This is a genomic window from Pseudomonas sp. GW821-FHT03A09 (genome assembly GCF_059421065.1).
The window spans coordinates 245,179-297,094 of record NZ_JBWKUX010000008.1; the positions used below are offsets into that span (position 1 = coordinate 245,179).

Here is a 51,916-nt window from a genome sequence, read left to right on the forward strand (position 1 = left end):
CGCCAGCAATAGAGATCAACTGTGGGAGCTGGCTTGCCTGCGAAAGCGGCGGTACAGCCGATGAGTAGGTCGCCTGTGCCGCCGCCTTCGCAGCCTCGCTGAAGCTCGACAGCTCCCACAGGAGATTGGTGGTGATTGGGGGCCATCGCGTCTGGCGCGTATTCGCCAGCGATAGAGATCAACTGTGGGAGCTGGCTTGCCTGCGAAAGCGGCGGTACAGCCGATGAGTAGGTCGCCTGTGCCGCCGCCTTCGCAGCCTCGCTGAAGCTCGACAGCTCCCACAGGAGATTGGCGGTGTTTGGGGGTCATCGTGTCTGACGCGTGTTCGCCAGCGATAGAGATCAAATGTGGGAGCTGGCTTGCCTGCGAAAGCGGCGGTACTGCCGATGAGTAGGTCGCCTGTGCTGCCGTCTTCGCAGCCTCGCTGAAGCTCGACAGCTCCCACAGGAGATTGGCGGTGTTTGGGGAAACACTGCCAATACGGCCATCGCGTCTGGCGCGTGTTCGCCAGCGATAGAGATCAACTGTGGGAGCTGGCTTGCCTGCTCCCACAGTTGATCGGTGTTGGCGGCAGCCGGGAGGCTTCACCAACTCTCTTTCAACATCCGCAACTCCAAATACTGCAACAGCATGATGGTCTTGCCGTCCACAATCTCCCCACTCTGCACCATCGCCAGCGCCTGTTCGAACCCCAGTTCCAGCACTTCGATGTCTTCGCCCTCTTCTTCCAGACCGCCGCCCGTGCCGACCTGATCCGCCGACTGGTATTCGCCGATAAAAAAGTGAATGCGCTCGGTCACCGAGCCCGGGCTCATGAACGCCGAGTAGATCTTTTCCACGTGGCCGACGCGGTAGCCGGTCTCTTCTTCAGCTTCCAGGCGAATGCGTTCTTCGGGGCTGGCGTTGTCGAGCAAACCGGCCGCCGCTTCGATCAGGTAGCCGTGGTAGTCGTTGACGAAGGTGGGCATGCGGAACTGACGGATCAGCAACACCGTGCGTTGCGTACGGTTGTACAGCAGGATGGTCGCGCCATTGCCGCGGTCATACACCTCACGGGTCTGGGCTTGCCAGCTGCCGTCCTGGCGGCGCAGGTCGAAGCTGTACTTTTTCAGCAGGTACCAGTTTTTCGAGAGGGTTTCTTCGGCGGTGATGCGAACGGGGCTGTTGTCCATGGTCGGGCCTCTGTACGTGGGAGCGCGAGCATGTTCCCGAGCACGGGCCAACGTCAAGTTGACGGGAAGTCACGGGTTGTCGCGGATATCGCTACAATCGCGCTCCACGAAGGATCTCTCTCCAGGGTCAAGGAAATGATGCTGCACATCCCGACGCTACTGACAGTCGCCGTGTTCGTGTTCTGCCTGATGGGCATGCTCACAGTGCATGCCTGGAGCCGTGGCCGCGAACCAACCCTGGGTTACTTGGGCATCATGTTGCTGTTCGCCTCCCTCGGCACCGGGCTGATTGTGGTGCGCGGCGTGGGCATGGATTTTGTCGCGCTGATCCTGGGCAATGTGGTGTTGCTGCTCAGTGCAGCGATGAACTGGACCGCCATGCGCGCGTTCGTGCAACGCAAACCCAACGTGCCGGGGATCTTTGCCGGTGCCGGCGTGTGGCTGTTGATGTGCCTGGTGCCGCAGTTCTACGGGTCGCTGTCGGCGCGGGTCACGCTGTATTCGCTGCTGGCCGCCAGTTATGGCGTGCTGTCGGCACTGGAATTGTGGCGCCGGCGCGACAGCCTGGAAGTCGCCTATGTGCCCGCGTTGGTGCTGATGCTGTTGCACACCGCGTTTTACGGCATTCGCGCCATCGCCGACCCCGGCATGCCGATCAAAAGCGCCCAGGCCTCGGGCGGTGAAGGCGTACCGTTTTTCTCGTTCATGCTGTTTGAATCGATGCTGTATGCCATCGGCATCGCCTACGTCACCCTGGCGATGGTCAAGGAGCGAGCCGAGCTGCGCTTCAAGGCCGCCGCGCTCAGCGATGCCCTCACCGGTATAGGCAATCGCCGCGCGTTTATGCTCAAGGGTGAAAAACTGCTGGCCGACAGCAATCGTCGCCAGCACAAAGTGGCCCTGCTGCTGTGCGACCTGGACCACTTCAAACGTCTGAACGACAGCTTCGGCCACCCCATGGGCGACCAGGCGCTGATCGCCTTCAGCCAAGTGACCCAGGCCACCTTGCGCAAAGAGGATGTGTTCGCGCGCATTGGTGGTGAAGAGTTTGCCTGCCTGCTCGCCGACAGCGATGAAACCCAGGCCTTCCAAGTCGCCGAGCGGATCCGCCAGGCGTTTGCCCGGCTCGATCTGTTGGCGCCCGGCTTCCTGAGTGTCAGCATCGGCATCGTCACCACCGACCAGGCCGGCCACGACCTCTCGCATTTACTGTCCCAGGCTGACCAGGCGCTGTACCTGGCCAAGGCGCAAGGACGTAATCGGGTTCAGTTGGTGGCTGCGATGTAACACTTTGCAAGCAATACCCACGCACGACTGTCGAATTAATTCCTTACCCGATTAGCCATCTGGTAAAACCCCTGCTTCGCTTTTGCCCTGGAACCTTCATGTCTTCTCGTTTTCTGTCTCGCCTCGGCCTGCGCTGGTTTCCCCTGCTGTGCATGGCGTTGTTGATCGTCGGCCTGCCGGTGGGGTGCGCCGTATTGCAACACAAGGAGCGCGAACTGGTGTTTCGCATCGAACCGGGCACGGCCGGCTGGTATACCGGGCTGCCCAAGGCGGTGCAGGAATTCGACATCAAGCCCGCCAGTTTCAAGTCAGGGCAGAATATTCATGGCTGGTGGTACCCCGCGGCCAAGAAGGATGCGCCGGCGATTCTCTACCTGCACGGTGTGCGCTGGAACCTCACCGGCCAGCTGTTTCGCATCGAGCAATTGCATGCCCTGGGGTATTCGGTGCTGGCCATCGACTATCGCGGCTTCGGCCAGAGCCACGGTGATCTGCCGTCGGAAACCAGCGTATACGCCGACGCGCGCATCGCCTGGGAGCGCCTCCAAGTGCTGCAGCCCGACCCGAGCAAGCGCCTGATCTACGGGCACTCCCTGGGCGGTGCAGTGGCAATTGACCTGGCGGCCGAATTGAGCCGGCAAACACCGATCCCCGTGCGTGGGTTGGTGATCGAGTCAACGTTCACCTCCCTGGGAGATGCAGCGACGGCCGTGGCCAACACTTCGCTGCCAGTGCGCTGGCTGCTGTCGCAGAAGTTCGATTCCATCGACAAGATTGCCGACGTACACATGCCGCTGCTAGTCGTCCACGGCCTTGCCGACCAGTACGTGCCACCGCGTTTCAGCGAACAATTATTCGAAGCGGCCCGGGAGCCCAAGCGACTGCTGCTGGTGCCCGGCGGCGCCCACAACAACAGCATGAGTTTGGCGGGTCGCAGTTATGGCCAGGCGCTGGACAAGCTGATGCAAGCGAAGGCATCACCCCAGGTTGTCACACACTCCACTGCGCCCAACGGCGACTCTTGAAGACGCATTTCGGCACTGGGTTCGCGCTTGCGTGTCAAGCGCAAACCCTGCCCATACTGGCCCTCGTCGCCAGTTGATCAAATATTAACCGCAGGTTAAATCGCCAACCCAGCCGGGCCTTTGCAAAGTTATCCACAGAGATACCCACGGTTTTCGTGGACAACTCTTTTTACTTTTTTACGTTTTTTTTGCTCAGTAATTCCCTTTGGGAAAGGTGCCTGGCAGCAAAATCTCGCGATTCACATCGCGTATATCGTTATAGCCGCACAGCGCCATCGACACGTCCAACTCCCTAGCGATGATGTCGAGGGCCTTGGTCACTCCCGCCTCACCCATGGCACCCAAACCGTACAAATGGGGACGACCGATCATCGTGCCCCTAGCGCCCAATGCTACGGCCTTGAGCACGTCCTGACCGGAGCGAATGCCACCGTCGAGCCACACTTCAATCCGGTTGCCTACCGCCTCCACAATTGCCGGCAATTGGCTGATGCTCGACGGTGCGCCATCCAACTGCCGGCCACCGTGGTTGCTCACCACCAGCGCATCGGCACCGGCGTTTGCCGCCAGGCGTGCGTCTTCCACATCGAGAATGCCCTTGATGATCAACTTGCCGCCCCAGCATTTCTTGATCCACTCCACATCGTCCCAGCTCAGGCGTGGATCGAATTGCTGGGCGGTCCATGACGACAGCGAACTCATGTCCGCCACGCCTTTTACGTGCCCGACAATGTTGCCGAAGCCTCGGCGTTTCGTACCGAGCATGCCCATCACCCAGCGCGGCTTGGTCGCCATGTTGAGGATATTCGGCAGGGTCAATTTGGGCGGCGCCGACAGGCCGTTGATCAAGTCTTTGTGACGCTGCCCAAGGATCTGCAAGTCAAGCGTCAGCACCAGTGCATCAACGCCAGCGGCCTTGGCGCGCTCGATCAATTGTTCGATAAACCCTCGATCACGCATCACATACAGCTGGAACCAGAACGGCTGGCCGACGTGCTCGGCAATATCTTCCAGGGAACAGATGCTCATGGTCGACAAGGTGTAGCGCAGGCCGAATGCGGCAGCGGCGCGGGCGGTGAGAATCTCGCCGTCGGCATGCTGCATGCCCGCCAGGCCGGTCGGTGCCAGGGCCACTGGCATGGCCATGTCCTGGCCGATCATCGTCGTGCGGATCGAGCGCTGATCGATATTGCGCGCCACGCGCTGGCGGAATTTGATCTGGGCGAAATCGCCTTCGTTGGCCCGGTAGGTGCTTTCAGTCCAGGAGCCGGAATCGGCGTAATCGTAGAACATCCGTGGGACACGTTTTTGCGCCAGCTTGCGTAAGTCTTCGATGGTTGTGATCAACGTCATCTAGGTCACCTCTCCCTGAACTGAACCCGCAGAGTAACCGCCCATCGACCGCGCAACCACCCATTGCGTTTATATCTAGCGAAGATTAACCTCGCACAAACCCGCAAAATAGCGCACAAACATGCACAACACTCATCAAGCCATTGACCTGCCTTCCTTGCGCAAACAGAAGATCCTGTTGCTGCTTGAGCGCGACGGCAAAGTCACCGCCTCGGAATTGGTGGAGCATTTCGCCGTCTCCCAGGACACCATCCGCCGTGACCTTGGCGAACTGGCCGCCGCTGGCTTATTGCAGCGTGTGCACGGCGGCGCCCTGCCTCGGCCCAAGGACACCGGCAAGGATGTCTTCACCCGTGTCGGCGAGACCAACGAGACCAAGCGTCACCTCGCGCAATTGGCAGCGGACCGTGTAGAAGACGGCCAGATCGTGCTATTCGATTCCGGCTCCACCACCCTGCAAATCGCCCAATCGTTGCCGCGCTTGATTCGCCTGACCGTCGTCACGCCATCCCCGATGATTGCCATCGCCCTGGCCGACCACCCGCATGTGAAAGTGATCCTCGCTGGCGGCCCGCTCAACCCCGCCACCCTCTCCACCGGCGGCCACGATGCGGTGCGCCTGATCCAGAGCATCAAGGCCGACCTGCTGTTCACCGGCGTGTGCGCCCTGCACCCGCAAGTGGGTATCACCTCGTTGCACTTCGAAGAAGTGGTGGTCAAGCAGGCCCTGCTCGACAGCGCCTCCCATGTGGTGGCCGTGGCCATGGCGGACAAGCTCGGCGCGGTAGAACCCTTTGTGGTAGCGCCGTGCAACCGCATTCACACGCTGATTACCGAGTGGCATATGCCGAGTGTGGAGGCGTATGAACAGCTGGGGTTGGAAGTGTTGCAGGTTGAAATCTGAATGAAGACAGGCGCCCGTAGGCGCCTTCATTGCAATTGCGCGGTTACAGCAGCGGGATGCTGTAGCTGACAATCAGACGGGTCTCGTCTTTGTCCGGGGTGTCATTGCCCCTGAGCACCGCGCTGCGCCACGTCAGACCGAGGCCCTTGAAGGTGCCAGTGGGGATCACGTAGTCGATGCGCAAGTCACGCTCCCACTCGCTGTTATCGCGGCCTGCGGTGCGGATGTTGCTACCGCGGATGTAGGTCACGCTGGACTTCAGGCCAGGCACGCCGAGGCCGGAAAAGTCATAGGCATAGCTACCCACGGTGGCCTGCTCGCCGGCATTGATGAACTTCAACGACTGGGAATTGGTGATCAGGTAGACGGAGCGGCCCTGCCCCTGGTTGACATGGGGGAAGTCGCTGTCACCGGAGGTCTTCTGATAACCCAGGCTCAGGGAGTGGCCTTGCAGTGCGTAGGTGAACAACGCGCTCCACAAGCGGTTGTCGACCTTGCCGGCGTTGACGCCGGGCCCGTAGTAACCCGAGCTGACATAGCCGTCCGCACGCCCCGCCGCACTGGAATTCTTGCCATCGGACGTGCTGTAGAAATAGCGCAGGTCAGTCTTGAATTGCCCCACCGGCAGCTGCCAGTTATGCACCAGGCCAAGGAAATGCTGCTGGTAGAAGTTCTCGAGACTGCCGTAGTAATACTGCACTTGCAGCTGTTTACTGACGGCGTAATCGACACCCGCGTAGTAGAACTGGTTGCTGAACTTGCCCTTGTTCGGATCGTTGGCGCCGGCAATGGACATGCCCTGGCCGTTGCTGGAATTGCGGTCCAGCACCTGTTCGAGTTTACCGGCGACCAGGTTGAAATCCTTCAGGTCCTTGGAATCCACCTGATAACCACGAAAGGTCTGGGGCAACAGGCGGCCATCCTCGGTCATCAGCACAGGAATCCTGGGCATCAAGGTGCCGGCCTTCAGTTGAGTCTGGGCGATCCGCATTTTGCCGGTAACACCCGTCTTGCTGAAGTCATGGGCGGCCTTGCCATCAGACAATGGGAAAACGCTGCCAGGGGTGTTGTCTTCACCGGCCTTGCCTGCGCGGCCCGAAGCGTCCAGGCGCAAGCCATACATTTCTTGCAAATCCAGACCCAGGCCAACCGTCCCTTCGGTGAAGCCGGACTGATAGTTGAACATGAACGCCTGGCCCCACTCCTTGTCCGAAGCGGCCCTGGCGTTACGGGTGTCCTGGTTGTAGTAGAAATTGCGCAGGTCGAGGGTGGCTTTGCTGTCGTCGATAAAACCCGACGCAGCCGCCTGCTGCACAGCGCCCAGGGAAACAGCGAGCGCCAGGCAAGTCTTGTGATTCATGAAGGCTCCGAGAAGTGATTGAGGCAATCCCGTCTGCGCCCCGGCCTGTTCTTGTTGCAGGCCATTGGCGTGTCGCATTTGACGGGACCGCGCACGGTATAGACTCAGCCGCCTCGGAAATAGCCGGTAAAACCACGATTCACTTTTACAGCCTGCGTAACAATCCGCCGTTCCTCAAGGCACCGGCAACCAGCCGCTGAATTCACCCCGGGCGTTCAGCGCGCTCCAGGCAAAGTCCCATGGAGAGGCCGGCAAGACCTGCTGTTCTGCGCTGGAGATCGCAGCGCCCTTCCAATCGAACACTGTCGTCCCTTGCCAGGCCAGGGCGATCCCCCGGGCCTGGCTGTCGTCGGCAATGATCCAACACGCCGCCGCTGCCGCCATGAATGCTTCGATAGGTTCATCGTCGATCTGCGTGCAATACGCAGAACCCAGCAGCCAGCGGCACACATTCAGGTGATAGGTCCAATCCAACGGCGGCTGCTTGCGATACGCCCAGGTCATGAAGCTGCGGAACAGGTTCAAGCCCTCGGGAGGGTCGAGCTTGAGCAGCGCCGGGCAGATATCGAACAAGGTGTGCCAGTGCGGCAGCAGGCGTGCATCCAGGTGCACGAAGCAGCGGGAATTGCTTGGGTATTCCGGCAACGCCGGCTCCGCACGCAGGCGACGGGACGCCTTGCTGACCAGGCGGCTGGCGCCTGCAGGCAATAGGTGGTTCATCAGATGCACTCACAGTCGTGACGATAGAACGCCTCCTGATCACAGGAAGCCCAAGGCACACGTCAGACGGCGGGAGAAGCGCGGGGGTTGGCCGAGGGCCAGGAATAACGCGGCGGCGCTTTGTTGCGCCGCTCATGGGCCGGGCGTGGGGTTTGCTGAAGGCTCAGCAACCACGCGAGGCCGATCAGGAACACGATGGCCACGGTGACCGCGTTGCACACCGGGCAAGCAAAGTAGTTCGAGATGTTGCTGGACGACGGGCTGCCCAACCCTTTGTCGGAAAGTGGCGCCTGGCTACCGTCCACCGAACAGAACGCACCGCCGATGCCATTGAGTTGCTGGCCCAACATTTGCCCGTGGCCCAAACCGCACACGAACACGTTCATCAGCACGCAGAAGTACAGGGTCCAGGCGATCAGCGAACGGTCGGGGAGGCTCAATTTCATGGCGGCGACTCTACCACCGAAGCCGCAAAACGGTGAAGCGCGGCGCGCCCCTGTGGCAGAACGTCGCAGATTACGTGGGCTGGCCAGGGTTGGTAGACTTGCCACCCTCCTCGTTTCTACGTTTCAAAGCCTTTTCAAAGCCTGATGGGTAGATCCAGAGCAATGCAGGCGTTTCACAGGATGCACAGTTGATGAGTACGTTATTCACCCGCCGCAAAGTGCTGACCGGCATGGGCCTCTTGGGCCTGGGCAGCCTGCTGGGCGGCTGTGACTACAGCCCCAAGCTGAACTTCAAGTACGGCAAGGACCTCAGTGACAAGATCATGGGCCGCACCTTCAAGCTCAAGAACACCGCCGGTGAAACCGTCACCCTGAGCTCGTTCCGCGGCCTGATGCCGGTGGTGTTCTTCGGTTTCACCCAGTGCCCGGCCGTGTGCCCCACCACCCTGGCCCGCGCCGCCCAGGCCAAGAAGCTGATGGGCCGCGACGGCGAGATCATGCAGGTAGTGTTCATAACCCTCGACCCCGAGCGCGACACACCGGAACTGCTCGACCGCTACGTCAAGGCCTTCGACCCCAGCTTCGAAGCGCTGTACGGCACCCCGGAAGAAATCGCCGTGGCCGCCAAGGAATTCGGGATTTTCTATGAAAAGATCCCCGCCGGTGACACCTACACCCTGTCCCACACATCCACCAGTTTCGTGTTCGACACCCGCGGCAACCTGCGCCTGGGCTTGTCGGCATCCCTTACTGCCAAAGAGTGCGCAGAAGACCTGCTCACCGTCATGGAGGTCTGCTAATGACTGCCGTTCAACACCTCAAACGCATCACCTTCGGCCTGACCCTGCTGGGCCTTGCCGCCCACGCCAGCGCCCAGGTGCAAGTGACCGACGCCTGGGTCCGCGCCACAGTGCCGGGCCAACCGTCCAGCGGCGCGTTCATGACAGTCACCGCCGACAGCGACAGCAAGCTGCTCAGCGTGGCATCGCCAGTCGCCAAGGACGTGCAGATCCATGAAATGAGCATGAAAGACGACGTGATGCGCATGGGCCCGGTGGATTCGGTTGCCCTGCCCGCCGGCAAAGCCGTCAAGCTCGACCCGGACGGCTACCACGTGATGCTGATGGGCCTCACCGGCCAGATCAAGGAAGGCGACCAGGTGCCGCTGACCTTGACCGTGCAAGATGCCAAAGGCGAGAAACAGTCCATCGAAGTAAAAGCCCCGGCCCGTGCCCTCAATGGCATGGACCACAGCAAGATGCACTGATCGGAATGGCTGTAGTGAGCGGGCTTGCCCCGCGCTGGGCTGCGTGTCGGCCCCAAACCCAGGCACCTCAGTCTTTCTGAAACACCGTGATGGCTTTGTTGGGGCGGCTTCGCCACCCAGCGCGGGGCAAGCCCGCTCACTACAATGTTCAGTCGACGATAAACAGCTTCGCACCCAGCGCCGTCGAGGAGCGATGCCCCTCCATGTCATTGCCCACCTGATAACTCATCCCGGCCGTCAGAATGAACTGGCGACCGTCCTCCAGCTCCGTGCGCAGCTCTCCTTCCAGACACAACAGCACATGCCCTCTCCAGCACCAGTGATCCGCCAGATACCCCGGCGTGTACTCCACCATCCGAACACGCGTGGTGCCGAACTGGCAGGTGCGCCATAAGGCGTTGCCGGTGATGCCCGGATGGACGACAGGCTCAAGGCTGGCCCAATCCGTGGTGCCAAACGGGACAGCGGTAAGATCCATGGGAAACTCGGTCGTCAGTTAACGTGGCGTGAAAGTACCGGGCGAATGCCGTGGGCGATAGACACAGATGCGACGGGTTTGTGGGATACAGGCGCCCTTGCTTGTTATGCTGACGCCCTGCCCCCATGGACCTGCGCTGATGCCAATCGACCCTGCCTTTGTCCTCCATGAAACCGAACACTGGGTGCTGAACCATCACATGACCTCGGCCTTGCCGGGCTATGTGATGTTGGGTGCCAAGGCACCGATTCATTCCCTCGCCGACATGCCAGACGCGGCACTGGCGCAGTTGGGTGGATTGCTCGCCAGAACCCAGCGCGTGATGGAGGTAGAGCTCCAACCGAAATGGCTGTACATCAGCCGCTATGGGCACATGCCTGGGTTCCCACTGCACTTTCACTTCATCCCCGTATACGACTGGGTAGAGGACGCGTTCTGGCGGGACGAGCGTTATCGACTGCTGCAACGCTTTGCTACGTCGGACCAGGAGCAAGCTTTGACAGATGGTGCTGAGCTGACGCTGTTCGTGTGGCGCGAATTTGGGGAGAGCCCTACGCCACCTCGAGTTCAGGGCGAGTCGGTTGAGCACGTGATCAAACGGCTGCGCACCGCTTTCAGTACCGGATGAAGCCCCCCGCGAGTTCAGGGTGATTCAGAGTCAGTGTGGGAGCTGTCGAGCTTTAGCGAGGCTGCGAAAGCGGTGGGTCAGCCAACCATTGTTCCGGCAGTGCCGCCGCCTTCGCAGCCTCGCTGGGGCTCGACAGCTCCCACAGAGATCTTCTGGGTGACTCAGATCGCGGCCAGTCGCTTCACCATTGGCACACACCCCCGCGAGTTCAGAGTGCCCCGGATCAAGTGTGGGAGCTGTCGGGCCTTGGCGAGGCTGCGATAGCGGTGGATCAGCCAACCATTATCCCAACAGTTCCACCGGGGATTTTCTGGGTGATTCAGATAGCGGCCAGTCGCTTCACCATCGGCACACACGCCCGCGAGTTCAGGGTGACCCGGATCAAGTGTGGGAGCTGTCGAGCCTTGGCGAGGCTGCGAAAGCGGTGTGTCAGCCAACCATTATCCCAACAGTACCACCGGGGATCTTCTGGGTGACTCAGATCGCGGCCAGCCACTTTACCAAATGACATCACCGTGCCATTAGCCCACTTGTGCTAATCGACCCCTCACCCCTGCGGCGCTATATTCCCCGGCACTTCCAACGCTCCCCATGACACCGCGCATACGCTACGCGAGGGATGGTTGCGCGCTGGAAAAACCATAGAAAACCAAGGAAGACGCACCATGAATCTGTATTCCCCCCTGACCCGCCTCACCCTGCTGGGTGCCTTGATCGTCGGCGTTGCCGGCTGCAGCAACATCAAGCCCTCCGAAGACCACCTCAAGACGCTGTCTGAAACCAATCTGGGCGAACCGGTCAAGCGCATCTCCAACGTACGCAATGACTCCATGACGACCTACTACATCGCCAGCACCGCTAGCGGTGATTACAACTGCTCCGTGCCCAGCGGGGCCAGCGGTGGCATGTTCGCCGTCGCAAGCTTTGGCATGATGAAGCCGGCCGCTTACTGCCAACCCAAAGGCGCTCGCGGCAATGGCTTGACCCCGTTCAACCAGTAACAGTCTGTTGGCCGAGGTCGCGCAGGGTGCTGCGTAGCTCTGCCGGGCGCACCGGCTTGGACAGAATGGCGATCTGACGGTCGTGCAAGGCGGCCTGGATCTTTTCCACATCGTGCCCGGTGAGGATAAGCGCCGGGACCGCCCAGCCGCGTTGCGCCCGCAGGGCGTCGATGCACTCGATACCGGTGGCATGGTTACCCAGGTCGTAGTCGGCGACGATGATGTCGCAATCGCTGATCAAGTCACGCCCTGACAATTCGGCCTGTACCTCGCACCCCCAGCGCTCCAACAGCGCCTGGGTAGCGAGCAGCACGTTCTGGTCATCTTCCACCAGACACACTTTCAAACCGGTCAGCAAACCAACCTGTCGCGCCTCGTCACGCGGTGCCGTCGTGTGCGGCGCGGTCGCCAGGGCCAGCCCGTACAAGCTCACGGACGTGCCACGGCCAACCCGGGAACGCAGGTTCACTTGCACCCCCATCAGTTGCCCCAGGCGCTTGACGATGGACAGCCCCAAGCCCACCCCTTCGACGTCTTTGTCACGCAAGTGGCGCACGCGGTAAAACTCTTCGAAGACCTTGGAAAGATGCTCCTCGGCAATCCCCCGACCCCGATCATGAATCTCCACCGCCAAGCCACCGTCACGAATGCGCACGCCGATCAGTACTGGCCGATGCGCGCCGTATTTGAAGCAGTTGGACAGAACGTTCTGCACCATCGTTGCCAACAACGCCGGATCGACCTGTACCCAGTGAGCGCAAGGCCGCAATCGCAGTTCCACACCGGCCCAACGCGCAGCCTCGGCATTCTGGCGCACTAGGTCGGCCAGGAACTCGCCCAGGTTCACCCTCTGGTACTTGGGCAACAGGCGGCCGTTGTCGAGGGTGTAGAGGTCGAGAATCGAACGGAATAATTGCGAGACGTTGAGCAGCGAGCGATCGATGTTGTCCACCAGCCGCCGTTCTTCATCCCCCAGGCGGGCTTCGCGCAGGCAAGCGGTAAACAGGCCGATAGAGTGGATGGGCTGGCGCAGGTCATGGCTGGCCTGGGCGAGGAAACGGGATTTTTCCAGGTTGGCCGCGATGGCTTGCTCAGACGCCTTGCGCGTGCGCTCCAGCAGGATATGCGCGTACACCGGGATCACTGTGCTGGTGATCATCAGCATCAACACCATGAAGGGTTGTGCCTGCCACACCGGCGTGAGCCGATACACGATCAGCAACGCCAACAACGCCAATGCCGTGGCAATCGCCAGGTAGCGCGAGCCATAGCGCATGCCATTGCCCAGGTTGACCCACACCATCACCGCATACAGCGGCAATGCCGCCTCGCCCCCCACCACCATGCCGAACGAGGTGCCGGTGTAGTCGTGAATCATGCCGAAAATCCGCCGCGCCGGGTAATGCCCCGGCCACCGTGCAATCACCTGGCGCAAGGCAATGGACGCCAGCAGAAACACAAGTATGTAGAGAATGACCGGCAGGTAGGTGTCCACCGACTGCCCGGGCAGGAAGCCCAGCGCGCCGATGTACACGATAGCGATGCTGGCAACCACGATCCGTAGGTTGGCCTGGTCGAGTTCGGAGTTGGTCTCGGCACCCATGATTTACGTCCTTGTGCGGCAGTCATCAAATCCAGCGGGCACCCCAGGCAAGCCTCGGGCACGGTGGTAAGGTAGCATGCAACCGCACAACCTTGCCCCAGGAAGGAGCCCCTCATGACCGGTCGCATTATCATCGCCGACGACCACCCGATGTTTCGCGAAGGCATGCTGCGCACCGTACAGCGCCTGCTGCCCGAGGCCCTTGTGCAGGAAGCTGGCGACATGGACGCCGTGCACAGGCTGGCCCGCGAAGGCGGCGAAATCGATACCCTGATCCTCGACCTGCGCTTCCCCGGCCTGACCTGCCTGAGCCAGTTGGCCGACCTGCGCCAACAACTGCGGCGCACCACGTTGATCGTGGTGTCGATGGTGGACGACCCAGCGCTGATCGATCAGGTCATGGCCCTGGGCGCGGACGGTTTTATCGGCAAGAACATCGCCCCCGACGAGATCGGCCAGGCGCTGCTGGCGATCCGCGAAGGCGAGGTGCTGGTCAAGTTCGCCCCTTCGGGGCTGTTGCCCCTCGACACCCATACCCTCACCGCCCGCCAACAGGACGTGCTGCGCCTGATCGCCCAGGGCAAGACCAACAAGGAAATCGCCAAAGCCCTGGATATCTCGCCGTTTACCGTGCGCATCCATGTGTCGTCGCTGCTGCGCGCACTGGATGTGCCCTCGCGTGCGGCCGCAGCGGTGAAGTACTCCGGGGAGTTCTAGGACCGCTTGAGCTACCGCAGCTGGAACCAGGTGGTTTTCAACTGCATGTACTTGTCAAAAGCATGCAGGGACAGATCACGCCCAAACCCGGACTGCTTGCCCCCACCGAACGGCACCGTGACATCCAGGGCGTCGACCGTGTTGACCGACACCGTGCCGGCATTCAGGGCACGAGCCACACGGTGCGCACGGTTGAGGTTGTCACTCCATACCGAGGCGGCCAGGCCATAGAGGCTGTCGTTGGCTTGCTGTACCGCCTCCTCTTCAGTATCGAAAGCACTGATGGCCAGCACCGGGCCGAACACCTCGTCACGGGAGAGCACCATGTGTCGAGTCACATCGGCAAAAATGGTCGGCTGGATAAAGTTGGAGGCCCCATTGATGATCATCTGTTCGCCACCGCACAGCAACCTGGCGCCCTCGCCGTGGGCCTGGCCGATGGCTTTCATGATGCGCGCGGTCTGCTCACTGTCAACGATGGCGCCGGCGGCACTGCTGGGGTTCAACGGATCACCCGGCATCCAGGCGCGCGATTTGGCCATCACCCGTTCGACGAACTCATCATGGATGGAACGTTGTACGAACAACCGGGAGTTGGCCGAACACACCTCACCCTGGTTGAAGAAAATGCCAAAGGCTGCCTTCTCCGCCGCCAAGTCCAGATCCTGGCAGTCATCGAACACCAGGTTCGGGCTCTTGCCACCGCACTCCAGCCACACCTGCTTGAGGTTGGACTGAGCAGAATATTGCATGAAGTATTTGCCGACCTGCGTCGAGCCAGTGAACACCAGGCCATCCACGTCCGGGTGCAGCCCCAAAGCCTTGCCGGCACTTTCGCCGAGGCCCGGCACCACGTTCAACACCCCTTCGGGGATACCCGCCTCCAGCGCCAGTTGGGCCAGACGCAAAGCAGAAAACGGCGATTGCTCAGCGGGTTTAAGTACCACGCTGTTACCGGCAGCCAACGCCGGTGCCAGCTTCCACGCTGCCATGTCCAAGGGGAAATTCCACGGCACCACCGCCGCAATCACGCCCAGCGCTTCGCGGGTAATGGTCGCCAGCGCGTTATGCGCGGTGGGTGCGACTTGGTCGTAGAGCTTGTCGAGGGCTTCGCCGTACCAGGCGAACACATTGGCCGCGCCAGGTACATCCACGTTGTAGGCATCCATCACCGGCTTGCCCATGTTCAACGAATCGAGCAGCGCCAGCTCTTCGCGGTGGCTCATCAACAACTCGGAAAGCTTGATCATGATTTTCTTGCGCTCCCCCGGTGACATGCGCCGCCAAGGACCGGTGTCGAAGGCCTGGCGTGCACTGCGCACAGCCAGATCGACCTCCGCTTCGCCACAGGCCGCCACACGCGCCAACAACTGGTTCGTGGCTGGGTTGATGCTATCGAAAGTGGCCCCGGAGGCTGCGCTCACGGACCGGCCACCGATCAAGGCGGTGTCGATGAATGTCTGGCGGGCAACACGCTGTTGCCAGTAGTCAAGATCAAACACGGTGTACTCCCAATGAAGGTCGAGGGATAAGAAGGGTTATTCAGCGATCTGCAGTTCCGGCATCTTCACGCTCAGTCCCCGCGTGATGCCGAGCAAACACACGAGCCCAAGCCCCATCCAGCACAAGCCGATGGTGAAGGACAGGCCCGACAGGCTGGTCCACAGCCATAGCGTGCTGAGGAACCCCAGGGCCGGCAGTGCGGCGTACAGCAGGTAGTTCCGAACGCCGCGCAACTTCTGGTCAACCAGGTAATGCTTGATCACCGCCAGGTTCACCGCCGAAAACGCGAACAACGCCCCGAAGCTGATCATGTTGGCCACGGTGTCCAGTGTGATGAACAGGGCAATCAACGAGAACAGGCTGACCAGCAGGATCGCCGTGGCTGGCACGCGCTTTTTCGTCACCAGCTTGCCGAGTACACGGGGCAGCGCGCCGTCACGCCCCATGGCGAACAACACCCGCGACACGCTGGCCTGGGAGACCATCGCCGAGGCAAAACAGCCGGCCACGTAGGTTGCGGTAAAAGCGGTCACCAGCAGCTCGCCCCCCACGCGACGCATGACGTCCACCGAGGCGGAATCCGGATCGACGAAGCTGTTCCATTCAGGGAAAACCATCTGGGCAAAATACGAAACCAGCAGGAACAACAGGCCGCCGAACAGCGACACCACCATGATCGCGAGCGGGATAGTCCGTCGCGGGTTGGGGGTTTCCTCAGCCATGGTCGACACGGCATCGAAGCCGAGAAACGACAGGCACAGCACCGCCGCGCCCGCCATGATCAACGGCGCACTGAAACCGTCGTGGTGGAATGGCGCGAGCAACGCAACGGGTGCGGACTGCTCGCTGAGGGTGCGCACCGACAACGCCACGAACACCACAATGAACACCAACTGGGCCACGATCAGTATCCAGTTGACCCGAGTGATGGACTCGATGCCGACTAGGTTGAGCGTCGTCACCAGGGCAATGGAGCCGAGCACCCACACGGCAGTTGGCACCCCGGGGAAGTATTCGGTCATGTAGATGCCGATCAACAAGTAGCTGAGCAGCGGCAAGAAGATGTAGTCGAGCAACAAGGTCCAGCCAGCGATGAAGCCGAAATAGGCGCCAAACGCTTTGCGCGTATAGGAATAAACCGAGCCGGAATACGGATGCGCCTGGACCATGCGCCCATAGCTGTAGGCCGTCAGCAGCATCGCGGCAAGGGTCAGCATATAGGCGGTCGGCAAGTGCCCCTTGGTCATCTGGGTCACAAGCCCATAGGTGGTAAACACCGCCAGCGGCACCATATACGCGAGCCCGAACAGCACCAGCCCGACCAGGCCCAAGGGCTGGCGAAAGCGTCGGGACGACGCGGGTTTTGGTGAGGCACGATGGGCGGGTGTATCGGTCACGTTTGTTATTGTATTCATGGGTGACTCCTGGAAATGGGATGCAGGGCGTCGCGGCATGCGATCACGTCGATGCCGTTCAAGCCTTGTCTGATGGAGGTTGCCCGCCACCCCGGCCTGGGGTGGTGGGCAGGTCACTTCACAGTTTTCCCGCGATCCGTGCGGTGCGGTCGACCGCGATACGGGTCTTGTCGACCAGTTCGTCCAGCTCCGCGCGCGTGGCCACCAGGGCCGGCGCCATGATCATGCGCCCGAGGGTCGAGCGAATGATCACACCCTCTTCAAAACCAAAGGTGCGGCATTGCCAGGCCAGATCGTTTTCATTGTCGAAACGTTTGCGCGTGCCTTTGTCCTCGGCAAACTGCAAGGCCGCGAGCAGGCCCGTGCCCTGGATCTCGCCGATCAGTGGGTGGTTGCCGAACACCTCGCGCAGGATCTTCTGCAAGTACGGCCCGGTGTCGTCCTTCACCTGGCGCACGATGCCTTCATCCCGCAGCGCCTTGAGATTGGCCAACGCCACCGCTGCCGCCACCGGGTGCCCGGAATAGGTCAGGCCGTGGGCAAACACACCACCGCGCTCCACCAAGGCATCGGCGATGCGCTGGCTCAATACCAGGCCGCCCATGGGCAGGTAGCCGGAAGTCAGGCCCTTGGCAATCGACAACGTATCCGGCTCGAAACCGAAGTGTTGATGGGCGAACCACTCGCCGGTGCGGCCAAAACCACCAATCACCTCATCCGCGCAGAGCAGCACATCGTATTGACGGCAAATGCGCTGGATCTCGGGCCAGTAGCTTTCCGGCGGGAAAATCATGCCACCCGCGCCCTGGAACGGTTCGGCGATAAAGCCCGCGACGTTCTCAGCACCCAGTTCCAGAATTTTCTCTTCCAGTTGCAAGGCACAGCGACGGCCGAATTCGGCCGGGGTCAGGTCGCCGCCATGGGCATACCAATAGGGTTCGTCGATGTGCGCCACATCAGGCACCAGACCGCCCATCTCGTGCATGAACTTCATGCCGCCCAATGCCGACGCGGCCAGAGTAGAGCCGTGATAGCCGTTCCAGCGACCGATCATGATCTTTTTCTGCGGCTGGCCGACCACTTGCCAGTAGCGGCGCACGGTACGGATCAAGACCTCGTTGGCCTCGGAGCCCGAGTTGGTGTAGATCACGTGGCTGTAGTGCCCAGGCAGCAGGCTGAACAGCAGCTCCGACAGCTCGATCACCGCCGGGTGGGTGGTGTGAAAGAACATGTTGTAATACGCCAACTGATCCATCTGCGTGGCGGCGGCAGCGGTCAGATCCTTGCGACCGTAGCCCAGTTGGGTACACCACAGGCCAGACATGCCGTCCAGGTAACGCTGGCCTTCGCTGTCCCACAGGTACAGGCCTTCACCGCGCACCATTACACGCGGGCCTTCGGCATTCAGCGTCTTTTGATCGACAAAGGCATGAATATGATGGGCCGCATCCGCCTTCTGATAGTCCTCGGTACGGCGTTGCAATTGGGCGGGTAGGTTCATGGTTTTTCTCTCTTATTAGTGATAACGCAAGGGGGAGCAATGCCGCTCAGCGGTGCTTGCTCATGTAGCTTTCCAAAGGGTCTTTGCTCAGCACGCCCTGGGCTTCGGCGAGCGAATCGATAAACAAGGCAAACAGCTCCGATTGCGCGCCGATATCGAGCTTGGTGTAGATGTGCTTGCGGTGGGACTTGATGGTGTCTTCAGAGACATCCAGGCGTTCGGCCAACGAGCGGGTGGAATGCCCACGCAGGATCAGTTGGGCGATGCGGCATTCTCGTTCGGTCAAAATCGACGAACCAAAGTTGTTGAGTGCCGAGTGAATGCGCTGCTCCAGCACGTTTTCGAAGCGCGCACCGTGGCCATCCAAACCGACAAAATGCTTGCCCAGCGCCGCCAGCACCCACGGCGCGATGCGCTTGAACTGTTCGGTGGTGGCGGCATCGAGCTTCTGCGTAAACGCCAGCGACACGGCCAGGCTTGATCCGTTGCCCGACTGCAGGATGTAGTTCAGCTCATCTTCCAGATGTGAGTGGCGGTAAAACGACTGGAAGTACTCACTGAGTTCGAAGTGATCGGGCGCGACGTCCGCCAGGTCGTAACAACCTGAACTGACGCCTTCGACGCTGGCCCCGTAAAACGGATCGAGCACATAAAAGCCGGACAGGTATTGGCGCACATTGCCTTGTGGCAACCACGGTCCCTCCACCTCGAACAACGCGCTGGGCATGCCGCCACGGGGATAGAAATACAACGTGGTGGCCTGGATCGGCTGGATGTAACCGAGAGCCTCGAACAAGGTGGCAGCGAACCCCGATTGCCCGATGCTCGTCGTCACCCGGGCCATCTGGTCGAACCATTGCGCAGAAGAAAGCCGGTCGTTTTCCACTTCAAAGACTCGCTCAAAGAACTGCAAGGATGGTCACACAGCTATCTCGTCACCGGAATCACCCGATAGGGTGAGGTTGCATCCGATATTTATGCTCACTTCCCAGCTTAATAATATTTTATTAAAAACCGCCCTCCCCCTAGCCTTGAAGTCATGCCCAAGCTGAATCCAACTGCATTACGCAAGGACAGACACATGACTGAAGCAATAACAAAAATAGACACGCTGGTAGTGGGAGCGGGTCAAGCTGGGGTCGCCATGAGCGAGCACCTGAGTAAGCAAGGCGTGCCGCACCTGGTGCTGGAGCGCAGCCGTATCGCCGAGCGCTGGCGTACTGGGCGTTGGGACTCGTTGGTCGCCAACGGTCCGGCCTGGCATGACCGTTTTCCAGGGCTGGAATTTGATGACGTCGCCGCCGACGGTTTCGCGCCTAAAGAACGCGTTGCCGCCTACTTCGAAGCCTATGCACGCAAGTTCAATGCGCCAATACGCACCGGCGTCGACGTGCTCTCTGTGGTGCGCAATGCGGGCCGCCCCGGTTTCACCGTACACACCAGCGAAGGGGTGATCGAAGCCAACCGTGTGGTCGCAGCCACCGGGCCGTTCCAGAAGCCAGTGATTCCGGCCATCGCCCCTAAAGACAGCGCTCTGCACCAGATCCACTCCGCCGACTACCGCAACCCCGCGCAACTGCCGGCAGGCGCTGTGCTGGTGGTGGGTGCCGGTTCGTCCGGCGTACAGATCGCCGATGAGTTGCAACGTGCCGGGCGCCAGGTGTACCTGTCGGTCGGTGCCCACGACCGCCCGCCCCGCGCCTATCGCAACCGCGATTTCTGCTGGTGGCTGGGGGTACTGGGCGAGTGGGATCAAGCGGCGATGAAGCCCGGTCGTGAGCACGTGACCATTGCCGTGAGTGGCGCCCACGGCGGCAAGACCATCGACTTCCGCGAGCTCGCCCAGCAAGGCATGACCCTGGTTGGCTTGACCCAGTCCTTCAACGGCAGCACCGCAAGCTTCCAAGCCAACCTGGTGGACAACCTGGCACGCGGTGACGAGAACTACCTGGCCCTGCTGGATGCGGCCGACGCCTACATCGAACGCAACGGCCTCGACCTGCCCGTGGAGCCCGAAGCGCGCCGTGTGTTCCCCGACGCCGAGTGCATCAAGCAGCCAATCCTGGAACTGGACCTGGCCAAGGCCGGCATCACCTCGATCATCTGGGCCACCGGGTTTGCCGTGGATTACAGCTGGTTGAAAGTCGACGCCTTCGACGCTGCCGGCAAGCCGCAGCACCAACGCGGTGTGGCCAGCGAATCGGGTATCTATTTCCTCGGCTTGCCGTGGCAATCGCGCCGGGGCTCGTCGTTTATCTGGGGTGTGTGGCACGACGCCAAATACGTGGCCGACCACATCGCGATCCAACGCCAATACCTTGAATACCGCGAAGCCGCCCCGGTGGCTCGCCAGTCCCCTGTCAGCGCCTGATCACTTTTTTGCCGGAGTCTTTTTGATGCCTACTCACACTCGCATCCGTATGTTCAACACCAAGGAAACCTACCCCAACCAGAGCCTGGACAACGACCTGTGCCAGGCCGTACGCGCCGGCAACACCGTGTATGTGCGCGGCCAGGTGGGCACTGATTTCGAGGGCAACCTGATCGGCCTCGGCGACCCGCGTGCCCAGGCGGAGCAAGCCATGAAAAACGTCAAGCAACTGCTGGAAGAAGCGGGCAGCGACCTCAGTCATATCGTCAAGACCACTACTTACCTGATCGACCCACGCTACCGCGAGCCGGTGTATCAGGAAGTCGGCAAGTGGCTCAAGGGCGTGTTCCCGATTTCCACCGGGCTGGTGGTCTCGGCATTGGGCCAGCCGCAATGGCTGATGGAAATTGATGTGATCGCCGTCATTCCCGAGTAAGGAGCTGCACATGACCTTTTCAATCGTCGCCCGTTGCGCCGAAACCGGCCAACTGGGTATCGCCATCAGCTCATCGAGCATCGCCGTGGGCGCCCGCTGCCCGTGGCTGCGGCCCGGTGTAGGGGCGGTGTCGACCCAGAACATCACCCTGCCGGCCCTCGGCCCGGACGTACTCGACCTGCTGGAACAAGGCCTGGCGCCTGCCGAGGCGGTCGACAAGGCCCTGACGAGCAACGGCTACAGCCAGTACCGGCAACTGACGGCGATTGATCACCTGGGGCGCAGCGTGCACTTCAGTGGCAGCGAAACCTTGGGCACCCACAATGCAGTGTCGGGCGAACAGTGCGTGGCGGCGGGCAATATGCTTGCCGACCGCCGCGTGATCGAGGCGATGGTCAAAGTATTTGAACAAGGCGAAGGCCAGCTGGCAGACCGCCTTCTGGCCGCGATGCACGCCGCCATTGCCGCAGGTGGCGAAGCCGGCCCGGTGCATTCCGCCGCGTTGGTGGTGGTGGGTGAACTGACCTGGCCTATCATCAACCTGCGGGTGGATTGGGCCGACGAAAACCCTATTGGTGAATTGCAAAAGCTGTGGGATGCCTACCGCCCGCAAGTGCAGGACTACATCGACCGTGCCCTCGCCCCTGACCGTTCCCCTGGCTACGGCGTGGCCGGAGACGACCGATGAACAGCAGCCGCGCCTTGCTACAGACGCTGGTGGGGTTCGACACCACCAGCCGCGAATCCAACCTGCAACTGATCGAGTTCGTGCGCGATTACCTGGCGGGTTTTGGCGTGGCCTGCAAGCTGGTCTACAACGCCGAACGCAGCAAGGCCAACCTGTTCGCCAGCATCGGCCCGGTGGAACTGCCAGGCATTGTGTTGTCGGGGCATACCGACGTGGTGCCGGTGGACGGCCAGCCCTGGACAATGCCGCCGTTTGAGTTGACCGAGCGCGACGGCAAGCTGTTTGGCCGCGGCACTGCCGACATGAAAGGCTATATCGCTTGCGTGCTGGCGCTGGTGCCGCAGCTGGTCAAGGCCACGTTGCGCATCCCCGTGCATATCGCCTTGTCGTATGACGAAGAAGTTGGTTGCCTGGGCGTGCGCTCACTGCTGGCGGTTCTGGAACAGCGGCCGGTGCAGCCGATGTTGTGCATCATCGGCGAACCGACCGAGCTGAAACCGGTGCTCGGCCACAAAGGCAAACTGGCGATGCGTTGCGATGTGCATGGCGAGGCGTGCCATTCGGCCTATGCGCCCTATGGCGTGAATGCCATCGAGCATGCCGCCGACCTGATTGGCGAGCTGGGGCGGATTGGGCAACGGCTGCGCGAGCAGCAAGATCCGAGGTTTGACCCGCCGTTCAGCACGGTGCAGACCGGGGTGATCGCAGGTGGCAAGGCACTGAATATCGTGCCGGCTGACTGCCGGTTCGATTTTGAAGTGCGCGCGTTGCCGTCGATGGACCCGGAGGAAGTGGCCGAGGAACTGCAAGCCTATGCTCTGCAACAGGTATTGCCGCGCATGCAGGCCGTCAGCAAGCAGAGCTCGATCCGGTTTACCGAATTGTCGGCATACCCGGGATTGGTCACCGATGAGCGCAGCCAGGCGGCAGAGCTGATTGCGGCGTTTTCCGGCTCGCGGGACTTCGGCACCGTGGCGTTCGGCACCGAGGGTGGGTTGTTTGACGCGGTGGGGATTCCCACGGTGGTGTGCGGGCCTGGAAGTATGGACCAGGGGCATAAGCCGGATGAGTTTGTGAGTGTGGAGCAGTTGGCGGGATGTGATGCCATGTTGTTGCGCATGCTCGACTCGATTCGCACCTGAACCGAATACAAATTGAGTGTGTGCGGGCTTGTGTGGGAGCCGGGCTTGCCCGCGATGCAGGCACCTCGGTGTGTTAGTCACACCGCGGTGATGCCATCGCAGGCAAGCCAGCTCCCACATTTTTAGTCCTGTGTTTAACCAAGAAGTCTTGCCAGTTCTTCCCGGCAATAATCCACAAACAACTGCACCGGTTTGGTCAGCGGCGCCCGGCGCAACCACACTGCCGACAGCCCGGAACCGGTCACCGTTTCGGCCAGCGGCACACACACCACCTTCTGCCCATCATAGGTGTACTCGGTAAAAGGCTTGGTCACCAGAATCGAAAAACCAAACCCTCTCCCCACCATGCCTCGTACCATCTCGATCGACGGCGAGCTGAACACGATATTCGGCGTCAAGCCACGTTCTTCAAAGATGCTCACGAAGTAAGTCCGGCTCGGCAGTACATCCAGCAGAATCATGGGCTCCAGCACCAGGTCCGCCAACGACACCTTGGCCTGCTGCGCAAAACGGTGATCCGCCGGCAGCAATGCATAGGGTTGCTGCGGTGGCATCAACGGCGTGGTCTCGATCGTGCCGCCCAGGTCGTGTTCGAACAGCATCGCCATATCGATACTGCCCGCCGTCAACGCCTGCACCAGCTCTTGTTGTTCGCCATCGCGAATACGGATCTCCACCCCGGGCCAACGCGCCTTGAAGCCGGCGATCAAGCGCGGCAGATACAACGGCGCCACGGTCTCAAAGCAGCCAATATCGATCTGCCCCGCCACCACGTCATTGTCCGCCAGTGCGTTCTGCTCGAACTCATGGGCCACCCGCAACAGCTCCAGGGCCTTGCGATAAAACCGCGCGCCGCTGGGGGTGAGCGACACACCCTGGGCGTGATGGCGGATAAACAGCTGCACGCCAAAGCTGTCTTCCAACTGCTTGATCGCGGTAGAAACCGACGGCTGCGCGATATACAGCTTGCGCGACGCCTCGGCGACGCTGCCGCACTCGGCCGTGGTGACAAAATATCTGAGCTGGCGCAGGTTATAAGCAGCCATCGGGACCTCCAGAAACGTGGGATTTCGCCCCAAACAAGTGCGTGAAAATCGGCTTTTTCACAGGGATTCAAGTGCATGCAACATACCGGAGCATAATCCGCCGTGAGCTATATTTTTTAAGGTCTATAGCAACAAACTTACTAATTTACCTCCCTGCGCCCATTGCAGATGATCACTCCAACAACAAAGCGCCGCCCGTGCGGCGCACAGCGAAGTACGTCAACGTACTCACCTTGCCTTGGAGCTCGTCATGGTCACCACTGCAACATCCTCCGCCCCGCTTATCGAAAAACACACGATTGGATACGTGCCCCCGGAAGACCGCCATGGAAAGGTAAGAGACCTGTTCACCCTCTGGTTCGGCGGCAACATCGCGCCGTTGCCGATCGTCACGGGTGCACTCGGCGTACAACTGTTTCACCTGAACCTGCTATGGGGCATTGTCGCCATTCTCGTCGGCCACCTGGTCGGCGGCGTGCTGATGGCCTTGCACTCAGCCCAAGGCCCGCAGATGGGCATCCCGCAGATGATCCAGAGCCGTGCCCAGTTCGGCTCCCTCGGCGCGCTGCTGGTGGTGGTGATTGCCGGCGTCATGTACATCGGCTTCTTCGCCTCCAACATCGTGCTGGCGGGTAAATCCCTGCACGGCGTGGTCGACAGCGTGCCCGTACCGGTGGGCATCGTCATTGGCGCCATCGGCTCCGGTATCATCGGCATTATCGGCTACCGCTTCATCCACGTACTCAACCGCATCGGCACCTGGGTGCTCGGCGCCGGCATCGTGCTGGGTTTTGGCTACATCTTCACCCACGTGCAGACCACCGACTTTTTGACCCGTGGTGAATTCAACATTTCCGGTTGGCTGGCCACGGTGTCGTTGGCGGCGTTGTGGCAGATCGCATTCGCGCCTTACGTGTCCGACTACTCCCGCTATCTGCCGGCCGATGTACCCGTAGCGTCGACGTTCTGGACTACCTACCTGGGCTCCGCCTTGGGTTCCAGCCTGGCCTTCATCTTCGGTGCCGTCGCCGTGCTCGCCACGCCGGTAGGCATGGACACCATGGACGCCGTCAAACTCGCCACCGGCGCCATCGGCCCATTGATGCTGGTGCTGTTCTTGCTCAGCGTGATCAGCCACAACGCACTCAATTTGTACGGCGCCGTTTTGTCGATCATCACCCTGATCCAAACCTTTGCGTACCGCTGGATCCCCACCGCGAAAAGCCGCGCCGTGATCTCGACATTGGTACTGGCCGCATGTGCGATTGCAGCGGTGTTTGCCTCCAAGGACTTCATCGGTCACTTCGTCGACATGGTGCTCGTGCTGCTGGTGGTGCTGGTGCCGTGGACGGCGATCAACCTGATCGACTTCTATGCGATCCATAAGGGCAAGTACGACATTGCCTCGATCTTCCGGGTGGATGGCGGGATTTATGGCAAGTACAACCCACAGGCGCTGCTGGCGTATGCGGTGGGGATTGCGGTGCAGATTCCGTTCATGAACACGCCGCTGTACGTGGGGCCGATCTCGGCGCACATCAACGGGGCGGATTTGTCCTGGGTGGTGGGGTTGGTGGTGACGTCGCCGTTGTATTTCTGGTTGGCGAGTCGTGACAGTGCTTACAAAAGAAGGATGGATGGAGGGAAGTTGGTGGGTGGGGTCTGAATGGAGTTTGAGGGCGGCTGTCCCGCCGCCTTCGCAGCCTCGCTGGGGCTCGACAGCTCCCACAGGGGATCACGGCGATCAAAGTGTGGGACCCGTCGAGCTCCAGCGAGGCCGCGAAGGCGGCAGTGTGGCTGGCGGTGTCCTCACCCGATGCCTATCATGTGGCCTTTCGCTCAACGTCCCAGGATTCCCATGCCCGCCCTCACCTTCCGCAACGCCCTCCCCGCCGACGCCGCACGCTGCTTTGAAATCGAAATCAGCGCCTACGAGGGCGATGAAGCCGCCACCCTGGAGAAGATCGCCACGCGCATTGCCCTGTACCCGCAAGGCTTTCTGATCCTGGAGGCGGATGGCGAGGTGGTGGGGTTCATCAACTCTGGCTGCGCCCACGAGGTGGTGATGTCGGACGAGGCGTTCAAGGAGTTGGTGGGGCATTCGGCCGAGGCGCCGAATGTGGTGATCATGTCAGTGGTGGTCGACCCGGCGCATCAGGGCAAGGGCTATTCCAAGGCGTTGATGACTGAGTTTGTGCAGCGCATGCGCGGCATGGGCAAGCAGACGATTCATTTGATGTGCAAGGAGCAACACGTGCAGCTGTATGAGCGCATGGGCTATAAGTACGTGCAGCCTTCGCCGTCGGATCACGGTGGCATGGCGTGGCATGAAATGGTCATGGCGCTCTAGATATGAACGCACCGCGCATTGAAATCAGCGACCAACCCAGCCCCGAGGCCGAGCGCATCCTCGGCAACGGCTTGGCGGCGTTCAATGAAGCCATCACCGGCTTCAACGACCGCCAGCCACTGACCGTGCTGATCAAAGACCCACACACCCAGGCGATCCTCGGCGGTATCACCGGCAAAACCAGCCTGGGCGTAGCCTTTCTCGACCTGTTCCACCTGCCCGAGTCGCTACGCGGTTCGGGCCTGGGCAGCCAGTTGCTGCACGCCTTTGAAGATGAAGCCCGGCGTCGCGGTTGCGCTCATGCGGTGCTGTACACCCTCAGTTTCCAGGCGCCAGGGTTTTACGAAAAACACGGCTGGGTGCGCTTTGGTGAAATCCCGTGTGAGCCGGCGGGCAGCAGTCGGGTGTTTCTGTCTAAGCCGTTGTGACGCTCAGGCGCTTGCCAAACAACCGATTGCCATGGGTCTCCCCTTGGAAGGTATAGGTCGGCGCTCCCAGCACCACATACCCACGCCGAGGGTAGAACCCCAGCGCGCGCTCATTGCCTACCCACACCGTCGCCCACAGCATCGAAGCGCCTTCTTGCGCGGCATGCTGCTCCGCCGCTTGCAGCAGTTGGTAGCCGATGCCCAGGCCGGTAAAACGCTCCTGGATATACAGGCGCTGCAGCTCGGCAATATCGGGCATCTCGATCATCGGATGGCCGGCGTTGAGTTTGATCTGGGCGAAGCCGACCAAGTGCTGATTGGACTCGGCAACCACCAGCGCGGTGCCGGGTTCCGCCATCAGTGCCGTGATCGCATCCGGGGCAAACGCTTGCAATACCTCATTGGCAATCGAGCGGCGAATGCCCTGGGTGGCGTAGGTGTCGAGGAACACTTGCATGCCCAGCACGCCGATGCACAGGGCGTCGTCGAACGTGGCGGGACGGAGGGTGATGGCAGACATCGAGCTTCCTGAACGAGGGCTGGTGAGGATCGACGTTTTACCATGAATGTTGCCTCTGCGGATTCACCACAGTAGGGTTTAGCCCCCGCCCACATCGCAGGAGCCTCTCCATGAGTTTTTTCTCCGACCCCGATGCCGTCGCCCGCTACGCAGAAGGCCCTGTGCGCCTGGTGCCGGGTTTCGAGGGGCTGCAACGCATGACCACCCTGCTGCTGCGTGAGAACGTGCCGGCCAGCGGCAATGTGCTGGTGCTGGGCGCCGGTGGCGGCCTGGAGTTGAAGCGTTTTGTCGAGGCCGAACCGGGTTGGCGTTTTGTCGGGGTGGACCCGTCGGCCGAAATGTTGAAGCTGGCCGAAGCGACACTGGGTCCGTTGAATGAGCATGTGCAGTTGCATGAAGGCTATATCGATAGCGCGCCGCTGGGGCCGTTTGATGGGGCCACGTGTTTGCTGACCTTGCACTTCATCCCCGCCGAGGAGCGCCTGCACACCCTCAAGGCATTGTGGCAACGACTACTGCCAGGGGCGCCGCTGATTGTGGCGCATCATAGCTTCCCCCAGGCGCCGGCAGAGAAAGCCCGCTGGTTGAAGCGCTATGCGGCGTTTGCGGTGGATTCGGGTGTACCCGTAGCCGATGCCGAACGGGCGATCGTGGCAATCAGTGAGAAACTGCCAGTGCTGTCACCCGAGGCGGATGCGGCCTTGATGAGGGAAGCCGGGTTTGAAGGCGTCGAGTTGTTCTATGCCGGCTTCAGTTTCAAAGGGTGGGTGGGCTACAAGCCGAACTAACTGGGATGACTCCAAACCTGTAGTGAGTCCTGTGCTACCAACTGCCCGACGCCCCGCCGCCGCCGCTGGAACCACCGCCACCGGACGAACCGCTGCTGGAGCTGGAGTCGCTGGAGCTCGAACTGCTCCCGTCGCTCGAACCCGACCCCGCACCCGTGGCAGTCTTGGCAAAGATGAACAAGGCCACAAACGAAGCAATCGGAAACGCCACCAGCCATCCTTCGCGGCCCGCGTCTGCGATCAACCCGGCCGCCACATACACCGCCGCCGCTGCGCACAACCGCACGGTAAAACCGGCTCGGCTGGTTCTCCAGGCGCTTCTCATGACCATCCAGAGCACCCAGTAAGCCCCTATCACGGCCAGTGCTCCCAGTGGCAACGCCAACCAATGGATAAAGTCGACGTCGACATACCAGTGGTCCACCACCAGCAACCCCACGATGTAGGCCAGTAACCCGACCACGCCGTAAAACACCGTGCGTGCCGTCCATAACGCCCCGAACGTGGCGCCGGCGATCAACAGGGTCATTGGCAGGATGAACAGGTTTGCCCACCACTCCCGGCCACCGGTGAAGAACGTCACCAGCAGCGTCAGTACCACCATCGCAATCAACGCCTTGCGCCAGCGCAGTTTGCCAGCGGCCATCAATACTCCGCCGACGCCGCCAAAAATGAAGGCAAGCAATACCGCAACCGCTTGAGGATTCAGGCCAGGCCCTGCCACTTTGGGCAAGTCGCCACCGCCCACCAACACAATCAAATCATTGACCGCCTGCTGCACGCCTCCCGTGTAATCCCCCTGGCGAAACGCCGGGGTGATGTGTTCTTCGATGATGCGATGGGCCAGCAAGTCGGTGACGGTACCTTCCAGGCCATAGCCCACCTCGATACGCACCTTGCGATCATCCTTGGCCACCACCAGCAGGATGCCGTCGTTGACGTCCTTGCGCCCCAGTTTCCAGGCGCGGAACAGTTGGTTGGCATAGTCCTCGATGCTTGTACCGCCCGTGGTGGGCACCAGCAATACGGCGATTTGCGCGCCTTTGCGCTGTTCGACGGCAGTCAGTTGTTGTTTCAGACCGGCTGTGGTGCTCGCGTCGAGGGTGTTGGTGAGGTCAATCACCCGCTGGTCGAGGGCCACGCCGATGGGTGACGTGTCGGCCTGGGCCAGGCTCAACAGGCCAACGAGCAGCAGTGCCACCAGGCTCAAAACGGATTGCCGCAAAATCACCACCATGCTTTGTTACCTGAAGTTTCTTCCTGAAGGCGCCGACTTTACCTTATCAACGCTATAACCCGTGACCGACGGTACGACCTTTCCCGCGACGGATCAAAGCACGTAGGCACTACCCTGCATGATCGGCTCGACACGGCCGGTCAATATCACCCCGCCCTGCCCGTCCCACTGCACCGTCACCGTGCCACCGTCACACTGCACGGCCACCGTGGCATCCAGCAACCCGCGCCGAATCCCGTTGACCACCGCTGCACAGCAACACGAACCGGAACCCTGCGGCACACCGCCACCGCGCTCCCAGATGCGCAGGCGGATATGGCTGCGGTCGAGCACTTGCACGAAGTGCACATTGGTCCTGGCCGGGAATAACGGGTGAACCTCCAGCGCCGGGCCAACCGCAGCCACATCGATGGCGACAATGTCGTCGACAAAATACGTGCAGTGCGGGTTGCCCATGCCGCACGCGGCCGGGTGGCCGTCGATTGGCAGTAAGCGGGTGTCCATCGCCTCGGCCAGCGGCACGGCCGACCAGTCCAGCGCAGGCGCGCCCATGTCCACCGACACGCGCTGCCCGCTGACACGCACGCAGGTCAACAACCCTCGGTCGGTACGCAACACCACCGAATCCGTGCCGGCTTCATGCATCAAGCGGTCGGCCACGCCACGGGTGGCGCTGCCGCAGGTTTGCAGCGGCGTGCCGTCGGCGTTCCAGAACCGAATACGCGCGGCGGCATCCTCGCAGTCGAGCACCACGGCGAGCTGGTTGAAGCCAATGCCGGTATGGCGATTGCCGAGGCGACGGGCGACCTGCGCGGTGATCGGGTCGTCCTGGCCACGGCGGTCGATGATGACGAAATCATCACCATGGGCGTGCATCTTCACGAACGGCAAGGGCATGGACAGTCCAGTAGACAAGCGGGCGGAGAGCACCAGCATACTGAGTTGACCGGAGTTTCATCAAACCCGATCCGGCCGCGTGCTAGCGTAATCGTGTTCCAGCCCAGCCGAGCTTTCTATGAAAAACACCACCCTCGCCCTCACCGCAGTGCTGGCTCTGTTTTCCCACGCCGCCATGGCCGCCAACCTCTGCCAGCCTGGCGCTGCCAGCCCTAACGCCAAGGCATTGCTGGCCGCCGCGCAGCGGCACTTGGGCGACACCCCCAACCCGCTGCCTCATCTGCACACCGAAGGCACGTTGCCGAACCAGGGCATCCGCGAGCCAAGCATCGCGGCAGAAAAGGACTGGCCGGTCATGCGCCAGGCCGCGCTGGCCTGGCGCATCAGTGGCGACCCGCGCTACCTCAAGCAAGTCGACAACTACCTGGCCGCCTGGGCCGATGTGTATCAGCCCGACTTCAACCCGATCGACGAAACCAACCTCGACATGCTGATCAGCGCCTACGCGCTCACCGCCGACCACCTGGGCCTGGAAACCCGCGATGCCAGCCGTCGCTTGATTCGCACCCTGGGCAACGGCTACATCGCGCATATCCAGCAATTCCACGGGCAGAAGAAAGGCACCCAGACCAACAACTGGCAGAGCCATCGCGTCAAGCTGGTCACCGTGGCCGCCGCCGCACTGGGGGACCACCCGATGCTGGAGCAGGCGCTGCAGCTGTTCAAACAGCAAATCGCCGACAACATACTGCCCGACGGCTCAGTCAGCGATTTCCAGGACCGCGATGCCCTGCACTACGTGGTCTACGACCTCGAGCCCCTGGTACAGGCCGCACTGGCCGCCAAACCCTACGGCATCGGCGGCGACTGGTTGAAGCTCAGCGCCAATGGCGCCTCACTGGGTGCCGCGCTGGATTGGCTGGTGCCCTATGCCAATGGCCAGCGCAGCCATCAAGAGTTCGTGCACACCCATGTGCAATTCGACAAGGACCGCGCCAACGTCGGTGAAGCCGGCTACAGCGGCACCTGGCAACCCAAGAGCAGCGCCACGCTGTTCTGGCTGGCGGCGCAGTTGGACAGCCGTTACCTGCCGGTGGCCAAGCAGTTGGCAGAACAGCCGGCGGACTGGATCACGGCCTGCTATTTGAAGTAGACACCGCTAGACTGGCCGCGCTTACTCTTCGAAGGATCGACCATGCTTATTGTATTCAGCGGCCTGCCCGGCACCGGGAAGACCACGATTGCCCGGGAACTGGCCCGCCGGACGGGTGCGGTGTATTTGCGTATCGATGTGATCGAGCAGGCGCTGCGCGAGGCTGCGGTACTGGCGGGCGATGTGGGTGCCAGCGGCTACCACGTGGCCAATACGCTGGCCCTGAGCAATCTGCGCTTGGGGCATCAGGTCGTCGCCGACTGTGTGAATCCGCTCGAAGAAAGCCGCCAAGCCTGGCAAGACGTGGCGGCGGCAGCGGGCGTCGAACTGATCGATATCCAGGTGATCTGCTCAGATCGGCAGGAACACCAACGCCGTGTAGAAACCCGGGTGGGCGATATTCCCGGGCTGGTGCCACCGACTTGGCAGTCGGTGACGGCCCACGAATACACAGCCTGGACTCAGCCGCCACTGACCCTCGACACCGCGAGCGTCACGCCGGCTCAGTCAGTCGCCCTGATCCTCGAACGGCTCAGCCTGGGAAGTTAGCCCGCAGCGCCTCAAGCCCACCGCTGTAGACACCTGCAAACAATGCCTCGACCTGCACATCCGTGGTGCCTGCTGCCGGGGTAAATACGCCGGACCAGGTCACCTTCGCCGATGTATCGCTCAAGGCTTCAACCTGCAAGGTCGCCAGGTAAGCAGACACCGGAAACGGTGACTGTTCGATCGTGTAGCTGTAGGTACGCGCCACGTTATCAAACGCCTGCAAGCGCTCGACCACCACCCCGCCATCGGCGGTTTGCAGATGGCGCACGCGCCCGCCGTCAGCCGACTCGCTCTTGACGATGAACGGCAACCAATCCGGCAGGCTGTTGAAGCCGCCGACCAATTGCCAGACCTGATCGGCCGATACCGGGATTTCAATCACAGAAGACGCTGTTGCCACGAGAAATACTCCACATCAGAAAAAATTCAGATCGCCATGCTGTCCACAACCCCACCGTCGACCCGCAACGCGGCACCGGTGGTGGCAGACGACAGCGGTGACGCAATGTACGCCACCAGGTTCGCGACTTCATCGACATTGGCCGCACGCTGGATGATCGAGGTTGGTCGCGCGCTGCGCACAAACACATCCGCTTCATCCCGGGCACTGCGCCCGGATTTGGCCGTCGCGTCCTTGAGCATCTGCTCCAGGCCGTCGGTGAAGGTCGGCCCTGGCAGAATCGCATTGACCGTCACCCCCGTGCCCGCCAGGCGTTTGGCCAAGCCATGAGACACCGCCAGGTTGGCGCTTTTGGTCACGCCGTAGTTGATCATGTCAGCCGGAATCGCGACACCGGACTCCGAAGACACGAAGATCACCCGGCCCCAGCCCTGCGTCACCATACCCGGCACATAATGCCGCGCCAGGCGCACGCCGGAGATCACGTTGACCTCATAGAAGCGCGTCCACTCGCTGTCCGGCGCGTCGAAAAAGTCCACATCATTGAAGATGCCCAGGTTGTTGACCAGGATGTCGGCGCGCGGTTCGGCGGCAAACAGTGTCGCCGCGCCTTCAGCCGTGCCGAGGTCCGCCACCAACCCACGCAATTGCGCCTCCGGCACCGCCTGGCGAATGCTCGCCAGCGCCGCGTCGACCTTGCCCGCGTCACGCCCGATCACCACCACGGTGGCGCCGGATTGCGCCAGCGCCTGGCCGATGCCCAGGCCGATCCCGGCGGTGCTGCCGCTGACGATGGCGACTTTTCCACTTACATCAATGTTCATCTTCGAATTCCTCAAGTTGGCTCAGACAGGCTCTGGGTCTGTTATGACCGTTGAGTTGATCCTAGACGGCGAGAATCGGACCGTCCAAGACATACTGAGACCGACTTGAGTCCTGCAAGGTCTTACCGCTTACAACTCCCGCAACCGCAACCACAGCATGCCCAGCGCCAGCAGTGGCGAACGCAGCAGCTTGCCGCCCGGAAAGGTCATGTGCGGCACCTGGCTGAAGACATCCAGGCCTTTGCTCTGCCCGGCGTGAATGCCTTCGGCTAATAGTTTTGCGCACCAATGGGTCACGTTAAGCCCATGCCCTGAATAACCCTGGGCATAGAACACGTTGGGATGCTGCTTCAGTTGCCCGACCTGGGGAAAGCGATTGGCGGTGATACCGATCTTGCCGCCCCATTGGAACTCGATGGCGCTGTCGGCCAACTGCGGGAACACCTTGAGCATCTTCGGTTGCATATAGGCGGCGATGTCGGCTGGATCGCGTCCTGAGTAGTGACAGGCGCCGCCGAACAACAGGCGGCGGTCAGCTGACAGGCGGTAGTAATCCAGCCCGACTTTCTGGTCGCACAGGGCGAGGTTTTGCGGGATCAGCTGTCGGGCCATGGCCTCGCTCAGCGGCTCGGTGGCGATGATGTAGCTGCCCGCCGGCAGCACCTTGCCGCTCAGGCGCGGTTCCAGTTCATCCAGGTGTGCGTTGCACGCCAAGACCAAGTGCGCGGCGCGCACCGTGCCGCCCGTGCAACGGACTTGCACGGTGTCGCCGTGGATCAACTCCAGCACCGGGCTGTGCTCGAAAATCCGCACCCCGAGAGACTCGGCCACCTGGGCCTCACCCAATACCAGATTGAGCGGATGCAAGTGCCCGGAGCCCATGTCCACCAGACCACCGGCATAAGCCGTGGAGCCCACCACCTGAGACATGTCCTGGGGGCACACCAGACGGGTTTCGTGCTGATAGCCCAACTTCGCCAGGCTGTCCTGCTCGCCCGTGAACGCGGCGAATTGCGCCGGGGTGTTGGCCAGTTCGCAAAAGCCCCAGCGCAGGTCGCAGTCGATGCTGTACTCGCGAATACGCTCGCCCACCAGCGCCACCGAATCGATGCCGGCCCGCTCCAGATAACGCACACCCTCCTCGCCCACGTACTTGGCGAACCCTGATACGTCGTGGCCGATCCCGCGAATCAACTGCCCGCCATTGCGCCCGCTGGCGCCCCAACCGATACGCCGCGCCTCCAGCAGGATCACCGAGAGCCCGCGCCGGGCCAGTTCGATGGCGGTGTTGACGCCGGTGAACCCACCGCCGATCACACAGACATCGGCGGTGAGATCAGCGCCCAGTGCAGGACGCTCAGGCATGGCATTGGCCGTCGCCCGGTAGTAGGACTGGGCGTGGTCATTGGACTGCATCATTTGTTGGTCTTCACTTTGCTCCAGGCGCGCGTCATCAGGCGCATGGTCGCCGGGCTGGGCGTGGTGGAAATATAGAGTTTGTCGAGCACGGCCTGGGGCGGGTACACCTCAGGGTTGTTCACCAGTTCCGGCGCCATGAACGGCTTGGCCGCAGGGTTGGCGTTGGCATACCCCACCGAGGCACTGACCTTGGCGATCACTTCGGGATCGAGCAGGTAGTTGATGAACGCGTGGGCTTCTTTCGGGTTGCTCGCGTCGGCGGGAATCGCCAGCAGGTCGAACCACAGGTTGGAACCTTCCTTGGGAATCGAATAGGCGATGTTCACCCCGTTCTTGGCTTCCTTGGCGCGGTTGGCGGCCTGGAATACGTCGCCGGAATAACCGAACGCTACGCAGATATCACCGTTGGCCAAGTCCGAAATGTACTTGGAGGAATGGAAGTAAGTGATGTACGGCCGCAACGTCAGCAGCTTGGCTTCGGCCTCTTGGTAATCCTTGGGATTTTCGCTGCGCGGGTCCTTGCCCATGTAATTGAGGATCGCCGGGAACAGCTCATCCGCCGAATCGAGGAAGGCCACGCCGCACTGGTTGAGCTTTTTGATGTTCTCCGGTTCGAACAGCACCGCCCATGAGTCGATATGGTCGACGCCCAGCACCTGCTTGATCTTGTCGACGTTGTAGCCGATACCGTTGGTGCCCCACAGGTACGGCACCGAGTGCGCATTGCCCGGGTCGTTTTTCTCCAGCAGTGCGAGCAGCTTGGGGTCGAGGTTCTTGAAGTTAGGCAACTGCGAGCGGTCGAGCTTGAGGAACGCACCCGCCTTCACTTGGCGCGCCAGGAAGTGGTTGGACGGCACCACCACGTCATACCCGGTGCGTCCCGCCAGCAGTTTGCCCTCCAGGGTTTCGTTGGAGTCGAATACGTCATAGATCACTTTTATCCCGGTCTTGGCCTGGAAGTCGGCCAAGGTGGTCTCGCCGATATAGTCGGTCCAGTTGTAGACACTGACTGTCGGTGCAGCCTGGCTTGCACTGCTGAATGCGGCCACCAGGGCCAGCGGGAGAAGCTTTTTCACAAGACGCATATCGACACCCCTTTTTTGGTTGTTTTAGACGCTCAACAGCAGGAACTCACGCTCCCAGGAACTGATCACCCGCTTGAAGTTTTCATGCTCGGCGCGTTTGACCGCGACGTAGCCGCGCACGAACTTGTCGCCCAGGTACTGCTTGACCGTGTCGCAGTCCTCCATCCGCGCCAGGGCATCTTCGAGGGTGAACGGCAGGCGCAGGTTGCGTCGCTCATAGGCGCGGCCTTCCACGGGTGCACTCGGTTCGATCTGCTCGACCATGCCCAGGTAGCCGCACAGCAGGCTCGCGGCAATCGCCAGGTAAGGGTTGGCATCGGCGCCGGGCAGGCGGTTTTCCACACGCATGGCATCGGGGCTGGAGGTGGGCACGCGCAGGCCGACGGTGCGATTCTCTTCGCCCCACTCCACGTTGACCGGCGCCGAGGTATCCGGCAGGAATCGGCGGAACGAGTTCACGTTGGGCGCGAACATCGGCAGCAGCTTGGGGATGTATTTCTGCAGCCCGCCGATGTGGTGCAGGAACAGCTGGCTCTTGTTGCCATCGGCATCGACAAACACCGGTTTTCCGGTGGCGATGTCCACCACACTCTGGTGCAGGTGCATGGCGCTGCCGGGTTCGTCGGCCACCGGTTTGGCCATGAAGGTGGCGGCCACGTTGTGCTTGAGTGCGGCTTCGCGCAGGGTACGCTTGAACACTGTGATCTGGTCGGCCAGGTCCAGCGCGTCGCCGTGACGGAAGTTGATTTCCATCTGCGCCGGGCCGTCTTCGTGGATCAGCGTGTCGAGGTCCAGGCCCTGGGCTTCGCACCAGTCGTAGACGTCTTCGAACAGCGGGTCGAATTCGTTGGCGGCATCGATGGAAAACGACTGACGACCGGTTTCTGCGCGACCGGAACGGCCCACCGGGGTTTTCAGCGGCAGGTCCGGGTCTTCGCAGCGCTGGGTCAGGTAGAACTCCATTTCTGGCGCGACAATCGGCTGCCAGCCTCGGTCGGTGTACAGCTGCAGCACCTTTTTCAGCACGTTGCGCGGCGACAATTCGATGGGATTGCCCTGCTTGTCGAAGGTGTCGTGGATCACGATCGCGGTGGGCTCGATGGCCCATGGCACCACGTAGGTGGCGTTGGAAACCGGGCGGCAGATCATGTCGATGTCGGCCGGGTCCAGCAGGTCGTAGTAGATGTCGTCGTCGACAAAGTCCCCGGTCACCGTTTGCAGCAGCACACTTTCCGGCAGGCGCATGCCTCGCTCATGCAGGAACTTGTTGGTGGGCGCAATCTTGCCGCGTGCGATGCCAGTCAAGTCACTGATCACGCATTCGACTTCGGTAATCTTGTGTTCTTTCAGCCAGGCGGACAGCTGATCGAAGGGGGCGTTCATAAGAACCTCATCATGGGTGGGATGCACACGCCGGGTTGTACTCACGGCGCATTGAGGTCTATCTTGAGCCAGCCTTCAAAGGCCATCTATCCACTTTGCACGAACCACAACGCACCAATAGAGTGCGCCCAGGTTACCCATGACACAGGCAACAGCTTTGCGCGTACAGGCCTTCACCACCGGTGATGTGGCCGCTCAATGCAATGCGACACCCGGCTGGGTGCAGCAGTACCAGCAGATGTCTCCCGGGCATTTCGCCGGCCGCATCCGCTACCTCGACCTGCAAGGTGTGGAGGTGTACGAAGAGTGCATGAACACCCGCGTGGAACAGCATTTCAATGCCCCGCCTGGCGCGTTGGCGTTTTGTTTCGACGGCAGTGATAACGCGCTGTACATGCTCAATGGCGAAAGCCGCAACACCTGGATCACCCCGGAAAACTACCGTGAAGTGGCGGTGGTCTTCGGCCCGCAGTTCGTGCAGCGCCAGGGGCTGGACGTGGCGAAACTGGACGGTTTGTTCATGGCGCCGCTGACCTGCCAGCAGAACGCACTGTTCACCCGCTGGCTCAGCGGCACCCTGACGCGTTTGTCGTCGATCAGCGACCCGATCAGCCGCGACGCCCTCACCCAGCAATTGCTCGACGACTGCCTGTTCATTCTCGACAACGCCTGCGTATGCCTGGACCGCAGTTCCTTGCAGCGCCGCAGTGAAGAACGCCAGTTGATGGCCCGTATCGGCGAATGGGCGGCGGATGCGCCAGATGAAACCGTCAACCTGCTGGAGTTGGCGCAGATTGCCGGCGTGCCGTTGCGCCAATTGCAGCAAGGCTTCAAGACCTACACCGGGATGAGCCCGGCGCAGTGGTTGAGACTGCGCCGCTTGAACGGTGCGCGCCGCGAATTGCTGACTTCGCCGGGAACGACGGTGGCCGAGGTGGCGATGAATTGGTCGTTCTGGCATTTGGGGCGGTTTTCCAATAGCTATAGGGCGCTGTTTCAGGAATTGCCCAGCGAAACCCTTAGACACCACCAGAAATTCGGCTGAAACACAGTTAAATGTGGGAGGGGGCTTGCTCTACATCTTGTAAAACCAGACACATCCCCCTAGCTTATGCGCCCCCCGCCCCGCGCTTTAAGGCCCTGCCCCCATGGTTTTGCGTTTTCGTCCCGTCGTCACTTCACGTTTCGCCCTCGGCCTGCTGCTCAGCGGTAGCATCGGCAACAGCCTGGCGGCGGAGATAGAACTGCCGGCGGTACAGGTCCAGGGCCAGGAAGAAACCGGTTATCGCACCGACACGGCCTCGGTCGGTGGCTTCAGTGAAGCGCCTTTGCTCGATACACCCGCCTCGATCACCGTGATCAACGCCGCGCTGATCAAGGACCAGCAGGCGCGCCTGCTCAGCGAGGTGCTGCGTAACGACGCCTCGGTGGGCGACAGCTACGCCCCAATTGGCTACTACGAAAATTTTGTGGTGCGCGGCTTTTCGCTGAACGCGGCGAGCAGCTACAAGATCAACGGGCGCACCATCACCGGCGAGCAGAATGTCGCGCTGGAAAACAAGCAACAGGTGGAAGTGCTCAAGGGCCTGGCCGGCTTGCAGAGCGGGATCTCCGAACCCAGCGGCGTGATCAACTACGTAACCAAACGCCCGGAGGATGTGCGCTCGGTCACCGTCTCCACCGATGATCGTGGCAGCGGTTATGTGGCCACCGACGTCGGCGGTTGGTTTGGCAGCGAACAGCAATTCGGCCTGCGCGCCAACGTGGCCCATGAAGACCTGAACTCGTATGTGGAGCACGCCAATGGCCAGCGCGATTTCGTGTCCCTGGCCTTCGACTGGAACATCAGCCCCGATGCCGTGCTGCAACTGGATGCGGAATATCAGAACAAGCAACAGCGCTCGGTGCCGGGTTATCAGTTGTTGGGCGGCACCGAGGTGCCCCATGACGCCTCGCCGAAAAAACTGCTCGGCCATCAAACGGGCTCCCACCAGGTCGGCATCGATTCACTGAACCTCAACGGCAAGTTCGAGTACCGCTTCAGCGATCAGTGGAAAGGCAGCCTCAGCGCGGCCCATAGCAAGGTGGTGATTGACGATTACAGTTCGTTTGCGTGGGGCGGTGCCACAACGGGCGTCGGCAACTATTTCACCCCGGAAGGCGGCTACGACATCTACGACTACCGCAGCCCCGACGACACTCGCCGCGACGACGAAGTGCAGGCGACCATGACCGGGCTGTTCGACACGGCGGGCCTGGGCCATGAGCTGACCTTCGGCACCAGTGCGTTTCGTCGCGTGATCGATAAGCGCAAGTCGGTCAACGAATACATCGGCAGTGGCAATATCAACGAAGACGCGCCTGGCTTCACGCCCACCGACAAACCCCTGAACCCCAGCCACCGCAACCTCGACAGCCGCCAGTACGGCCTGTTTGTCACCGACCGCATTCGCTTCAATGAGCAATGGCAAACCATTGTGGGTGGCCGCGAAGTGCGCCTGGATGAAAAAGCCTTCGACAGCGATGGCAACCAGACGCGCCATACCCAGCAATACATGTTCCTGCCACAGGCATCATTGATCTACAAACCGATTGAAAACATCTCGCTGTACACCAGCTACAGCAAGGGGCTGTCCCTGGGTGGTGCGGCACCGTGGTTCGCCAGCAATTCCGATGAAACCCTGGCCCCGACCACCTCGCGGCAAATCGAAGCCGGTGTGAAATACGACTGGCGCCGCATCAGCTTCGCCGCCGCCGTGTTCCAGACCCGCCAGGCTTATCAGTACGCCAAGCCGGACGGCGCTGGCAACTTCACTTACGTCCAACAAGGCCAGCAAAAGAACACCGGGCTGGAACTGTCGGCCAACGGCTGGGCCACCGACCGTCTGCAAATCGCCACCAGCGTGGCGGCGATTCGTGCGCGGGTGAACGGCAGCGGCACGCCGTACTACGAAGGCCATCAAGCGATCAACGTACCCAAGCTGCGCGCCAGCCTGTATGCCGACTATACCTTGCCATGGGTGAACGGGTTGGCGGTGCTCGGTGGCGTGCAATACAGTGCCAAGAAATACGCCAACCGCACCGGCAATGTGGAGGTGGGGGATTATGCGGTGGTCAATGTGGGCAGCCGCTACACCACAAAGTTCGACGGCTATGAAACGGTGTTTCGCCTGAGCGTCGACAACCTGTTCGACAAGCGCTACTGGCGCGACGCGGGCGAGTACATGGGCGATGACTATCTGTTCCAGGGCGCGCCTTTGACGGCGCGTCTGAGTGCTTCGGTCAACTTCTAAAGCTTACTTCGGCATCTTGCGGAAACCCACGGCCAGGCGGTTCCAGCTGTTGATGGTGGCGATGGCCACGCTCAGGTCGATCTGCTCCTGGGCACTGAACTCGGCGGCCAGTGCGTTGAAGTCTTCGTCCGGGGCGTGGGTCTGGCTGATCAGGGTCAGGCTCTCGGCCCAGGCCAGGGCAGCGCGTTCACGCGGGGTGAAGAATGGCGTTTCGCGCCAGGCCGACACGGTGTACAAGCGGCGTTCGGTCTCGCCGCCCTTGCGTGCATCGGCGGTGTGCATGTCGAGACAGAAGGCGCAGCCGTTGATCTGCGACACGCGCAGGCGCACCAGCTCCAGCAGCGGCAGTTCGATGGACAGTTTACCGACGGCGGCTTCCAGGGCGAGCATGGCTTTCATGGCGTCTGGGGAAGCGGTGTAGAAATCGGTGCGAGCTTGCATGGTGATACTCCAGAACGGTGGGATTGGTGAGCAGATTAGTCACCGCAGCGTTCCGGAGGAATAGCCAATTCGGACGAAGAACAGGTGACCAATCTACAGGCCACGGTTCCTCAACCACTGCAGGAACCCGGTCTTCACTGGCATCACCGGTGTTGACTGAGTCAGGGTCTTCGCAGCGTGCAGGCGGAAGTCCAGCAAGGCCTTCATCGCCTCGCTGATGTCATGCCGCGCATCCAGGCAAGGCTTGAGGTATTCCTTTTCGACGCGGTACAGCGTGCAGTAGGTCTTGGCCAGGAAGTCGGCCGGCACGCCTTGATCGGACAGAATTCCCGCCTCGCCAATCACCTCCCCCGGCCCCATGCGTCCGGCTTCGAACTTGTGCCCGTCCTTGATCAGCATGACTGACACCACACCTGAGGCAACGATGAACAAATGGTCGCTGACCTCCCCCGCCGGCATGATCATCTCGCCGCCACGGAACGAATGCAGGGTCATGTTCTGGCTGAAGGTGTCCTTTTCTTCCTGGCGCAAGGTGGAGAAAATCGACGAGCGCTCCAGCAGGGCCCGCGCCCCGGAAACCAGGGACGGCGTGCTGCTTTCGGTGGCGGACAGCAGGCTGACACCCGCCGCTTGCAGGTGACGGAAAGCCAGGTCATACAACTGGTTGCGCACTTCGCGCTTGAGGCCCATGGCCGGTACAAAACCGCTGATTTCATACTCGACACCGCCGCTGGCCGAGGTCTTGAACGCGACACTCGGCGCCGGCGTGGCCAACAACGGCCGACACCCCAGCATCGCACGCTCCAACGCCTCGATCACGGTTTGCGGGCGCGCATGCGGGCTGACTTGCAGGCTGACCGCCAGGCCGAACATGTCCGCCGGGCGTGAGAAATTGATGATCTTGGCCTTGGCTGCCAAGGAGTTGGGAATCACCGCCATGCTGCCCTGGGAGGTTTGCAGGCGTGTGGCGCGCCAGTCGATATCGGTGACGCGACCTTCGGTGCCGTCGATGGAGATCCAGTCATCCAGCTGATAAGGCTTGGTAGTGTTGAGGACGATCCCGGAAAACACGTCGCTCAACGTGCTCTGCAATGCCAGGCCGACAATGATCGCCACCGCGCCGGAAGTGGCGAGCACGCCCTTGACCGGCAGGTCGAGCACGTAGGCCATGGCGGCGATGATCGCGATCAGGAAAATCACCGCGCCCATCAGGTCCTGCAACAGCCGCCCGGTGTGACCGACCCGTTGCATCATCACGGTGCCGAGCAACACCGTGAGGGTGCGCGCCGCGAACAACCACCAGCCGATCTGCAGGGCTGTGGCGGCCAGGTGCAAGGCCGTGTCGTCGGCGTAGGGCGCCAGTTGCATGGGGTTCATGCCGTCGTTGAACAACACGGCACTGAACACCGCGAAGATCACCAACCGCGCCGCCAGTTTCCAACTGGCCAGGTTGGTGGAAATAAGGTGCCACACGGCGATGTCGATAAAGATCAGCGCCAACGCGCACAACATCGGGTGATCAGCGATAAATGAGGGCATCCAGGCAACTCCAGGGCGAATGCCCTGAAGATCGCATGAAATCGAGATATCGGGTATAGCGCCAAGCAAAATGTGGGAGCGGCTTGTGTGGGAGCTGGCTTGCCTGCGATAGCATCACCGAGGTGTGACTGACACATCTCGGTGCCTGCATCGCGGGCAAGCCCGGCTCCCACACAAGTCCACTCCCACAAAGGGTTGTGACAAACCGTTAGCCTTGCATCTGCCCAAACTTACCCGACTGGAAGTCGACAAACGCCTGGTGAATCTCCTGCTCGGTGTTCATCACGAACGGACCGTGACCGACGATAGGCTCGTCGATCGGTTCGCCGCTGAGCAGCAACACCTTGGCGTCGTCGTTGGCTTCCAGGGTGAGCTGGCTGCCATCACGTTCGAACAGTGCCAACTGCCCTTGGCGCGCAACTTCCTGGCCGTTGACCAGCACCGTGCCACGCAGAATCACCAACGCTGTGTTGCGCCCGGCGTGCAAGTCCAGCGTGACCGCTTTGCCAGCGTTAAGACGCAGATCCCATACGTCAATCGGCGTAAAGGTGCGCGCCGGGCCTTGGGTGCCGGCGAACTCACCGGCAATCAGGCGCAGTTGCCCGGCGTCGCCAGCCAACGACAACACCGGAATGTCGCCATCGACGATGGTTTGGTAGCCCGCATCAGCCATTTTGTCCTTGGCCGGCAAATTGACCCACAACTGCACCATCTCCAGCGCCCCGCCACTGCGGGCAAAGACTTCGGAGTGGAACTCTTCATGGAGGATGCCTCTAGCGGCCGTCATCCACTGCACATCGCCGGGGCCGATTTTACCGCCGGCACCGGTGGAGTCGCGGTGCTCGACTTCGCCATCGTAGACGATGGTCACGGTCTCAAACCCGCGATGGGGGTGTTGGCCGACACCGCGACGCTGTTCAGTGGGGGTGAAATCGGCCGGGCCAGCGTGGTCCAGCAACAGGAATGGGCTGATGTGCTTGCCCATGGTGTCGTAGGAAAACAGCGTGCGCACCGGAAAACCGTCGCCGACCCAGTGGGCGCGAGGGCTGGTGTAGATACCAATCAATTTTTTCATGGTGAACCTCCAAAGTGCATACACCTTAAATCCGATACCAATCGAGCAGTAGATGGTGAATATAGCTCTTACTGTCCCACAGGCAGGACGATAAATCACAAAGAGCGAGGCGCTGCAACGCCTCGCCCTCTGTGGGTCAACCGCTTATGGGGTGGTGGTCAATGCGTTGTAGCTGGTGAACAGATTGCGGTAATCCGGGATGTGGTTGGCAAACAAAGTACCCAGGCCTTCGATATCGTTGCGCCAGTCGCGATGCAGCTCGCAGGCGAGACCGAACCAGGTCATCAGTTGCGCGCCGTTGGCGGACATCCTGTCCCAGGCCGAATGGCGAGTGATCTCGTTGAAAGTACCGGAGGCATCCGTCACCACGAACACTTCGAAACCTTCCGCCAGGGCTGACAGCGCCGGGAATGCCACACAGACCTCGGTCACTACACCGGCGATGATCAGTTGTTTCTTACCGGTAGCCTTGATCGCCTTGACGAAATCCTCGTTGTCCCAGGCATTGATCTGGCCAGGCCGAGCGATGTAAGGCGCGTCGGGGAACAACGCCTTGAGTTCCGGCACCAGCGGGCCGTTCGGACCGGTTTCGAAGCTGGTGGTGAGGATGGTCGGCAACTGGAAGTACTTGGCCAGGTCGGCCAGGGCCAGCACGTTGTTCTTGAACTTGTCCGGTTCGATGTCACGCACCAGGGACAGCAGGCCAGCCTGATGGTCCACTAGCAGAACGGCGGCGTTGTTTTTGTCCAGTCGCTTGTATTGAGTCGTCATGGGTAGTCCTCTTGCGTCGATTGAAGGGTGGGTCGCTTTTGCACTCAGCGCTGGGAGTCCAGCACTTCGTGTTCGGTCGCCACTTGCTGGGCCTTGAGATAGCTTTCGATCAGCAATTGGTAATGGGGCATGGCCTGGGTGTAGACCTGCGCCCACTGCTCGGCGTCGGCACGGTTCCATGAGCCTTGCAGCTCCGACAATGTGGCCATGATGTCGATGGGTACTACGCCGGCCTGGGCCAACCGGGCGATGGTCAGGTCAGTCGCCAGCTTGGAGTGGTTGCCCGAGGCGTCGACCACGGCAAACACTTTGTAGCCTTCGTACACTGCGCTGATGGAGGGAAACGCCAGGCAGACACTGGTGAGGGTGCCAGCGATCACCAGGGTTTTCTTGCCAGTAGCTTTGACCGCCGCGTGAAATTCCGGGTTGTCCCAGGCGTTGATCTCACCTTTGCGAGCGACGTACTGGGCATGGGGAGCCGCCTGGTGGATTTCAGGGATCAACGGACCATTGGGGCCTTGCGGCACCGAGGCGGTAGTGATCACCGGGATATTCAACAGCGTCGCGGCGCGGGCCAGGGCAATGGCGTTGGCACGCAGCTGCGGCACGTCCATGTCCTTGACGATCTGGAACAGGCCGCTTTGATGATCGATCAACAGCATCGCCGTGTCGTTGGCGTCAATGACTGGTTTGTGACCACTGAAGTTGGCCGGTGCATGGGTAGTCATGGGCTTTTCCTCTTTTCTATGGGCGACAGCCATCCGTGCTCGGTAAACCGGCCTGGCCGTCTTGGGTGGGTGCTGCACGGGTGGATCAGTTGGGCATCTGGCCGAATTGACCTCTCAAAAAGGTGAAGCCGTGCATGGACACACCTTAAATCCGTTACCTTTGCCGGGCCAGATGGCAAAAATAACCCTTAGCGTTCTATTTGGAGAACGATATGGAAGACCTCAACACCCTCTATTACTTCACCCAGGTAGTCGAGCATCGTGGCTTTGCGGCGGCGGGCCGGGCGCTGGACATGCCCAAGTCGAAACTGAGCCGGCGTATCAGCCAACTGGAAGAACGCCTGGGTGTACGCCTGATCAACCGGACCAGCCGGCATTGTTCGCTCACCGAAATCGGCCAGGTTTATTACCAGCGATGCCTGGCCATGCGTGTGGAAGCGGAAGCCGCCGCCGAGGTGATCGAGCGCAACCGTTCCGAGCCCCAGGGCATTGTGCGTTTGAGCTGCCCCACGGCCCTGCTCAACTCCTGGGTCGGGCCGATGCTGACTCGCTACATGCTCAAGTACCCCTTGGTAGAACTGCATCTGGAGAGCACCAACCGACGCGTGGATGTGCTGCACGAAGGGTTCGATATCGCCCTGCGCATTCGTTTTCCGCCGCTGGAAGACACTGACTTGGTGATGAAGGTGCTGGGCAACAGCACCCAATGCCTGGTGGGCAGCCCAGCGTTTGTATCGCACTTGTCGAACCCACCGTTGCCGGGCGATCTGCATGGCTTGCCGAGCGTGTTTTGGGGGTCGGCGCAGCGGGAGTATCACTGGGAGTTGTTTGGCAAGAACGGTGCCAGTGCCGTGATCCGGCATTTTCCGCGAATTGTCACGGACGACCTGCTGGCACTGCGGCATGCGGTGTGTGCCGGTGTGGGTATTGCTCATCTGCCCAGCGTCGTGGTGCGCGAGGATTTAGCCGCAGGACGCCTGGTCAACCTGATCCCCGGATGGGCGCCGAGGACCGGGATCGTGCATGCGGTTTTCCCGTCGCGCCGTGGACTGCTGCCGTCGGTGCGCAGCCTGATTGATTTCCTGGGGGAAGCGTTTGTACACAGTGACATGGAGTGACTAGGTGGCCGTGAGGGGTCGAGGCGTTTGCCATGGGGATGATCCGGGACTGGACTAATTTATATTTCGATCATAATATTTGAAAAAATTACATTCGTAATTTTTTCTGATTGATCATCTCCAGGAGTTCGCCATGAACCCTCTTGCCCTGCGTCCTCTCCTCCCTCTGGCCCTGTTGAGCATCCTCAGCGGGTGCAACAGCCAGGCCGACACCGTCGCCGAAGCCCCCCTGCCCCGCCCGGTACTGGCGGCCAAAGTCGAAGCGGCGGGCGCCCAACAAAGCGCCTACACCGGCGTGGTCGCGGCCCGTACCGAAAGCGACCTGGGTTTCCGGGTCGGTGGCAAGGTCATCGAACGCAAGGTCGACCCCGGTCAACACGTCTCCCGAGGCGATACCTTGCTGGTATTGGACATCGGCGACTTCGAACTGGCCCTGCGCTCTGCCAAGAACCGCGTCAACGCCGCCCAGGCGCAATTGCGCCAGCGGCGCGATGATGAAAACCGCTACCAGCGACTAGCCAATACCGGCGCGGTGTCTCGGCAGATTTTCGACCAGTCGGCGACCAACCTGCGCGTCGCCGAAGCCGAGCTTGCCGCCGCGCAATCCGACGCCAGCCAGATCGAAAACCGTCGCACCTACTCGGTGCTCAGGGCCGACGGCGACGGCATCATCACGGACGTTCGTGTGGAGCGCGGCCAAGTGGTCGCCGAAGGGCAAATCGTCGCGCGCCTGGCCCATGACGGCGCCCGTGAAGCCATCGTCAACCTGCCGGAAACCCAGCGCGACCAAGCCTCGCAAAGAGCCTTGGCGTTTCCCTTCGGCGCACCGGAGCAAGCGGTCACTGCGACCCTGCGCGAGCTGTCCGCCAGCGCTGACCCGGTCACCCGCACCTACCGCGCCCGCTACGTCTTGCACGGCCCCGTCGAGCGTTTTGCCCTCGGCTCCACTATCACCGTGCGCCTGCAAGGCAACGGCCAAGCCCAACAAACCCGCGTGCCCATTGGCGCGCTGCAGGACACCGGAGCAGGCAGCGGCCTATGGCTGATCGGTGATGACAACAAGGTCAGCTTCGCCCCTGTGCAAATCGCCAGCCTCGGCCAGGAGGAGGCCTTGCTCGACAGCGGCGTGGCACCCGGGCAAATCATCGTTGCCCTCGGCGCACACCTGCTGCACAGCGGGGATACGGTGCGCCTGTTACCCGCCCAGGAGCTGGCCCTCAACCGCCAACAGGACCACTGAGCATGCGCGGCATCAACCTCTCCGAACTGGCGGTAAAGCACCGCGCGGTCACGCTGTTTTTGATCATCGCCATCCTCGCTGCCGGGGTCTTCTCGTTCGGCAAGCTGGGGCGCGCCGAAGACCCGTCGTTTACCGTCAAGGTCATGACCATCACCGCCGCCTGGCCCGGAGCCACGGCCCAGGAAATGCAGGAACAGGTGGCCGACCGCCTGGAAAAACGCCTGCAGGAACTGGACTACTACGACCGCGTCGAGACCATCGCCCAGCCAGGTTTCGTGTCAATGCGCATGACCTACAAGGAGTCAACGCGCCCCAGCGAGGTCCAGGACCTGTTCTACCAGACCCGCAAGAAACTCAGCGACGAAGCCGCAAAGCTGCCCAAGGGCGTGATTGGGCCGTTCTTCAACGATGAATACTCCGATGTGTACTTCGCGCTGTACGCCCTGGAGGCCGAACACCTGCCCCATCGCCAGCAAGTGCAGATGGCCGAAGAGCTGCGCCAGGGTTTGCTCAACCTGCCGGGGGTGAAGAAGGTCAATATCCTGGGTGAGCAGGCGCAGCGGATCTTTGTCGAGTTCTCCTATGAACGTCTGGCCACCCTGGGCATCAAGCCGGACCAGATCTTCGCCGCCCTCGCCGCACAGAACGCCGTAGCGCCATCAGGCTTTGTAGAAACCGCCGGGGCACGCGCCTATATCCGTATCGATGGCGCCTTTGACAGCTTGTCGCTGATCGAAAACGTCCCGCTGGAAGCCAACGGGCGGGTGCTGCGCATCGCCGATGTGGCCAACGTCAGCCGCGGTTATGAAGACCCGCCCAGCTACCGTATCCGCCACCAGGGCGACCCGGCGCTGATGCTCGGTGTGATCATGGAAAAACACTGGAACGGCCTGGAGCTGGACAAAAGCCTCAAGGCCCAGGAAGCCAGAATCCAGGCTGACCTGCCGTTGGGCGTGAACTTCGCCAAGGTCTCCGACCAGGCGAAAAACATTAGCCTGGCCGTGAATGAGTTCATGCTGAAATTCTTCGTCGCCTTGGCCGTGGTGATGGTCATCAGCCTGTTGGCCCTGGGCTTTCGCGTAGGCTTGGTGGTGGCCGCTGCGGTGCCGCTGACCTTGTCGGTCGTGTTTGTAATCATGCTGCTCACCGGGCGCGAGTTCGACCGCATCACCCTGGGCGCGCTGATTATTTCCCTGGGTTTATTGGTGGACGACGCGATCATTGCCATCGAGATGATGGTGGTGAAACTGGAGGAAGGTTTTGACCGGATTCACGCCGCCACCTTCGCCTGGCACTCCACCGCCGCACCCATGCTCACCGGCACCTTGGTGACGATTATCGGCTTTCTGCCGGTGGGGTTTGCCCGTTCGGGGGCGGGGGAATATGCCGGCAATATTTTCTGGATCGTGGGTTTTGCACTGATCTCATCCTGGCTGGTAGCCGTGGTCTTCACGCCGTACCTAGGCGTGAAGTTACTGCCGCCAATCAAACCGGTACCCGGTGGCCACGACGCGATTTACGCCGGGCGCTATTACCAGGCACTGCGTGGCTTAGTCGAAACCTGCGTACGTCGGCGCTGGTGGGTGACGGGCTTGGTCGTAGCCGCTTTTGTGCTCTGCGGGCTGGGCATGGGCGTGGTGAAGAAACAGTTCTTTCCCAATTCCGACCGTTCCGAACTGATCCTTGAGGTGTACCTGCCACCCGGTAGCGCGTTCAAAGCCACCGAGGCGGTGGCGGCGCAGTTGGAAAAAGCCTTGCTGCAAGAACCGCAAACCAGCCTGGTGAACACCTATGTGGGCGGCGGCGCGCCACGCTTTTTCCTGTCACTGAACCCTGAGTTGCCCGATCCGGCCTTCGCCAAATTGATCGTGCAGACGCCGGACTCCCATGCCCGCGACGCCTTGAAACGGCGCATGCGTGAACGCATCGCCGCCGGTGAATTTCCGGCGGCCCGCGTGCGCGTGACGCAGTTACTGTTCGGCCCGCCAGTGCCATTCCCGGTGGTGTTCCGTGTGTCCGGGCCGAATGTGGACGTGCTTCGCGGCGTGTCCGAAGACGTGCGTCGTGTCGTGGCCGCCAACAAGCTCACCCGGGATGCTTTCCTCGACTGGGGCGAGCGCACCAGCGGTTATCGCCTGGTCCTGGATCAAGACCGCCTGCGTTTGCTGGGCTTCACGCCCAACGAGGTCAAGTCCCAGCTCAATGCCTTGCTCAGCGGCAACCCGATCACTGAGGTGCGCGAAGGCAATCGTACCGTTACGGTGGTCGCCCGCGCCCAGGGCAACCAGCGCGAGAACCTCGGCAACCTCAACAACATGACCCTGACCAACAGCGCTGGTACGTCGGTGCCGCTGGCCCAGGTCGGGCACTTCAAGGCGGTGATGGAAGAACCGATCCTCAAGCGCCGCAACCGCGCGGCCACCGTGGAGGTACGCGCCGACATCATCGACGGCGTGCAACCACCCGACGTGGAAATGGCCGTGTACAAGGACCTGCAACCGTTGATCGCCAAGCTGCCCGCCGGTTACCAGATCGACATCGGCGGCCCCGTGGAGGAAAGCGCCAAGGCCAACGTCGCGCTGGCGGCGCTGTTCCCGATCATGATCCTGTTGACCCTCACGGTGATCATGTTCCAGGTGCGCTCGTTCGGCGTGATGTTCATGGTGTTCGCCACCGCGCCGTTGGGCTTGATCGGTGCGGTGCCGACCTTGCTGCTGTTCAACCAGCCATTCGGGTTCAACGCCATTCTGGGCTTGATCGGGATTGGCGGCATCCTGATGCGCAACACGCTGATCTTCACCGACCAGATCCGCCAGAACCAGGAACACGGCATGGCGATCCGCGAGGCGATCATCGAAGCCACCGTGCGCCGGGCCAGGCCGGTGATCCTGACCGCGCTGGCCGCGGCGCTGGCATTCATCCCGCTGACATTCTCGGTGTTCTGGTCATCCCTGGCCTATGTGCTGATTGGCGGCGTATTGGTGGGCACGGTGTTGACGCTGCTGTTCCTGCCAGCGTTGTGCAGTCTAGTGCTGGGTCGGGAGAAGACACGGGCTGTCGAAACATCCCACGCAACCGCCGGATAAGCTCTACTCCCCCGCCCTGAAAACCTCTGCAAAGTCCCTCGCCTGATCACACAGTGCGAGGGATTGCAGATGGTTTATCGAGTGAATGTTCCGGTTGACGGGGCTGCGTTTTGAATCCGGCCATTGGCAGGCTGGCCCTGACCCCAATGGATGCAAAAACGGTCGATGCTGAAGTCGTCTTCCGTGAGTTTCGTGAATGCCTGAACACGTTTGACGACTGGGCTGAACGCTTCTGGAGCCTTGGGGCGCTGGATGTCGAGCAGGTGTTCAAGGTTGGTGATGAAGTGGCGCTGGTGGCGCCTATTTCCTCTCCATCACCGAGCCCCATCGTCGCCATGTGCAAAGCCCAGGGTTCACTGACCCTGGTGCATCTGTTCGAAAGCACACGATTTGTGCCCATCGGCAATACACCGGTGATGCTGCAAGCCATTGCAGCGGATGGCAGCCCGATGGGGCCTCCCATCCACGACACCATCGGCCCCAGCGGCATTCTTGAAGTTAAAGAGTGCACTCGCGATCAGCGTTACCAAGTCACCTTCTACCCCAACGTTTCCAAGGACCACGTCAAGGCGCTGTATGCGTCTTATCAGTCGGTGATCGGCGGCTTGGAACTTGGCTTGCGCGAACAGTGGACGAACACTTTCCAGGGCCAGTGGAAAGCCTACACCGATGCGACGCCGCTGAACCGGCGCCGGATGCTGGAGGCTGCATTCTTAAATGGCATGGGCAAGGCGCTCTATAACCTGTGGGACAACATTACCCAGTTGTCTGAGTTGCTCGCCGACCTCCAGCCCAACAGCGAAAAGCTGCTGCATTACCTCTCCCAAGCTGAACTCGATGAACTGCTGGCATTGAGTAGCGACACGGTCGCAAACGGCCTGCTCGTGCTCAGCGATGAACCGTTGTTGTTTATCTACCTGTCCGCTGTCGTCAGCTGGATGCGCCTGCTGCCCCCACCCGACATGAACGAGTTGATGGGCGAAATCACCGGCGAGGTGCTGACCAACCTGCTGTTGGTCCGGGTGATGGGCGCGATGGGGGTTGCTGTGCGCCTGGGGGCGCCGGTGTTGAGTCATATCAAATCCGGGCGGGTACGTGGCTGGCTGGAGACGCTGGCGAATCAACTGGTGGGGCCACGGTTGGAACCCCATGCCGAAGCGCTTAAGCCATTGCTGCTGGGCAGTGCGGCGACACCGATCAAGACGGTGCCGGTTGGGCCGTTGAAGGCTGGGGATCAGTTAGTAGCGAACCCGGTGCCATCGGTTCGCAGCAAGTCGCAACAAACGGTGTTGGTTCGCCAGGAACTTGTCGACGATGTCCCTGCCTCCGGGAAAAACCCGAAGGGGGATGCCGCCGCCAGTTCGGAAAAGACCGTTACCAACGGCTGCCCGGTGTCGATGGTAACGGGCGAGGAATTGCTGACCCTCACCGACGGCACGTTGGACGGCGTATTGCCGTTTGAGTGGACGCGGTTGTATCGCACCAGTGCGGTGGAAGTGGATTGCGGGCTAGGGTTTGGCTGGAGTCAT

Annotated in this window: 49 protein-coding genes; 24 read left to right on the forward strand and 25 right to left on the reverse strand. The window is 61.2% G+C overall.

Annotation, left to right across the window (positions count from 1 at the left end):
• Window positions 1–584 precede the first annotated feature (584 nt).
• Window positions 585–1,172 carry an NUDIX domain-containing protein gene (locus tag AC07V4_RS16960; protein ID WP_492637556.1) on the reverse strand — a complete coding sequence of 196 codons (588 nt, stop codon included), beginning with the start codon at window positions 1,170–1,172 and terminating at the stop codon, window positions 585–587.
• Window positions 1,173–1,307: 135 nt separating this feature from the next.
• Between AC07V4_RS16960 and AC07V4_RS16965 the strand changes: the two genes are divergently transcribed.
• Window positions 1,308–2,459 (forward strand): GGDEF domain-containing protein, encoded by a 1,152-nt coding sequence (locus tag AC07V4_RS16965; protein WP_492637557.1) that lies wholly within the window; start codon window positions 1,308–1,310, stop codon window positions 2,457–2,459.
• Window positions 2,460–2,557: 98 nt separating this feature from the next.
• Window positions 2,558–3,484 (forward strand): alpha/beta hydrolase, encoded by a 927-nt coding sequence (locus tag AC07V4_RS16970; RefSeq protein ID WP_492637558.1) that lies wholly within the window; start codon window positions 2,558–2,560, stop codon window positions 3,482–3,484.
• Between the two features lie 192 nt (window positions 3,485–3,676).
• On the opposite strand, the gene AC07V4_RS16975 is transcribed toward AC07V4_RS16970, so the two are convergent.
• On the reverse strand, window positions 3,677–4,837 hold the full coding sequence (locus tag AC07V4_RS16975; RefSeq protein ID WP_492637559.1) for an alpha-hydroxy acid oxidase: 1,161 nt from the start codon (window positions 4,835–4,837) through the stop codon (window positions 3,677–3,679).
• A gap of 121 nt (window positions 4,838–4,958) precedes the next feature.
• Here AC07V4_RS16975 and AC07V4_RS16980 point away from each other — a divergent pair, with 121 nt between their 5' ends.
• Window positions 4,959–5,741, forward strand: a complete 783-nt coding sequence (locus tag AC07V4_RS16980; protein WP_492637560.1) for a DeoR/GlpR family DNA-binding transcription regulator — start codon at window positions 4,959–4,961, stop codon at window positions 5,739–5,741.
• Window positions 5,742–5,784: 43 nt separating this feature from the next.
• On the opposite strand, the gene AC07V4_RS16985 is transcribed toward AC07V4_RS16980, so the two are convergent.
• The 3 genes from AC07V4_RS16985 to AC07V4_RS16995 form a co-directional block, all read right to left on the reverse strand.
• Window positions 5,785–7,101 carry an OprD family porin gene (locus tag AC07V4_RS16985; RefSeq protein ID WP_492637561.1) on the reverse strand — a complete coding sequence of 439 codons (1,317 nt, stop codon included), beginning with the start codon at window positions 7,099–7,101 and terminating at the stop codon, window positions 5,785–5,787.
• Between the two features lie 174 nt (window positions 7,102–7,275).
• Window positions 7,276–7,821 (reverse strand): putative natural product biosynthesis protein, encoded by a 546-nt coding sequence (locus AC07V4_RS16990; protein ID WP_492637562.1) that lies wholly within the window; start codon window positions 7,819–7,821, stop codon window positions 7,276–7,278.
• A 62-nt stretch (window positions 7,822–7,883) separates the two neighbouring features.
• A complete protein-coding gene (locus tag AC07V4_RS16995; protein ID WP_492637563.1) occupies window positions 7,884–8,267 on the reverse strand; it encodes a DUF2946 domain-containing protein in 384 nt (127 codons plus the stop codon).
• Window positions 8,268–8,458: 191 nt separating this feature from the next.
• Between AC07V4_RS16995 and AC07V4_RS17000 the strand changes: the two genes are divergently transcribed.
• On the forward strand, window positions 8,459–9,067 hold the full coding sequence (locus AC07V4_RS17000) for an SCO family protein (protein WP_431750637.1): 609 nt from the start codon (window positions 8,459–8,461) through the stop codon (window positions 9,065–9,067).
• On the forward strand, window positions 9,067–9,534 hold the full coding sequence (locus AC07V4_RS17005; RefSeq protein ID WP_431750638.1) for a copper chaperone PCu(A)C: 468 nt from the start codon (window positions 9,067–9,069) through the stop codon (window positions 9,532–9,534). Before AC07V4_RS17000 ends, AC07V4_RS17005 begins: the two co-directional genes overlap by 1 nt.
• A 148-nt stretch (window positions 9,535–9,682) precedes the next feature.
• Here the strand turns inward: AC07V4_RS17005 and AC07V4_RS17010 are convergent, their stop codons facing one another.
• Complete coding sequence (locus tag AC07V4_RS17010; protein WP_492637564.1) at window positions 9,683–10,012, reverse strand: DHCW motif cupin fold protein; 330 nt, start codon at window positions 10,010–10,012, stop codon at window positions 9,683–9,685.
• Window positions 10,013–10,151: 139 nt separating this feature from the next.
• On the opposite strand from AC07V4_RS17010, the gene AC07V4_RS17015 reads away from it, so the two are divergent.
• Window positions 10,152–10,640 carry an HIT family protein gene (locus AC07V4_RS17015; protein ID WP_492637565.1) on the forward strand — a complete coding sequence of 163 codons (489 nt, stop codon included), beginning with the start codon at window positions 10,152–10,154 and terminating at the stop codon, window positions 10,638–10,640.
• Between the two features lie 665 nt (window positions 10,641–11,305).
• Window positions 11,306–11,641: a hypothetical protein gene (locus tag AC07V4_RS17020; RefSeq protein WP_492637566.1), complete on the forward strand. Its 336-nt coding sequence runs from the start codon at window positions 11,306–11,308 to the stop codon at window positions 11,639–11,641.
• On the opposite strand, the gene AC07V4_RS17025 is transcribed toward AC07V4_RS17020, so the two are convergent.
• On the reverse strand, window positions 11,631–13,244 hold the full coding sequence (locus AC07V4_RS17025; protein WP_492637567.1) for an ATP-binding response regulator: 1,614 nt from the start codon (window positions 13,242–13,244) through the stop codon (window positions 11,631–11,633). The two genes, AC07V4_RS17020 and AC07V4_RS17025, sit on opposite strands and share 11 nt — an antisense overlap.
• 114 nt (window positions 13,245–13,358) lie before the next feature.
• On the opposite strand from AC07V4_RS17025, the gene AC07V4_RS17030 reads away from it, so the two are divergent.
• On the forward strand, window positions 13,359–13,961 hold the full coding sequence (locus tag AC07V4_RS17030; RefSeq protein ID WP_431750644.1) for a LuxR C-terminal-related transcriptional regulator: 603 nt from the start codon (window positions 13,359–13,361) through the stop codon (window positions 13,959–13,961).
• Between the two features lie 11 nt (window positions 13,962–13,972).
• Here AC07V4_RS17030 and AC07V4_RS17035 read toward each other — a convergent pair whose 3' ends face one another.
• The 4 genes from AC07V4_RS17035 to AC07V4_RS17050 form a co-directional block, all read right to left on the reverse strand.
• Window positions 13,973–15,463, reverse strand: a complete 1,491-nt coding sequence (locus AC07V4_RS17035; protein WP_492637568.1) for an aldehyde dehydrogenase — start codon at window positions 15,461–15,463, stop codon at window positions 13,973–13,975.
• 36 nt (window positions 15,464–15,499) lie between these two features.
• Window positions 15,500–16,879, reverse strand: coding sequence for an APC family permease (locus AC07V4_RS17040; RefSeq protein ID WP_492637569.1), 1,380 nt, complete (start codon window positions 16,877–16,879; stop codon window positions 15,500–15,502).
• A gap of 118 nt (window positions 16,880–16,997) precedes the next feature.
• Window positions 16,998–18,380: an aspartate aminotransferase family protein gene (locus AC07V4_RS17045; protein WP_492637570.1), complete on the reverse strand. Its 1,383-nt coding sequence runs from the start codon at window positions 18,378–18,380 to the stop codon at window positions 16,998–17,000.
• Window positions 18,381–18,426: 46 nt separating this feature from the next.
• A complete protein-coding gene (locus tag AC07V4_RS17050) occupies window positions 18,427–19,224 on the reverse strand; it encodes a helix-turn-helix transcriptional regulator (RefSeq protein WP_492637600.1) in 798 nt (265 codons plus the stop codon).
• A 195-nt stretch (window positions 19,225–19,419) separates the two neighbouring features.
• Here AC07V4_RS17050 and AC07V4_RS17055 point away from each other — a divergent pair, with 195 nt between their 5' ends.
• From AC07V4_RS17055 to argE, 4 genes are read left to right on the forward strand one after another with little or no spacing between them, the layout of a single operon-like run.
• Window positions 19,420–20,751 (forward strand): flavin-containing monooxygenase, encoded by a 1,332-nt coding sequence (locus AC07V4_RS17055; protein WP_492637571.1) that lies wholly within the window; start codon window positions 19,420–19,422, stop codon window positions 20,749–20,751.
• A gap of 25 nt (window positions 20,752–20,776) precedes the next feature.
• On the forward strand, window positions 20,777–21,187 hold the full coding sequence (locus AC07V4_RS17060; RefSeq protein WP_016969085.1) for a RidA family protein: 411 nt from the start codon (window positions 20,777–20,779) through the stop codon (window positions 21,185–21,187).
• Window positions 21,188–21,197: 10 nt separating this feature from the next.
• Window positions 21,198–21,875, forward strand: coding sequence for a DUF1028 domain-containing protein (locus AC07V4_RS17065; protein WP_492637572.1), 678 nt, complete (start codon window positions 21,198–21,200; stop codon window positions 21,873–21,875).
• A complete protein-coding gene (argE, locus tag AC07V4_RS17070) occupies window positions 21,872–23,017 on the forward strand; it encodes an acetylornithine deacetylase (RefSeq protein WP_492637573.1) in 1,146 nt (381 codons plus the stop codon). The genes AC07V4_RS17065 and argE overlap by 4 nt, the downstream gene beginning before the upstream one ends.
• Window positions 23,018–23,151: 134 nt before the next feature.
• On the opposite strand, the gene AC07V4_RS17075 is transcribed toward argE, so the two are convergent.
• Window positions 23,152–24,063: a LysR substrate-binding domain-containing protein gene (locus AC07V4_RS17075; protein WP_071483848.1), complete on the reverse strand. Its 912-nt coding sequence runs from the start codon at window positions 24,061–24,063 to the stop codon at window positions 23,152–23,154.
• Between the two features lie 250 nt (window positions 24,064–24,313).
• On the opposite strand from AC07V4_RS17075, the gene AC07V4_RS17080 reads away from it, so the two are divergent.
• The 3 genes from AC07V4_RS17080 to AC07V4_RS17090 all read left to right on the forward strand — a co-directional run bounded on the left by AC07V4_RS17080 (window position 24,314) and on the right by AC07V4_RS17090 (window position 26,841).
• Window positions 24,314–25,729: a purine-cytosine permease family protein gene (locus tag AC07V4_RS17080; protein WP_431751637.1), complete on the forward strand. Its 1,416-nt coding sequence runs from the start codon at window positions 24,314–24,316 to the stop codon at window positions 25,727–25,729.
• A 192-nt stretch (window positions 25,730–25,921) separates the two neighbouring features.
• Window positions 25,922–26,413 (forward strand): GNAT family N-acetyltransferase, encoded by a 492-nt coding sequence (locus AC07V4_RS17085; RefSeq protein ID WP_492637574.1) that lies wholly within the window; start codon window positions 25,922–25,924, stop codon window positions 26,411–26,413.
• A gap of 2 nt (window positions 26,414–26,415) precedes the next feature.
• Window positions 26,416–26,841: a GNAT family N-acetyltransferase gene (locus AC07V4_RS17090; protein ID WP_492637575.1), complete on the forward strand. Its 426-nt coding sequence runs from the start codon at window positions 26,416–26,418 to the stop codon at window positions 26,839–26,841.
• On the opposite strand, the gene AC07V4_RS17095 is transcribed toward AC07V4_RS17090, so the two are convergent.
• Complete coding sequence (locus AC07V4_RS17095) at window positions 26,828–27,361, reverse strand: GNAT family N-acetyltransferase (protein WP_492637576.1); 534 nt, start codon at window positions 27,359–27,361, stop codon at window positions 26,828–26,830. The two genes, AC07V4_RS17090 and AC07V4_RS17095, sit on opposite strands and share 14 nt — an antisense overlap.
• Window positions 27,362–27,471: 110 nt before the next feature.
• Here AC07V4_RS17095 and AC07V4_RS17100 point away from each other — a divergent pair, with 110 nt between their 5' ends.
• Window positions 27,472–28,149, forward strand: coding sequence for a class I SAM-dependent methyltransferase (locus AC07V4_RS17100; protein ID WP_492637577.1), 678 nt, complete (start codon window positions 27,472–27,474; stop codon window positions 28,147–28,149).
• Window positions 28,150–28,183: 34 nt separating this feature from the next.
• On the opposite strand, the gene AC07V4_RS17105 is transcribed toward AC07V4_RS17100, so the two are convergent.
• Both AC07V4_RS17105 and dapF read right to left on the reverse strand, forming a co-directional pair.
• Window positions 28,184–29,386: a TPM domain-containing protein gene (locus AC07V4_RS17105; RefSeq protein ID WP_492637578.1), complete on the reverse strand. Its 1,203-nt coding sequence runs from the start codon at window positions 29,384–29,386 to the stop codon at window positions 28,184–28,186.
• A 93-nt stretch (window positions 29,387–29,479) separates the two neighbouring features.
• On the reverse strand, window positions 29,480–30,283 hold the full coding sequence (gene dapF / locus AC07V4_RS17110; RefSeq protein WP_492637579.1) for a diaminopimelate epimerase: 804 nt from the start codon (window positions 30,281–30,283) through the stop codon (window positions 29,480–29,482).
• Between the two features lie 118 nt (window positions 30,284–30,401).
• Here dapF and AC07V4_RS17115 point away from each other — a divergent pair, with 118 nt between their 5' ends.
• Window positions 30,402–31,436, forward strand: a complete 1,035-nt coding sequence (locus AC07V4_RS17115; protein WP_492637580.1) for an alginate lyase family protein — start codon at window positions 30,402–30,404, stop codon at window positions 31,434–31,436.
• A gap of 42 nt (window positions 31,437–31,478) precedes the next feature.
• Window positions 31,479–31,985, forward strand: a complete 507-nt coding sequence (locus tag AC07V4_RS17120; protein WP_492637581.1) for a P-loop nucleotide/nucleoside kinase family protein — start codon at window positions 31,479–31,481, stop codon at window positions 31,983–31,985.
• On the opposite strand, the gene AC07V4_RS17125 is transcribed toward AC07V4_RS17120, so the two are convergent.
• The 5 genes from AC07V4_RS17125 to AC07V4_RS17145 all read right to left on the reverse strand — a co-directional run bounded on the left by AC07V4_RS17125 (window position 31,969) and on the right by AC07V4_RS17145 (window position 37,096).
• Complete coding sequence (locus AC07V4_RS17125; RefSeq protein WP_492637582.1) at window positions 31,969–32,385, reverse strand: SRPBCC family protein; 417 nt, start codon at window positions 32,383–32,385, stop codon at window positions 31,969–31,971. The genes AC07V4_RS17120 and AC07V4_RS17125 overlap by 17 nt on opposite strands.
• Before the next feature lie 26 nt (window positions 32,386–32,411).
• Window positions 32,412–33,209, reverse strand: coding sequence for an SDR family NAD(P)-dependent oxidoreductase (locus AC07V4_RS17130; protein WP_492637583.1), 798 nt, complete (start codon window positions 33,207–33,209; stop codon window positions 32,412–32,414).
• 129 nt (window positions 33,210–33,338) lie between these two features.
• Window positions 33,339–34,628, reverse strand: a complete 1,290-nt coding sequence (locus tag AC07V4_RS17135; RefSeq protein WP_492637584.1) for an NAD(P)/FAD-dependent oxidoreductase — start codon at window positions 34,626–34,628, stop codon at window positions 33,339–33,341.
• Entirely contained in the window at window positions 34,625–35,713 is a 1,089-nt protein-coding gene (locus tag AC07V4_RS17140; RefSeq protein WP_492637585.1) for a polyamine ABC transporter substrate-binding protein, read from the reverse strand. Before AC07V4_RS17140 ends, AC07V4_RS17135 begins: the two co-directional genes overlap by 4 nt.
• A gap of 24 nt (window positions 35,714–35,737) precedes the next feature.
• Window positions 35,738–37,096: a glutamine synthetase family protein gene (locus tag AC07V4_RS17145; RefSeq protein WP_492637586.1), complete on the reverse strand. Its 1,359-nt coding sequence runs from the start codon at window positions 37,094–37,096 to the stop codon at window positions 35,738–35,740.
• Between the two features lie 139 nt (window positions 37,097–37,235).
• Here AC07V4_RS17145 and AC07V4_RS17150 point away from each other — a divergent pair, with 139 nt between their 5' ends.
• Window positions 37,236–38,141: a helix-turn-helix domain-containing protein gene (locus tag AC07V4_RS17150; protein WP_431750372.1), complete on the forward strand. Its 906-nt coding sequence runs from the start codon at window positions 37,236–37,238 to the stop codon at window positions 38,139–38,141.
• A 103-nt stretch (window positions 38,142–38,244) separates the two neighbouring features.
• Entirely contained in the window at window positions 38,245–40,389 is a 2,145-nt protein-coding gene (locus tag AC07V4_RS17155; protein ID WP_492637587.1) for a TonB-dependent siderophore receptor, read from the forward strand.
• A gap of 3 nt (window positions 40,390–40,392) precedes the next feature.
• On the opposite strand, the gene AC07V4_RS17160 is transcribed toward AC07V4_RS17155, so the two are convergent.
• The 5 genes from AC07V4_RS17160 to AC07V4_RS17180 all read right to left on the reverse strand — a co-directional run bounded on the left by AC07V4_RS17160 (window position 40,393) and on the right by AC07V4_RS17180 (window position 44,943).
• Window positions 40,393–40,830 (reverse strand): carboxymuconolactone decarboxylase family protein, encoded by a 438-nt coding sequence (locus AC07V4_RS17160; protein ID WP_492637588.1) that lies wholly within the window; start codon window positions 40,828–40,830, stop codon window positions 40,393–40,395.
• A 93-nt stretch (window positions 40,831–40,923) separates the two neighbouring features.
• Window positions 40,924–42,369, reverse strand: coding sequence for a mechanosensitive ion channel domain-containing protein (locus AC07V4_RS17165; protein WP_431750429.1), 1,446 nt, complete (start codon window positions 42,367–42,369; stop codon window positions 40,924–40,926).
• A 208-nt stretch (window positions 42,370–42,577) separates the two neighbouring features.
• Window positions 42,578–43,444 carry a pirin family protein gene (locus tag AC07V4_RS17170; RefSeq protein ID WP_492637589.1) on the reverse strand — a complete coding sequence of 289 codons (867 nt, stop codon included), beginning with the start codon at window positions 43,442–43,444 and terminating at the stop codon, window positions 42,578–42,580.
• Between the two features lie 144 nt (window positions 43,445–43,588).
• Window positions 43,589–44,215, reverse strand: coding sequence for an isochorismate family cysteine hydrolase YcaC (ycaC, locus tag AC07V4_RS17175; RefSeq protein ID WP_431753466.1), 627 nt, complete (start codon window positions 44,213–44,215; stop codon window positions 43,589–43,591).
• 44 nt (window positions 44,216–44,259) lie between these two features.
• Window positions 44,260–44,943: an isochorismatase family protein gene (locus AC07V4_RS17180; RefSeq protein WP_492637590.1), complete on the reverse strand. Its 684-nt coding sequence runs from the start codon at window positions 44,941–44,943 to the stop codon at window positions 44,260–44,262.
• 212 nt (window positions 44,944–45,155) lie between these two features.
• On the opposite strand from AC07V4_RS17180, the gene AC07V4_RS17185 reads away from it, so the two are divergent.
• The 4 genes from AC07V4_RS17185 to AC07V4_RS17200 all read left to right on the forward strand — a co-directional run.
• Window positions 45,156–46,061 carry a LysR substrate-binding domain-containing protein gene (locus AC07V4_RS17185; RefSeq protein ID WP_492637591.1) on the forward strand — a complete coding sequence of 302 codons (906 nt, stop codon included), beginning with the start codon at window positions 45,156–45,158 and terminating at the stop codon, window positions 46,059–46,061.
• A 133-nt stretch (window positions 46,062–46,194) separates the two neighbouring features.
• Window positions 46,195–47,301 (forward strand): efflux RND transporter periplasmic adaptor subunit, encoded by a 1,107-nt coding sequence (locus AC07V4_RS17190; RefSeq protein ID WP_492637592.1) that lies wholly within the window; start codon window positions 46,195–46,197, stop codon window positions 47,299–47,301.
• Between the two features lie 2 nt (window positions 47,302–47,303).
• Window positions 47,304–50,387 carry an efflux RND transporter permease subunit gene (locus AC07V4_RS17195; RefSeq protein ID WP_492637593.1) on the forward strand — a complete coding sequence of 1,028 codons (3,084 nt, stop codon included), beginning with the start codon at window positions 47,304–47,306 and terminating at the stop codon, window positions 50,385–50,387.
• 146 nt (window positions 50,388–50,533) lie between these two features.
• Window positions 50,534–51,916: DUF6531 domain-containing protein (locus AC07V4_RS17200; protein ID WP_492637594.1), on the forward strand; the 1,383-nt coding region annotated here is incomplete at its 3' end.

What these genes read in the sequence shown, in the direction of transcription:
- AC07V4_RS16960 (WP_492637556.1), bottom strand. Translation starts at nt 1,172, where the DNA reads ATGGACAACAGCCCCGTTCGCATCACCGCCGAAGAAACCCTCTCGAAA.
- AC07V4_RS16965 (WP_492637557.1), top strand. Translation starts at nt 1,308, where the DNA reads ATGATGCTGCACATCCCGACGCTACTGACAGTCGCCGTGTTCGTGTTC.
- AC07V4_RS16970 (WP_492637558.1), top strand. Translation starts at nt 2,558, where the DNA reads ATGTCTTCTCGTTTTCTGTCTCGCCTCGGCCTGCGCTGGTTTCCCCTG.
- AC07V4_RS16975 (WP_492637559.1), bottom strand. Translation starts at nt 4,837, where the DNA reads ATGACGTTGATCACAACCATCGAAGACTTACGCAAGCTGGCGCAAAAA.
- AC07V4_RS16980 (WP_492637560.1), top strand. Translation starts at nt 4,959, where the DNA reads ATGCACAACACTCATCAAGCCATTGACCTGCCTTCCTTGCGCAAACAG.
- AC07V4_RS16985 (WP_492637561.1), bottom strand. Translation starts at nt 7,101, where the DNA reads ATGAATCACAAGACTTGCCTGGCGCTCGCTGTTTCCCTGGGCGCTGTG.
- AC07V4_RS16990 (WP_492637562.1), bottom strand. Translation starts at nt 7,821, where the DNA reads ATGAACCACCTATTGCCTGCAGGCGCCAGCCGCCTGGTCAGCAAGGCG.
- AC07V4_RS16995 (WP_492637563.1), bottom strand. Translation starts at nt 8,267, where the DNA reads ATGAAATTGAGCCTCCCCGACCGTTCGCTGATCGCCTGGACCCTGTAC.
- AC07V4_RS17000 (WP_431750637.1), top strand. Translation starts at nt 8,459, where the DNA reads ATGAGTACGTTATTCACCCGCCGCAAAGTGCTGACCGGCATGGGCCTC.
- AC07V4_RS17005 (WP_431750638.1), top strand. Translation starts at nt 9,067, where the DNA reads ATGACTGCCGTTCAACACCTCAAACGCATCACCTTCGGCCTGACCCTG.
- AC07V4_RS17010 (WP_492637564.1), bottom strand. Translation starts at nt 10,012, where the DNA reads ATGGATCTTACCGCTGTCCCGTTTGGCACCACGGATTGGGCCAGCCTT.
- AC07V4_RS17015 (WP_492637565.1), top strand. Translation starts at nt 10,152, where the DNA reads ATGCCAATCGACCCTGCCTTTGTCCTCCATGAAACCGAACACTGGGTG.
- AC07V4_RS17020 (WP_492637566.1), top strand. Translation starts at nt 11,306, where the DNA reads ATGAATCTGTATTCCCCCCTGACCCGCCTCACCCTGCTGGGTGCCTTG.
- AC07V4_RS17025 (WP_492637567.1), bottom strand. Translation starts at nt 13,244, where the DNA reads ATGGGTGCCGAGACCAACTCCGAACTCGACCAGGCCAACCTACGGATC.
- AC07V4_RS17030 (WP_431750644.1), top strand. Translation starts at nt 13,359, where the DNA reads ATGACCGGTCGCATTATCATCGCCGACGACCACCCGATGTTTCGCGAA.
- AC07V4_RS17040 (WP_492637569.1), bottom strand. Translation starts at nt 16,879, where the DNA reads ATGAATACAATAACAAACGTGACCGATACACCCGCCCATCGTGCCTCA.
- AC07V4_RS17045 (WP_492637570.1), bottom strand. Translation starts at nt 18,380, where the DNA reads ATGAACCTACCCGCCCAATTGCAACGCCGTACCGAGGACTATCAGAAG.
- AC07V4_RS17050 (WP_492637600.1), bottom strand. Translation starts at nt 19,224, where the DNA reads ATGGCCCGGGTGACGACGAGCATCGGGCAATCGGGGTTCGCTGCCACC.
- AC07V4_RS17055 (WP_492637571.1), top strand. Translation starts at nt 19,420, where the DNA reads ATGCCCAAGCTGAATCCAACTGCATTACGCAAGGACAGACACATGACT.
- AC07V4_RS17060 (WP_016969085.1), top strand. Translation starts at nt 20,777, where the DNA reads ATGCCTACTCACACTCGCATCCGTATGTTCAACACCAAGGAAACCTAC.
- AC07V4_RS17065 (WP_492637572.1), top strand. Translation starts at nt 21,198, where the DNA reads ATGACCTTTTCAATCGTCGCCCGTTGCGCCGAAACCGGCCAACTGGGT.
- argE (WP_492637573.1), top strand. Translation starts at nt 21,872, where the DNA reads ATGAACAGCAGCCGCGCCTTGCTACAGACGCTGGTGGGGTTCGACACC.
- AC07V4_RS17075 (WP_071483848.1), bottom strand. Translation starts at nt 24,063, where the DNA reads ATGGCTGCTTATAACCTGCGCCAGCTCAGATATTTTGTCACCACGGCC.
- AC07V4_RS17080 (WP_431751637.1), top strand. Translation starts at nt 24,314, where the DNA reads ATGGTCACCACTGCAACATCCTCCGCCCCGCTTATCGAAAAACACACG.
- AC07V4_RS17085 (WP_492637574.1), top strand. Translation starts at nt 25,922, where the DNA reads ATGCCCGCCCTCACCTTCCGCAACGCCCTCCCCGCCGACGCCGCACGC.
- AC07V4_RS17090 (WP_492637575.1), top strand. Translation starts at nt 26,416, where the DNA reads ATGAACGCACCGCGCATTGAAATCAGCGACCAACCCAGCCCCGAGGCC.
- AC07V4_RS17095 (WP_492637576.1), bottom strand. Translation starts at nt 27,361, where the DNA reads ATGTCTGCCATCACCCTCCGTCCCGCCACGTTCGACGACGCCCTGTGC.
- AC07V4_RS17100 (WP_492637577.1), top strand. Translation starts at nt 27,472, where the DNA reads ATGAGTTTTTTCTCCGACCCCGATGCCGTCGCCCGCTACGCAGAAGGC.
- AC07V4_RS17105 (WP_492637578.1), bottom strand. Translation starts at nt 29,386, where the DNA reads ATGGTGGTGATTTTGCGGCAATCCGTTTTGAGCCTGGTGGCACTGCTG.
- dapF (WP_492637579.1), bottom strand. Translation starts at nt 30,283, where the DNA reads ATGCCCTTGCCGTTCGTGAAGATGCACGCCCATGGTGATGATTTCGTC.
- AC07V4_RS17115 (WP_492637580.1), top strand. Translation starts at nt 30,402, where the DNA reads ATGAAAAACACCACCCTCGCCCTCACCGCAGTGCTGGCTCTGTTTTCC.
- AC07V4_RS17120 (WP_492637581.1), top strand. Translation starts at nt 31,479, where the DNA reads ATGCTTATTGTATTCAGCGGCCTGCCCGGCACCGGGAAGACCACGATT.
- AC07V4_RS17130 (WP_492637583.1), bottom strand. Translation starts at nt 33,209, where the DNA reads ATGAACATTGATGTAAGTGGAAAAGTCGCCATCGTCAGCGGCAGCACC.
- AC07V4_RS17135 (WP_492637584.1), bottom strand. Translation starts at nt 34,628, where the DNA reads ATGATGCAGTCCAATGACCACGCCCAGTCCTACTACCGGGCGACGGCC.
- AC07V4_RS17140 (WP_492637585.1), bottom strand. Translation starts at nt 35,713, where the DNA reads ATGCGTCTTGTGAAAAAGCTTCTCCCGCTGGCCCTGGTGGCCGCATTC.
- AC07V4_RS17145 (WP_492637586.1), bottom strand. Translation starts at nt 37,096, where the DNA reads ATGAACGCCCCCTTCGATCAGCTGTCCGCCTGGCTGAAAGAACACAAG.
- AC07V4_RS17150 (WP_431750372.1), top strand. Translation starts at nt 37,236, where the DNA reads ATGACACAGGCAACAGCTTTGCGCGTACAGGCCTTCACCACCGGTGAT.
- AC07V4_RS17155 (WP_492637587.1), top strand. Translation starts at nt 38,245, where the DNA reads ATGGTTTTGCGTTTTCGTCCCGTCGTCACTTCACGTTTCGCCCTCGGC.
- AC07V4_RS17160 (WP_492637588.1), bottom strand. Translation starts at nt 40,830, where the DNA reads ATGCAAGCTCGCACCGATTTCTACACCGCTTCCCCAGACGCCATGAAA.
- AC07V4_RS17165 (WP_431750429.1), bottom strand. Translation starts at nt 42,369, where the DNA reads ATGCCCTCATTTATCGCTGATCACCCGATGTTGTGCGCGTTGGCGCTG.
- AC07V4_RS17170 (WP_492637589.1), bottom strand. Translation starts at nt 43,444, where the DNA reads ATGAAAAAATTGATTGGTATCTACACCAGCCCTCGCGCCCACTGGGTC.
- ycaC (WP_431753466.1), bottom strand. Translation starts at nt 44,215, where the DNA reads ATGACGACTCAATACAAGCGACTGGACAAAAACAACGCCGCCGTTCTG.
- AC07V4_RS17180 (WP_492637590.1), bottom strand. Translation starts at nt 44,943, where the DNA reads ATGACTACCCATGCACCGGCCAACTTCAGTGGTCACAAACCAGTCATT.
- AC07V4_RS17185 (WP_492637591.1), top strand. Translation starts at nt 45,156, where the DNA reads ATGGAAGACCTCAACACCCTCTATTACTTCACCCAGGTAGTCGAGCAT.
- AC07V4_RS17190 (WP_492637592.1), top strand. Translation starts at nt 46,195, where the DNA reads ATGAACCCTCTTGCCCTGCGTCCTCTCCTCCCTCTGGCCCTGTTGAGC.
- AC07V4_RS17195 (WP_492637593.1), top strand. Translation starts at nt 47,304, where the DNA reads ATGCGCGGCATCAACCTCTCCGAACTGGCGGTAAAGCACCGCGCGGTC.